Genomic DNA, 56,957 nt, shown 5'->3' with positions numbered 1-56,957 from the left:
CCGCGCAGCTGACGGCGGCCCCGGTGCAGCCGGGACATCACCGTACCGATGGGTGTCCCCATGATGTCCGCGATCTCCTTGTAGGCAAAGCCCTCGACATCCGCCAGGTAGACGGCGATGCGGAACTCCTCGGGGATCGCCTGGAGTGCTTCCTTCACGTCCGAGTCGGGCAGGTGGTCGAGCGCCTGCGACTCCGCGGAGCGCAGACCCGTCGACATGTGCGACTCGGCGCGGGCGAGCTGCCAGTCCTCGATCTCCTCGGCCGCCGAGCGCTGCGGTTCCCGCTGCTTCTTGCGGTACGAGTTGATGAAGGTGTTCGTGAGGATCCGGTACAGCCACGCCTTGAGATTGGTGCCCTCGCGGAACTGGTGGAAGGACGCGTACGCCTTCGCGTACGTCTCCTGCACCAGGTCCTCGGCGTCGGCCGGGTTGCGCGTCATGCGCAGCGCGGCCGAGTACATCTGGTCGAGGAACTCGAGCGCGTCCCGCTCGAAGCGCGCGTTGCGCTCCGCGGCCGTCTCCGCACCCGTGCCACCCTGGCCCTCGGGCTGCTCCGCCTGGCCGTGTTCGGTCCCTGCGTCGGTCCCTGTGACCGGACCCACCTCCTCCAGTGTTCTCGCGAGACCGAGACCGGTCTCACCAGAATCGGAGGATAGACGACGATCCGGTCCGCCCGCCGCCCGAATAGGGGCGGTCTTGGCCGCGTGCAGCACCGTCCAGTCCAGGTCGGCACGGTTGCTGCGGCTCGGGCAGTAGATCGAACCCATGCGGCGGACTCCCTCTCCTACGGCGTCGGTGCTGGTCTCCAGCACGTACGTCCCGCACAACAGTGCTCGCCGCCCCGGCATTCCCGGAGCCTTACCCGAGTGACCCGGTCCACTCCACGACCGCGTCCGTGATGACCGCCACTGCCGCCTCCTGCGTGATCTCCGCCCGCTTGGGGACGGCGAAGCCGTGATCGCCGTACGGCACCTCGACGAGCTCGTACGGCCCCTCGGCGAACTCCCCGGGCCTGCCGAAGGGGTCGTTCCCGCCCTGGACGACCAGGGTGGGCACCCCGGAACCCAGCAGCTCGGCGGCGCGGGACTTCTCGGGCTTGCCGGGCGGGTGGAGGGGGAAGCTGAGGGCGAGGACCGCGTGGGCGCCGAGCTCGTTGGCGGTACGGCAGGCGACCCGGGCTCCGGCGCTGCGGCCGCCGGACACGACCGGCAGGCCGGGTACGGCCAGCGCGGGCCAGATGCCCCGCCAGCCGAGGTCCAGGGTCTTGGGCGCGGGCGCGAGCTTCTTCCCGGCCACTCGCCAGGGCTGCTCCACGCGGGCCACGGTGACGCCGTGGGCGGGCAGGACGGCGGCCAGGGCCTTCAGGTCGCGGGCCTCGATGCCGCCGCCGGCGCCGTGGCCGACGGCGAGCACGAGCCGGGCCTTCTTCGCCGGGTGCCAGGTGATGCGGGCGGGGCCGGCTTCGGTCTCGACGGTCTCCGTGGTCGCGTCGGACCCGTTGGTCACATCGGTCACATTGGTCACGTCAGAGGAGTGTGCCCTCTTCGGGCCCTTCCAGCTCCTTCAGCAGCTCCGGCCCGTTGTTGCGGACGTTGCTGACGGCCGTGGTGACGGGGTAGGCGCGCATCAGCCCGGCGGGCGGCGGGGCGAGCAGCTCGCGCAGCTCGTCGGCGTCCGTTCGGGACGGGTCCAGCCAGGCGTCCCAGCGGTCGGGCGTCAGCATCAGCGGCATCCGGGGGTGGATCTCGGCCAGCGCCCGGGGCCCGTCCGCCGGGGAGACCGCCAGGGGGCTCGTCTCGGCCTCGGTGGTGATGACCGAGCACGTCACCCACCAGGCCTGCGGGTGATCGTCCGGCAGCGTCTTGTCCCGCCAGAACTCGTACAGCCCGGCCATCGCGAAGACCGACCCGTCCGCCGGGGTCACGAAATAGGGCTGCTTGCGGGGCCGCTTCTTCTTGCCCTCGACCTCCAGGTCGCGCTCCTGCTTGCCGGTGACCCACTCGTAGTAGCCGTCGGCGGGCAGGATGCAGCGCCGGGAGGTGAAGGCGCGGCGGTAGGACGGCTTCTCGTGGACGGTCTCCGCGCGGGCGTTGATCATCCGGGCGCCGCCCTCGGGGGTCTTCGACCAGGAGGGGACGAGCCCCCACTTCAGCGTGCGCAGCTGCCGGACCGGGCGCGGCTCGTCCGCGTCCTTCAGGGGGCGGTCGAGGACGGCGTAGACCTCTTTGGTGGGTGCCACGTTGTAGTCGGGCTCCAGAGTCTCCTCGGGCTCCCACTTCTCGATCTCGAAGATCCCTGCGAGATCCTCCGGCCTACGACTCGACGCATACCGTCCGCACATCTGTAACCGCCCCTCCTGCCTGCGGCACCGACGCTACCTTCAGTGGCGCAGCGACGAAACCGACTCCCGGTCTTCTCTCCGGAAGGACGGTCGTCACCGACGCCGTGCCCCGCGCGTGAAGCTCGATGGCCACGGTCAGCGCACCCGGCCCGGTGGGGTGGAGGAGCCGGATGTCCTGGTGCTACTCGGTGGCAGCCTTCAAATGAGTGAGGGACACCACCGTTCCCGCGGGCGCCCGGCGGGGCTCCGGAGACGGTTCTCGTCAGCTCTCCGGGAGCCACTCACAGCACCCGCAGGGCGGTAATCAACGCCCTGCGGGCGCCGGCCCGTTCGGTGGCGCGGGGCCAGGTCGCCTGCTCCAGGGAGTCCCCGGGGACCGCGGCGAGCATGGCCAGGCCGATCACCGCGATGCCGCCGTCGAGGAACACGTTGGTGGCCGCAGGGTCACGGAGAGCGGCTGGTCCGGGGGCGCGGAGGGCGGTCCCGGTAAGGAACGTGTCAGGGAAGCGCACCTAATTGAACGCCCCGCTTCCCGGGTGCCGCCTGGCGAAACTGTGGGGCATCGCCTGACACCGAGCCGGCCGGCGGCGCCGCGGCCGGCCCTGTCACCCAGCCTGCGAACGGCCGCTCCACCTCTGTGACCTGCGTCTTCTCCGAGAGGAACGATCGCTGCCACGTCCGCGTCTCAGATACCGTCCGCACGTACGTGCCACACTGCCGGATTCCAGCCGACCACAGGGAGCCACCGCCGCACATGGACAGCACCGCAACCGCCTCGCTCGCCTCCCTCTGGGACGAGGTCTCCGGCACCCAGCCCGACCCCGACCTGTGGGTCGTGATCGCGGCCCTGGGAGCCGCGCTCGCCGTGGTGATCCCGCACGGCCTGTGGCGCATCTCCCGCAACGCCATCACCATCGCCCACGAGGGCGGCCACGGGCTCGTGGCCCTGCTCAGCGGCCGCACCCTCACGGGCATACGGCTGCACTCGGACACCAGCGGCCTGACCGTCAGCCGCGGCAAGCCCTACGGCATCGGCATGATCCTCACCGCGGCCTCCGGCTACACCGCCCCTCCCCTGCTGGGCCTCGGCGGCGCGGCCCTGCTGGGCGCCGGCCGCATCACGCTGCTGCTGTGGCTGGCCACGGCCCTGCTGCTGGCCATGCTCGTGATGATCCGCAACGCGTACGGCGCCCTCACCATGATCGTCACCGGCGGTCTGTTCGTCCTGGTGTCCTGGCTGGCCGGCCCCCAGGTCCAGGCGGCGTTCGCGTACGTGGTGGTGTGGTTCCTGCTGGTCGGCGGGGTGCGTCCGGCGTTCGAGCTCCAGGCCAAGCGGTCGCGCGGTGGGGCGGGCGACTCGGACGCGGACCAGCTGTCGCGGCTGACGCATGTGCCGGCTGGGTTGTGGCTGTTTCTCTTCCACGCGGTGTCGCTGTGCTCGCTGATCGGCGGGGGCAGGTGGCTCTTGGAAATGTGACGCGCGCGTCCAGGAGCGCGAGGCCGCGCCGCACGGCGTGACCGGCCCCCACGGCGCCGCACCCGAGCCACCGCCGCCTTATAAAGTGAAGCCATGGCCCCGAACACCGCAGACACCGCCCTTTGGCCCGCCCCGCACGCGAGCGGAGCCGTCGACGCGACGGTCCACGTGCCCGGGTCCAAGTCGGTCACGAACCGCGCCCTGGTCCTCGCCTCCCTCGCCTCCGAACCGGGCTGGCTGCGCCGCCCCCTGCGCTCCCGCGACACCCTGCTGATGGCCGGCGCGCTGCGCGCCATGGGCATCGAGATCGAGGAGGGCGTGGGCCCGGACGGCACCGGAGAGGCCTGGCGTGTGCTCCCCACGGGCCTGCGCGGCCCGGCCACGGTCGACGTCGGCAACGCCGGCACGGTGATGCGGTTCCTGCCACCGGTCGCCGCGCTCGCCGACGGTCCCGTCCGCTTCGACGGCGATCCCCGCTCCTACGAGCGTCCCCTGAACGGAGTCATCGACGCGCTGCGTCTGCTCGGTGCCCGGATCGACGACGACGGCCGTGGCGCGCTGCCGTTGACCGTGCACGGCAGCGGCGCCCTGGACGGCGGCCCGGTGGAGATCGACGCGTCCTCCTCGTCGCAGTTCGTGAGCGCCCTGCTGCTGTCCGGCCCGCGCTTCAACCAGGGCGTCGAGGTCCGGCACACCGGCGCCACGCTGCCCTCCATGCCGCACATCCGCATGACCGTCGACATGCTGCGCGCGGTCGGCGCCCAGGTGGACACGCCCGAGTCGGGCGGCGAGCCGAACGTCTGGCGGGTCACGCCGGGCGCCCTGCTCGGCCGCGACCTGGTCATCGAGCCGGACCTGTCCAACGCCCAGCCGTTCCTGGCGGCGGCGCTCGTGACCGGCGGCAAGGTCGTCATCCCGGACTGGCCGGCCCGCACCACCCAGCCCGGTGACCGGCTGCGCGAGATCTTCACCGAGATGGGCGGTTCCTGCGAACTGACCGAGTTCGGGCTCGTGTTCACCGGCTCCGGCTCGGTGCACGGCATCGACGTGGACCTGAGCGAGGTCGGCGAGCTGACGCCGGGCGTCGCTGCGGTCGCGGCCCTCGCGGACTCCCCGTCGACCCTGCGCGGCGTGGCGCACCTGCGGCTGCACGAGACGGACCGCCTGGCCGCGCTGACCAAGGAGATCAACGAACTCGGCGGTGACGTCACGGAGACCGCCGACGGCCTGCACATCCGCCCCCGCCGGCTGCACGGCGGGATCTTCCACACCTACGACGACCACCGCATGGCCACGGCCGGCGCGATCATCGGCCTCGCCGTGGAGGGCGTGCAGATCGAGAACGTGGCGACGACGGCCAAGACCCTGCCCGACTTCCCCGACCTGTGGACCGGGATGCTCGAGGCGTAGGACGCGGGGATCAGGTCATGCGCCGCTACGGCAAGCACACCGACGAGGACGACATCCGCACCCGTCCCGGCCGCCGGAACACCCGGCCCCGGACGAACATCCGGCCCAAGCACGAGGACGCCGCCGAGGGCCTCGTCCTCACCGTCGACCGGGGCCGCCTGACCTGCCTGGTCGAGGACCGCGTGGTCATGGCGATGAAGGCCCGCGAGCTGGGCCGCAAGGCGGCGGTGGTCGGCGACCGCGTGGCGCTCGTCGGTGACCTGTCCGGAAGGAAGGACACGCTCGCGAGGATCGTCCGCATCGAGGAGCGCACGTCCGTGCTCCGCCGCACGGCGGACGACGACGACCCGTACGAGCGCGTGGTCGTCGCCAACGCCGACCAGCTGGCCGTCGTCACCGCCCTGGCCGACCCGGAGCCCCGCCCCCGGCTGATCGACCGCTGTCTGGTCGCGGCCTACGCCGGCGGCCTGGACCCGCTGCTGGTCCTGACCAAGTCGGACCTCGCCCCGCCCGACAAGCTGCTGGAGCTGTACGGCCACCTCGACATCCCCCACGTCGTCACCAGCCGCGAGGAACTCCAGAACGGCACGGCGGTCGCCCGCGTGCGGGAGCAGCTCGACGGCAAGATCACCGCGTTCGTCGGCCACTCCGGTGTCGGCAAGACGACGCTGGTCAACGCGCTGGTCCCCAAGGAGCAGCGACGCACGACGGGGCATGTGAACGCGGTGACGGGCCGCGGCCGGCACACCACCACCTCGGCGCTGGCACTGCCGCTGGGGGACAGCGACGGCTGGGTGATCGACACACCGGGCCTACGGTCCTTCGGGCTGCACCACGTGGACCCGGCCCAGGTCATCCACGCCTTTCCCGACCTGGAGCCGGGCACCGAGGGGTGCCCGCGCGCGTGCAGCCACGACGAGCCCGACTGCGCGCTGGACGCGTGGGTGGCCGAGGGGCACGCGGATCCGGCGCGGCTGTACTCGCTGCGGCGACTGCTGGCCACGCGGGAGCGCAAGGAAGGCGACTGACCTCCGCGTTGTTTGTCATGGCGTGCGGACGGTAAGTGCATAATCGCACCAAGCCGGATGCAAGACCGACCAGAAGCTGAAGAATCTGGCGAAATGCTCAAACTGACTAAGCGGTCGCTGAACGTGGGAAACGGGAGGAACGACTCATGGCGTGGCTGCTGGTCATTGTGGCGGGGTTGCTGGAGACCGGCTTCGCCGTGTGCCTGAAGCTGTCGCACGGTTTCACCCGGCTCTGGCCGACGGTCGCGTTCTGTATCTTCGCCCTCGGCAGCTTCGGTCTGCTGACCCTGTCGCTGAAGAAACTCGACGTGGGCCCCGCCTACGCCGTGTGGACCGGCATCGGCGCGGCGGGCACGGCGATCTACGGCATGGTGTTCCTGGGCGACCTGGTGTCGACGCTGAAGATCGTGTCGATCAGCCTCGTCATCATCGGCGTGATCGGGCTTCAGTTGTCGGGTTCGACGCACTGATGTCCCGTCATCCGGCCTGCCGCTGAAGGGCGCTGCGGACGAGTTCCGCGACGCCGCCCTCGTCCGGGGGCGCAGCCACGCAGGACAGGGCGAGCCGGACGGCGAGTTCGCAGGAGCGGACCAGTTCGGCGGTGTCGGACTTGGGTGTGCCGGGTCCCGCCAGCGCGGTGACGGCACGGTCGCGGACGAGGGCGACGAAGTCGCCGGGCGAGGGCAGCGGGCCGTCGGCGCGGCGCTGGGCCGGCACGGCGGAGGTGGAGCGCACGGCCGACAGGGCGGGGGACGGCAGGCGTTCACTCCAGCAGCCGGTGAGCATGGCGCGGACGAGGGCGTTCTCCCGGGCCGCCGACGTGGTCCACTCGGCGGTGGCGGCGAGCCGCTCGCGCGGGTCACTGTTCCCGGTGAGCGCGCGGTCGACTCCGGCGAGATACCCGTCGGCCTCGCGCCTCACGAGCGCCCGGGCGAGCCCGTCCTTGCTGCCGAACTCGTTGTACAGCGTCTGCCGGGACACTCCCGCCGCCGCGGCCACGTCCACCATCCGCACGGCGGACCACGGCCGGCGCGCCAGCGCCGTGTAGGCGGCGTCCAGTAGAGATTCCCGCGCTGCAGGCATCATCGCCTCCCCTTGGGGCGAGCGGCTCTGCGCCCAGATTTGACGCGCACGCAACCACTGTCAAGGGCCCGCGGGCGCACATGGGGGCGCCTTTGAGCCGACTTACGCGGGTGCGCTCCGCCTGGCTGCGGGCAGCCGCGCCACATGAGGCGGCACCCGCCCCACCGAGACGACACACCTCCACGCGCCGGGCTGCACAACGCCCCGCACCCAGCCACGCCGCGGACAGCCATGCCACCTGGGCCCGCACCCCCACCGAGACGACACCCCACCACGCCGGGCCGCCCCGCCCCCAGCCGCGCCACGGACAGCCATGCCACTTGAGGCCGCGCCCGCCCCACCACGACACCCCACCACGCCGGGCCGCACAGCGCCCGCACCCAGCCGCGCCACGGACAGCCATGCCACTTGAGGCCGCACCCGCCCCACCGAGACGACACCCACCACGCGCCGGGCTGCGCAATGCCCCGCCCCCCAGCACCCACGCCGCAGGCGGCCGCTGCGGGCAGTCGTGCCGCTTGGTGCAGCGGCGGCACCCCGTCCCGCCGACTTGCGGACCCACCCCGCCTCAGCAGCGACGCCGAGCCCCCACAACACCCCCACCCCCGCCCACAAACCCCCTGTAGCCCCATCCCCACCTCGGCAGATAGGTTCGTTATATGCCCGACTACCTCGACGACCTGCGTCTCGCCCACGTCCTCGCCGACGCCGCCGACGCCGCGACGACGGACCGGTTCAAGGCCCTCGACCTCAAGGTCGAGACCAAACCGGACATGACCCCGGTGAGCGAAGCGGACAAGGCCGCCGAAGAACTCATCCGCGGCCAACTCGCCCGCGCCCGCCCCCGGGACGCGATCCTCGGCGAGGAGTACGGCGTCGAGGGCACCGGCCCCCGGCGCTGGGTGATCGACCCCATCGACGGCACCAAGAACTACGTGCGCGGCGTCCCCGTCTGGGCCACGCTCATCTCCCTGATGGAAGCCGGAGAGGGCGGCTTCCAGCCCGTCGTCGGCGTCGTCTCCGCCCCCGCCCTCGGCCGCCGCTGGTGGGCCGCGAAGGGCTACGGCGCGTTCTCGGGCCGCAGTCTCACGAAGGCGTCCCGTCTCCAGGTCTCCCGCGTGGGAAAGCTCGCCGACGCCTCCTTCGCGTACTCCTCGCTCAGCGGCTGGGAGGAACAGGGCCGCCTGGACGGCTTCCTGGACCTCACCCGTGAGGTGTGGCGCACGCGGGCGTACGGCGACTTCTGGCCGTACATGATGGTCGCCGAGGGCGCCGTCGACATGTGCGCCGAGCCGGAGCTGTCGCTCTGGGACATGGCCGCCAACGCGATCATCGTCACCGAGGCCGGCGGCACCTTCACCGGACTCGACTCCCGCCCGGGCCCGCACAGCGGTAACGCGGCGGCGTCGAACGGCCTGCTGCACGACGAACTGCTGGGGTACCTCAACCAGCGCTACTGAGCGACCACCGCCACTGCGCGACCACCACCACCGAGCGTCCACCACCGCTGAGCGCGCCCCCTGTTACCGAGCGCCCCCTTGTTGACCCTCCCTTTACCTGCCACCCTGAGAGTCCACCCGCTTGTGAACTTGTGAAAACATGAACAAACGGCGGGGACACCTCCAGGAGGCCTATCCATGCTCGTCCGTGACGCCATGAGCACCGTCGTCCTCACCATCGGCCCGGCCCACACACTCCGTCAGGCAGCCGCACTGATGGCCGCCCGCAAGGTCGGCGCGGCCATCGTCCACGACCCCGACGCCGGCGGCATCGGCATCCTCACCGAACGCGACATCCTCATCTCCGTGGGCCAGGGGCAGGACCCGGACACGGAACTCGTCCACGCCCACACCACCACCGACGTCGTGTTCGCCGCTCCCGCCTGGACCCTGGAGGAGGCGGCCGGCGCCATGGCGCACGGCGGTTTCCGTCATCTCATCGTGCTGGACCGCGACGAGCCGGCTGGTGTCGTCTCGGTCCGCGACATCATCCGCTGCTGGGCCCCGGCACGTCAGCAGGTACCCGCCTGACAGCACGAACGGCCCGGGCCCCGAAGGGGTCCGGGCCGCCCCTCCACCGCCCTTCAGTCCAGAATTAGATACCATCTAAAGCGAGCAGATATCTAACTCCACACCTGTTCGCGACCTGGTCCCTCTTGCTGTTAGGCTGGTAGCCATGAGTGACCTTCTGGAACGGCTGCGCGGACGCGGATGGCGGATGACCGCGCAGCGGCGCGTCGTGGCCGAGGTCCTCGACGGCGAACACGTCCATCTGACGGCCGACGAGGTCCACGCCCGGGCCGTCGCCAAGCTGCCCGAGATCTCCCGGGCGACCGTGTACAACACGCTCGGCGAGCTCGTGTCCCTCGGCGAGGTGCTCGAGGTCTCCACGGACCAGCGCGCCAAGCGGTACGACCCGAACGCCCACCAGCCGCACCACCACCTGGTCTGCGCCCAGTGCGGCGCGATCCGCGACGTGCACCCGGTCGGCAACCCGCTGGCGGACCTCCCCGACTCGGAGCGCTTCGGCTTCACGGTCTCGGACGTCGAGGTGACGTACCGCGGCGTCTGCCCGAACTGCGCGGCCGCCTAGTCTCCCCCGTCCTCTCACGCGAAGTCCCGGCACCGATGAGTGCCGGGGCTTCGCGCTGTCCGCGGACTCCCATATCTGACGGTCCGTCATATGGTCAACGGCACCCACCAGTCCGTCCCGCACTCCGCGAGGAGACCGAAGTGGGAGAGCCGTATCCGAAAGTCACCGCCCTTCCGGCTGCGGCAAGCACACCCTGCTGCGCATCGCCGCCGGTCTGCTCCGGCCCAGCACCGGCACGCTGGAGATCCGCACGTCCGCGCCGTCAAGGACGCGGCGGAACTGGAGCTCATGACGGCCGCGGGAGCCGCGGCCGACGCGACCCGGAGCGCCTCCAGTCCGCCTACCGCGCCCAGGGCCTGGCGGAAGGCGAGCCCCTCCCCGAGTCGCGGACGGTGACCCGCTCCCTCTACGAGGAAGCGGTAGGCCACTGCCGGTAAAAACACCCGGCAAAAACACACCGAGGGCCGGAATCCTTTCGGATTCCGGCCCTCAGCCTTCAGTAGCGGGGACAGGATTTGAACCTGCGACCTCTGGGTTATGAGCCCAGCGAGCTACCGAGCTGCTCCACCCCGCGTCGGTGAATGCAACGTTACGTCACCACGGAGGACAGATGCAAATCGCTTAGCTGAAGCCGCGGTCCCGCTCAGCTGCGGGCAGTCGTGCCTCACCCAGCGCCTCAAGGGCCTGGGAGGTGCCCCAGGGCGGCGCGGTGGCGCAGCGACACCCCACGAAACCCGGCATCAGGCAGACAGCTCCTGCCGCAACGCGTCCCGCAGCCGAGCCGCCCGCTCCGCCACAGACTCCGGCCCCAAGGACACGGCCCGGTCAGCCCACCGCTGCCCCTCCGCCAGCTCCCCCCGACGCGCGTAGACCAGGGCCAACCGCAACGCCGCCCGACCGTGACCGGCGTCAGCCGCCCGCGTCCACCACACCGCCGCCTCGGGCTCACTCCCCTCCCGGGCCAGCAGCAACCCGAGATTGAAGGCCCCGTTGCGGGACCCGGCCTCGGCCGCCTCCCGGTACCACCGAGCCGCCTCGACAACGTCCCCCCGGGCGGCGGCGAGCATGCCCACCCGCACCTGCGCCCGCCGGTGCCCCTGCGAGGCCGCCCTCTCGTACCACTCCTCGCACTCGCTCCGCCGGTGCACCGGCTCCCCGAGCTCGTGCGCCGGCTCCGGCGGCCGGCGTGCGTCGAGTACGGTCGCCAGCCGGTACGCGGCCTCGGCGCTCCCGCCCCCGGCCGCGCACCGCAGGTGCCGCTCGGCCTCCTGCTCGTCGCCTTCCCGCAGCCGGGCCATGCCGACCTGGAGCGCCGCCTCGGTGTGCCCGGCGGCCGCGGCACGCTCGTACCAGCGCAGCGCGGCCTGCTCCTCGCCCCGGCCGGCGTGCAGGATGCCCAGGTTGAAGGCGGCGTCCACGCTCCCGGCCTCCGCGGCCTTGGAGAACCACGGCTCGGCGCCCGCCTCGTCCCCGGCCCGCAGCAGCAGGATGGCCAGCGCGTTCGCGGCCTCCCGGTGCCCGGCATAGGCCGCGCGCCGGTACCACTGCTCGGCCTGCGCGGTGCGCCCCTGCTCGGCGCAGAGCAGCCCCAGGTTGTAGGCGCCGTTCACGTCGCCCGCATCCATGGCGGCCCGGTACCAGCGCTCGGCGGTCTGGGTCTCGCCCCGCTCGGCGTGCAGCGCGCCCAGTGCGTTCGCCGCGTTGCCGTCGCCGTCCTGGGCGGCCCGCAGCCACCACACGGCGGCGTTCTCGGTGTCGCCCGCGTCGCGCAGCAGGAACCCGAGCGCGCAGGCGGCACGCGCCTCGCCGTCCTTGGCGGACGTCAGGTACCAGCGTCCGGCCTCCCTGAGCTCGCCGCGCTTCTCCAGGATCGTCCCGAGGTGCAGGGCGGCCCGCCGGTGGCCGCGCGCGGCGGCCTGCCGGTACCACTGCTCGACCTCGTCCGGCACCTGGACACCGTTGTCGCCTTCGGTGTCCCGCGTCGCCTTCCGGTCCAGGGCCCGGGCCAGACGGTACGCCGCCTCCCGGTGCCCGCGCTCGGCCGCGACCCGCAGCCACGTCTCGGCCCCGGCGTCACCGCGGTGCTCCAGCAGGTCGGCGAGGGCGTAGGCGCCCAGGGTGTGGCCCTGCTCCGCGGACTGGCGCAGCCAGTACTCGGCGGCGGGCTCGTCACCGCGCTCGCGGTGGTGCCGTCCGAGGGCGTGCGCGGCCGCCGCGGATCCGGCGACGGCGGCGATCCGCCACCAGCCGGCGGCCTCGTCGGCGTATCCGCGCTGGTGGAGAAGGACCCCGAGGTTGTTGGCGGCGGCCCGGTCGCCCGCGGCGGTGGCCGCACGCAGATGGGGTTCGGCACCGTCGAGATCACCACGGCGCAGCAGCATGGCCCCGAGGACACTCATCGCCTCGACGTCGCCGGCCTCCGCGGCGAGCCGCTGACGCAGCTCCTCGGCCGCCTCGTCGGCGATCTCCCCGGTCTCGTCCGGGGTGTCGGTGTCCTCCCGGCTGGAAGGCTGCACAAAACGCCCTGTCTCGAACAGAGTTGCCTTGTCCCCCATAACGTCCATCGTCGCACCACCTGCAACCTGGGTACACCTGGTATACCGCAGCCAGTGAGGTCACTACAGCGTTTTGTCGACATGCCCACAGAGAGACAAGTCAAACACAGATCCCCCAACTCCCCCCGGCGGCGCGGCCGCAGCCTGCGCCAGTACATGCGTTCACACATCACGAAGGCCCGGATTCCTTTGTGGAATCCGGGCCTTCGTGGTCGCTCCGTCACTCGGACTTCGCGATTTCAGTAGCGGGGACAGGATTTGAACCTGCGACCTCTGGGTTATGAGCCCAGCGAGCTACCGAGCTGCTCCACCCCGCGCCGTTGTGTTCACAACCGTATCACGGCGCGGAGTGGGCATCTGACCAGGCCAGGACCTAGCTGCTCGGCTTCGGGCTCGGGCTGCCGCTCGGCTTGGCGCTCGGACTGGCGCTGGGCTTGCTCTCGCCGCCCCCGGCGCCCCCACGGCCGGACTCGGCCTGGGCGTCCTCGGCCCGCTTCAGCGCGTCCTCGAGGTCCTTCTGCGCCCGGCCGTACGCCTCCCAGTCGTTGTCCTTCAGGGCCTCCTGGCCCGCGTCGAACGCCTTCTGGGCGTCCTCCAGGGCCTGTTGGACCGTCGGGTTCTCGGACGTCGGCGGTGGCGTCGTGGTGCCGTCGCCCTCGTCCGGAGGCTCGGGGGCCTGCCCCTCCGTTCCGAAGATCTTGTTGAGGGCGTCGTCGAGCGTGTTCTCGAAGGCGGTCTGGCCTCCGTAGGTGACCAGCACCTTGCGCAGCAGCGGGTACTTCAGTCCACCACCGCGTACGTAGACCGGCTCCACGTAGAGCAGTCCGCCGTCGAGCGGCACCGTCAGCAGATTGCCGTACTCGACTTCGGAGTCGCCGCCTCTCAGGAGCCTGATGGACTCGGCGATCTCCTCTTGGGAGTTGAACTGGCTCTGGACCTGCTTGGGTCCGTTGACCGTCGTGTTCGTCGGCAGTTTCAGGATTCTGATCTTGCCGTAGTCACTGGCCCCCGCCTCGGCGTCGACCGCCATGAACGCGCTGAGGTTGTCCCGGCCGTTGGGCGTGAAGGTCGTCGTCAGCGAGAACGACTGGGCCTTCTGGTCGGGCATCTTCATGCTCAGGTAGTACGGCGGCACCGCGTTGCCCGACCGGTTCGTCGGGTCGTCCGGCACCTGCCACACCTCGCTGCCGCTGAGGAACGTCGTCGCGTCCTTCACGTGGTAGCGCGTGAGCAACTCCCGCTGGACCTTGAACAGGTCCTGCGGGTAGCGCAGGTGGTCCATCAGATCCTTGGAGATCTCACCCTTGGGCTTCACCGTGTCCGGGAAGGCCTTCATCCAGGTCTTCAGGACCGGGTCCTTGGTGTCCCACTGGTAGAGCTTGACCTCGCCGGTGTACGCGTCGACGGTCGCCTTCACCGAATTGCGGATGTAGTTGACCTGGTTCTGCTGGGCCACCACCGCGCGGTTGTCGTTGGTCGCGGTCAGCGAGTCGGCCGTGGTGTCACCGAGGGTCGTACGCGAGGAGTACGGGTATCCGTTCGTCGTCGTGTACGCGTCGACGATCCACTCGATACGGCCGTTCACCACCGCCGGGTAGGCGTCGCCGTCGATGGTCAGCCAGGGGGCGACCGCCTCGACGCGCTCCTTGGGCGTGCGGTTGTACAGGATCCGCGAACCGTCGCCGATGGCGCCGGAGTACAGGATCTGCGGCTCGCCGAACGCCACCGCGTACGCGGCCCGGTTGACCGGGCTGGAGAGGTTGACCCCACTGTCGCCCTTGTAGCTGGTGGTCTTCTCGCCGTTGTCGTCGGAGTAGTCGATCTCCTTCTGGGGACCGCCGACGATCGAGTACGTCGTGGTCTTCTCGCCGTAGTAGACCCGCTGTTCGTACGTACCGAGGTCGCCCTTGGAGGGCAGGTCGGACTCCGTGAAGTTCGGCCGGCCCTGGGCGTCGGCGCTGGTGCCCTCGGCGGCGACCACTCCGTAGCCGTGGGTGTAACGGAAGTGGTTGTTGATCCAGTTCTTCTTCGGGATGCCCGCCAGGTTCAGCTCACGCAGGCCGATGACCGTGTCCTGGTCCTTGCCGTCCTTGGCGTAGCGGTCGACGTCCAGGTTGTTCGGGAACGCGTAGTAGTTCCTGATCTGCTGGAGCTGCTGGAACGTCGGCGAGACGATGTTCGGGTCCATGATCCGGATGCTCGCCGTGGAGCCGACGTCGTCGCGGAGCGTGGTCTTGTCCTCGGTCTTGCTCGTGCCCGAATAGTCGGTGACCTTGGTGCCGTCGATGCCGTAGGCCTTGCGCGTCGCCTCGAGGTTCTTCTCGACGTACGGCGCTTCCTTGGCCTGCTCGTTCGGCTGGACCTGGAACTTCTGCACGATCGCCGGGTAGAGGCCGCCGATGAGGATGGCGGAGAGCACCATCAGGCCGAAGCCGATCACGGGCAGCTGCCAGGTGCGCCGCCACAGGGTGGCGAAGAACAGCAGCGCGCAGATGACGGCGATGCAGAACAGGATCGTCTTGGCCGGCAGGTAGGCGTTGGCGTCGACGTACCTCAGGCCCGTCCAGTTGTCGGTCGCCCTGAAGTCGCTGGACTTCACGGCGAGTCCGTACCGGTCGAGCCAGTAGGCGACCGCCTTCAGGGCCACGAAGATGCCGATGAGCACCGACAGGTGGCCGGTGGCCGCCGCCGTGGCGCGGGCACCGGGGCTGGTGACGCGCAGCCCGCCGTACAGGTAGTGCGTGAGCGCGGCGGCGATCACGGACAGGATCGCGGCGGCGAAGCCGAAGCCGAGCAGGAAGCGGTACCAGGGCAGGTCGAAGGCGTAGAAGGAGACGTCCAGCTTGAACTGGGGGTCCTTCTGGCCGAAGGGCACGCCGTTGACCCACATCAGCCACGTCCGCCACTGGCCGGACGCGGAGGCTCCGGCGATCAGGCCCACCAGGGCCGTGATCCCGATCAGCAGCCACTTCTTGTAGGGCGCGATGCCCATCCGGTAGCGGTCGAGGTTCTGCTGCTCCATGGACATGGCGCTCAGCGGCGGCCGCAGCCGGTGCGCCAGCCAGATGTTGACCCCGACCGCCACGGCCATCAGCAGGCCGAAGACGAAGAAGAGCCCGATCTTGGTCCACAGCGTGGTGGTGAAGACCGACGAGTAGTTCACCGACCGGTACCAGAGCCAGTCCGTCCAAAAGCCCGCGAACATGGTGAACACCATGCCGAGGACGGCCAGGACGCCCAGTGTCATGAGCAGGGTCCGGACACGCCGGGACGGGCGGCCCACTCTGATCCGCGGCCCTGTCGGGCCTCCGCCGCGGTCCGGCATCTGGAAAGCCAAGGTGCGCACCTCGAAGTTCGCTGTTGATTCGTAAGGCCCGCGTCTTCACGGACCGTCCGTGGCCCCCGTGATCGCGGGCCCCCACCTATGCAACTTACTCACCGTTTACTCGGTTCCCGATTCCGGCCGGGAACGAGGCAGGATTGTGACCATGTCCAACACTCCCATGGCGGCGAGCCCGCTCACCCGGGCCGTACTCGAGATCGACGAGTACGTCTCCGGCCTCGGCTGGGACCAGTCCGCCCGCCTTTTCGCCCTCGTCGACACCGCCCGGCTCCGGGCCGAACAGCCCTCGCTCGCGGACCGGCTCGGTCTGGACGACGCGTCGGAGAACCCCGGCCTCACCCCGATCGAGCAGGACGAAGTTCCAACGGGCAAGCCGCTCGACGAGTTCCTCGCCACCATCGCCTGGCCCGACGCGGTGGCCGGCTGCGCCCTGGCCGTGGAGCGCCTGATGCTGCCGCCGTCCGCGGAGGCCCAGGTTCCGCAGGGTCTGGACGAGGCCGCGCTGACGAAGTGGGTGGCGGACCACCCGGACCGCCAGGAGGTCCGTATGACGGTCGCGGTGCTGCGGGACGGCACCCGTGAGTCGGCCCTGCGCCTGCGTGAGAAGGACTCCCCGACGGAGGTCCTCACCGGATCCGACCTGGTACCGGGTCTGGCGGAGGCACTGGCGGCGACGTTCGAGGAGTAGGCGGCGGCCGCGCCGCCCGGGCCGGTCCTCCGGCCCGGCGGACTACTTACCGCACTTCGGCAGACCGGCGGTGTCGCCGCCGCGGATGTCCTTGAGAGCGCCGAGGGCGTCCTCGATGGTCTTCACCTTGATGAGGGTGAGGCCCTCAGGGGTGTCCTTGGCCGCGGCCTCGCAGTTGTCCGCCGGCGTCAGGAAGTACTGCGCACCCTTGGCGCGCGCGCCCACGGTCTTCATCTCGATGCCGCCGATCGGACCGACCTTGCCCTCGTCGTCGATCGTCCCCGTACCCGCGACGAACTTGCCCCCTGTCAGACTGCCCGGCGTGAGCTTGTCGTAGATGCCGAGCGCGAACATCAGACCGGCGCTCGGCCCGCCGACGTCGGCCAGCTTGATGTCGATGGTGAACGGGAACGTGTGGTCGGTCCCCGCGGATATCCCCACGATGGCCCGCTTCTCGCCGGCGTCGTCCGACGTCGTCGTGGTCATGGTGATGTCCTGTGTCTTCGTCGGCGTCCGCTTCTCCTTCTCCGCGGCGGCCTGCTCCTTGGCGGGCACGATCGTGAAGCGGACGTCCTGGCCCGGCTTGTGTTTCGTGACGAACTTCGCGACGTCGGCCGGCTCCTTCACTACCGTGCCGTCGACGGCCTTGATCACGTCCCCGGCGTGCAGCTTGCCCTCGGCCGGGGATCCCTTGACGACCGTCGAGACGATGACCCACGACTTCACCGGAACGTCGAGTTCCTTCAGCGCGGCGACCTTGGCGCTCTCCTGGGACTGGCTGAACTCCTCGGCGTTCTCCTGCGTGGACTGCTCCTCGGTCTTGCCGTCCGGGTAGAGCGTCTCGTGCGGCACCACCTTGTTGTCGTGCGCGAGCCAGCCGTAGACGGCCTCTACCAGGTTCATCCGGTATTCGGCGCTGGTGACCCGGACCGTCGTCATGTTCAGATGGCCACTCGTCGCATACGTCTTCCGCCCGGAGACCTGGAGCACCGGCTCTCCGTCGTGATCGCCCAGTGTGTTCACCGTCGGCCCCGGGGACATCTCCGAATACGGCACGGGGATGAACACTCCCGCGCACAGGAGCGCGATCAGCATCAGGGTGGAGGCGAGCATCGTCGCGGTGCGGCGTGGCATGACTCGACAGTACGGGACGGTCCTGTCAGCGCACCGTCAGGGCCGCCCGTCCGGGGCGGCCCTGTGGTCTCACACGCTTGTGACCTGCTCTTTTCCCTGGCCTTCAGTGCCCGGCCGGGGCCTTTCCATGGCCTCGCGGAAGCGGGCGTAACCGATGAGTTCCGGGCCGTCGCCACGGGCCTTGCGGGTCCGGTTGGCCCAACTGCCCCAGAGGCCCGCGCCGATCGCAGCCACAAGCGGAATCAGCAACCAGGCGAGCGCCGCCATGCCGACCTCCAACCCCTTGAGCGTCCGCAACTGACTGATCAGCAGATTAACCATCCGCAGTGACAACGCTCACGCCAGGGGTCCGGTTACGCAACCGGAAGGCCGGGTCCCGGATTCACCGGAAAGCAGGGGCCCGGATTCAGCCGGCGCCCACCCACTCCTCGGTGCCGTCGGAGAACTTCTGGTGCTTCCAGATGGGCGCTTCGTGCTTGAGATCGTCGATCAGCTTCCGGCAGGCCTCGAAGGCCTCTCCTCTGTGCGGACACGAGACGGCGACGACCACGGCGAGGTCACCGACCCTGAGATCCCCCACGCGGTGCACGGCCGCCAGCGCCCGCACCGGGAACTCCGCGACGACCTTCTCGGCGATCCGCCTCATCTCGGCCTCCGCACTGGGGTGGCAGGAGTACCCCAGCTCCGCCACGTCGGCGCCCCCGTCGTGGTTCCGCACGGTGCCCACGAAGAGCGCCGTGCCGCCGGCCGCGTCGTCCCCAACGGCCCGGAACACCTCGTCCACGGAAAGTGCCGTGTCCCGGATCCCGATCAGCCTGATCGGATCCTGCGCGGCCTGCTCACCCGGGTGATCGCTCGTGGATGCCATGCCTCCATCGTGCCGTACGCGACCGGCAGCGCGGAACAGAGCTGTCGACCGGCACGCGCGCGTGCGCGTTGGACACTCCTACGAGTCCCGTACGGCGGGGCCGGAGAGGCGGCTCTCCCACAGCGGGACCGGGGAGCCGGGGCCGGCGGGCGGGTCAGATGCGCCGCCGGGCCTTCCGCGCCCGCCGCACCACCGCGGCCGCGCCCAGCAGCGCCACCGTCGCTCCCGCGGCACCCGCGGCCGTCGCGTCCTTGCGGCCCAGTCGCCGCCCGGCCACCGTGTGCCGACCGGAGACCTCCTCCAGGAGCTCCGCCAGCACCTCCTCGTTGGTGTACCGCGGCCGCCACCCCGCGTCGTGCAGCCGGCTGCCGCTGACCACCCAGGGGTACATCGTGTACGCCAGGTCCCCGGCCGGAGACGGCGTGAGCCCGATGCGATGCAGGCGCTGGGCCGCACCCAGCGCGACCGCCGACGGCAGCTCCATCCGCCGGATGCCGCTGAGCTCCTCGACCTCCTCCTGCTCCAGCCACCCGTCGCACCCGACGGTCAGTTCCCCGTCGACCTTCTCCAGGACGGCGTACTCCAGCGCGCTGCACAGGTCCTCGACGTGGCAGAACTGCCACGCGGGCCGCGACCCGGCGACGACGAGCAGCCGGGGAGACTCGAAGTACCTGGTCAGTGCGGTGTCCGTGCCTCCCACCAGGATCGCCGGCCGCACCACGGTGACATTCAGCCCCGGGTGCGCCCGCGGCGCCCTGCGCGCCAGCCGCTCGATCTCCAGCAGGTCGCCGACGCCCGTCGCCTCGGCCGTGGCCCGCAGCTCCGCGTCCTCGGAGAGCGGCAGCTCGTTGTCCGGCAGCGCCCCGTAGACCATCGCCGACGTGCACAGCACGACCCGGTGCACGCCGGCCGCCGCGGCCGCCGTCAGGACGGTCTGTGTCCCCCGCACGTTGTAGGCCGTTCGGGCGGCGGCGTCGGTCTCCAGGTCGAGGTCCAGGGCCAGGTGCACCACCACGTCGGCGCCCCGCAGCTTCTCCGCGATGGCCGGATCCCGTACGTCCAGGATGTGCCACTGCGCCGCGTCGCACTCGCCGCGCCGCTCGTCGATGGCGACGACCTGCTTGACCTCGTCGGACGCGGCGAGCCGCTCGGTGAGCAGGGCGCCGACGCCGTACGCGGCACCGGTGACCGCGACGACGGGTCCGCGCGCCGCAGGGCCCGCGGAACTGGTTGACTGGTTTCGCGCTGCGCGAACCTGCGGATCTGGGGAACTCACCGGGCGTCTCCAGCGGTTGTCTTCAGTACGAGCGCGAGCGACGCGTGCGTACCAGGTGGCATCCATCCTGCCGCAGGCTGTCAGTCGGCGAAGCACCGAGGCCCGATCCGCCCCAGGTGTCTACGCTGGGTGGTGTTGTCGGGCAGCCGTGCCGCCGGAAAGAACCGGCGGCCCTACCAGCCGAGGAATCCCGTGAGTGACACCCCATTCGGATTCGGCCTTCCGCCGGAGGAGCCGGACGACGGCGACGAGGGCAAGAAGAAGGACCAGGAGAGCGGTGGTGGTCAGGGACCGGCCAATCCGTTCGGTTTCGGCGGCCTGCCCGGAGCCGGAGGATTTGGCGGCGGCCCCGGCGGCCCCGGTGCGGACAATCCGTTCGCAGCCATGTTCGGCTCCCTGAACCCCAACGACCTGGGCGCCGCGTTCCAGCAGCTGGGCCAGATGCTCTCCTACGAGGGCGGCCCGGTGAACTGGGACATGGCCAAGCAGATCGCCCGCCAGACGGTCTCCCAGGGCAGTCCTGACGGCACCAAGGACGCCAGCGTCGGCCCCGCCGAGCGCAAGGCCGTCGAGGAGGCCGTCCGCCTCGCCGACCTGTGGCTCGACGACGCCACGTCGCTGCCGTCCGGTGCCGGCTCGGCGGTGGCCTGGAGCCGCGCCGAGTGGGTCGAGGCGACCCTGCCCGCCTGGAAGGAGCTCGTCGACCCGGTCGCCGAGCGTGTCGGCACCGCCATGGGCGACGTGCTGCCGGAGGAGATGCAGGCCATGGCCGGCCCGCTGATCGGCATGATGCGCTCGATGGGCGGCGCCATGTTCGGTACGCAGATCGGGCAGGCCGTCGGCGTGCTCGCCGGCGAGGTCGTCGGTTCGTCCGACATCGGCCTGCCGCTGGGCCCGGCCGGAAAGGCCGCGCTACTGCCGGTGAACATCGAGACGCTCGGCAAGGACCTGAGCGTCCCGCAGGAGGAGGTGCGGCTGTATCTCGCCCTGCGCGAGGCCGCCCACCAGCGTCTCTTCGCGCACGTGCCGTGGCTGCGCTCGCATCTGTTCGGCGCGGTCGACGGGTACGCCCGCGGGATCAAGGTCGACACGGCCAAGCTGGAGGACGTCGTCGGCCAGTTCGACCCGCAGAATCCCGAGCAGCTCCAGGAGGCCCTCCAGCAGGGCATGTTCCAGCCCGAGGACACGCCCGAGCAGAAGGCCGCCCTGGCGCGTCTGGAGACCGCTCTGGCGCTCGTGGAGGGCTGGGTCGACGCGGTGGTCCACGCCGCCGCGAAGCCCCGTCTGTCGTCGGCCGACGCCCTGCGTGAGACGCTGCGCCGCCGCCGCGCCTCGGGCGGCCCGGCCGAGCAGACGTTCGCCACGCTGATCGGCCTGGAGCTGCGCCCGCGCCGCCTGCGTGACGCCTCCCGTCTGTGGGCCTCGCTCACCGACGCGCGCGGTGTCGACGGCCGGGACGCCCTGTGGCACCACCCGGACATGCTGCCGACCGCCACCGACCTGGACGACCCGGACGGCTTCGTGCACCGCGAGCAGATCGACTTCTCCGAGCTGGACAAGATGCTCGGCGAGGCGGCGGACAAGCCCGACCTGAAGAAGCCCGACCTGAAGAAGAAGGACGAGGGCGAGGGCGAGAACAAGGGCGACGACGCCGAGTGAGCCTGTACGACGACGCGGTCCTCGTGCTCAAGGAGTACGAGGACCAGCCAGAGCTGCGCCAGGCCTACCTCGACCATCTGGCCGAACATCAGGACGGCCTGTGGAAAGCCTGCCCCGCGGGCCACATCACGGCGAGCGCCCTGGTGATCGACCCCGAGGCCGGCCGGGTCCTGCTGACCCTGCACAGAAAGCTGCGGATGTGGCTCCAGATGGGCGGCCACTGCGAGCCGGGCGACAGCGCCCTCGCGGCCGCGGCGCTGCGGGAGGCGACGGAGGAGTCCGGCGTCTCGGGCCTCTCGCTGGTGCCGGGTGGCCCGGTGCGCCTGGACCGGCACCCGATCCCGCCGCCGTGCCACTGCCACTTCGACGTCCAGTACGCGGTCCTGGCGCCGCCGGACGCGGCGCACGCGATCAGCGACGAGTCGCTCGACGTGCGCTGGTTCGGGTACGACGAGGTGGCTGAGGTGGCCGACGAGTCGGTCGTCCGCCTGCTGGAGGCGACCCGCGCGAGGCTCGCGGCCTGAGACACGCGTAAGGGGCGACCGCTCGGGCGGCCGCCCCTTACACCTTGTCCGGTCCGTGGTTGCTCAGTTCCAGACGTTGCCCTGGTTCTGCCCGCGCGCTCCCTGCTGGCCCATGCCGTACTGCGCGGCGAGGCCCGAGCCGATCTGGGCGTTCTGCGGCGGCAGCAGTTCGCTGGGCTGGACGAGCGCGAAGCCGGTGCCCATGAAGCTCAGCTCCCAGCCCTCGCCGGTGCTGCCGCGGCGCCGCCACACCCCGGAGGAGTGCGTCTGGGCCTGCATCTGCACCCGCAGGCTCGTCGACCAGGCGACGATCGCGTCGGCGTCGCAGTTGACGTACTTGTCGGGTGTCACCTGCATCAGCAGCGGCATGCCCGAGGTCATCAGGGCGATCTTGCCCCGGCCGGTGATGTTGAGCTGGTACTTCCCGGAGCCGGAGATGCCGTAGAGGCTGTCGACGGCGATGACCTCGTGGTGCAGGGAGGAGTCCATCGCCAGCACATAGCTGCTGTCGACGGTGAGGCCGTCCTGCTCCACCTCCATGACGTGGACGTGCTGCTTGAGGTTGGCGAGGTAGACCGTGCCCTGCCCGTGGCAGCGCATCAGGTCGAGTCCCTCACCTGTGTGCGCACGCGAGCGTGCCTGGTTGTTGCTCTGGTACTCGGCGTCGAACTCGACGAGGCCCTGGTAGGCGACCATGGTGCCCTTGCGGGCCAGGATGTCGTCGTGGCCCTCCAGGGCGACGCGCAGCATCTGCTTGTTCTGCAGACTCCAGCGGTCCTGGGTCTGCTGCTCGTTGTAGGCGAAAATCGGGCTCTGCATGGCGTGTTGCTCCCCCTCAGCCCCGGACCCGGAGGCGGTCGGTGCTGTCCTCGCTGGGCTGGACGACGACGATGCCCTGACCGGAGAAGGCCATCTGGTAGGCCTCGCCGCTGCCGCGGCCGATCAGCGACTGGGCCCGGAAGCTCCGCTTGCCCTTCACCTTGAGGTTCGGGGACCAGGCGACCAGGGCGTCGGGGTCGACGTACGTCTCGTCCTCGCCGCCTCCGCAGTCGACGACGATGGGCTTGCCCCGGGAGGTCAGCGCGACCCAGCCCTGCCCGGAGATCCTGGTGTTCCACAGGCCCTGGCCGGCGAACTTCGCCAGGCCCTTGACCCGCTCGACGCCCCACGAAAGGTGGGCGTCGAAGGCGAGCAGGTTGGTGGCGTTGACCGAGATGCCGTCGCCGTTGAGGTTGATGACGACGACGTTCGCCCCGTAGTCAGCGAGGTAGAGCAGTCCGTCGCCCGAGCACTTCATCAGGGGCGCGCCCTCGCCGGTCATCCAGTCCTTGGCGATCTGGCGCACGGCCGGCGGGTTGGGCTCGTACTGCACGAAGCCCTCGTAGGCGACCATCGACCCCACGCGCGCGAGGAGGTCGTTTCCGGTCTGCATGGCGACCTTCAGCATGTGGTTGCCGTGGTTCTCCATGCGGGCGGTGACGGGTGCGGGGGCGTGGCCCGCGAGCTGCTGTGTCATGACGGGCTCCCTCAGACCTCGTACGGCTGGACGACGATGAAGTTCCCGGGGGCTGCCCGGAACTGGAGGTTGACGCTCTCCCCGCTGTCACCCGGGTAGGCGTTGCGACGCATCCGCACCTGGCTGGAGACGACGACCTGGGCGGCGGCCGACCAGGCGACCACGGCGTTGCAGTCGGCGAACGTGGTGGGCGTGACCGGCAGGACCACGGGCGTGCCGTGGGTCTTCACGACGATCGTGCCGGTGCCCGTGAACTGCATCGTGAACAGCGCGCCCCCGGGGATGCCGTGCCCCTCGATGCGGCGCACCTCGTACTGGAGGCTCTCGTCGAAGGCGAGGACGTTCTCGGCGGAGACGCAGATGCCGTCGCCCTGGAGCTCGATGGGGTGCAGCATCGTGGAGTCCTCGGCGAGGAACACCTGTCCCTGGCCGGTGCAGCGCATCAGCTGCATCTCCTGGCCGGTCGCGTTGCCCACGATCCGGCCGGCGAAGCCGGCGCCCTTGTAACTGAAGTCGACCTTGCCCTGGTAGAGCACCATGCTGCCCTGGCGGGCCAGCACGGGCTGCCCGCCGATGCCGAGGTCGACGCGGACGAGCTTCTTGTTCTGCTGCGTCCAGCGTTGCCCGGTGGGGGTCTCCTTGAACTTCTGGAGCGCGGCGGCGACACCGGGGCCCTGCGGTGCTGCCTGGGGAGTTCCCTGAGGCGCTCCCTGCGGCACTCCGTAGGGGGCCTGCCCGGGCGGCTGCTGGCCGTAGCCCGGGGGCGGTGTGGGCTGGCCGTATCCCGGGGGCGGGGCCGGGGCATGGGGTGCGTGGGGTGCCTGTGCCTGGGGCTGGCCGTAGCCGGGCGGCGGCGGGGCCGTCTGGCCGGGGACCTGGCCGTACGGCGGCGGCTGCTGGCCCGGCTGGCCGTACGGCGCGGGCGCCGGCGCCGGGGGCGGCACCGGGGAGCCGCCGGGCGGGGTGTTCACGGGCGCGACGATGGTCGGGGCGGCGTGCACCTGGGGTGAGGGCGCCGGGGCCGGAGGCGGAGTGGCGCCGGGCGGGGGCGCGAAGCCCTGCACGGCGGGCTGGGCAGCGGGCGCCGGGGCCTGGGGTGCTGCCGGGGCGGGAGCCGGGGCGGGTTCCGGAGTGCCGGGGACGCCGAACGCGGGCGGTGCGAAGCCCGGGGCGGCGGTCTGCGGCTGCTGCGCGGCGGACGCGGGCGGGGCGGGCGTTTCCTCCTCGGCCACCTCGCCGCCGAAGTTCTTCAGCAGCGCGTCGAGACCACCGTCGAAGCCCTGCCCGACGGCGGCGAACCGCCAGACGTCCTTGAGGTAGAAGTCGCCGAGCATCACGGCCCGTTCGGTGGAGAACTCCGAGCCGGTGAAGGAGTAGCGCGCCACCTCCTCGCCGCCCGCGACGATGCGGATGTAGCCGGAGGCGATCTGCGACATCTGGCCGGCGCCGTCGATCGTCGCCGTGAAGGACAGCTTCTGGATCTGCGGCGGGATCCGGTCGAGCGTCACCCGGAAGGACTCCGTGTCGCCCGCCTGGGCGCCCAGGAGCTGAATGGACTCCTCGGGGGACTTCGGCTGGTTGAAGAAGACGAAGTACCGGTCGTCCGAGAGCCGTTCGTCGGCGTCGAGGCCGAAGCAGCTGATGTCGAAGCTCAGCCCGGGGCCGGCGATCTGTACACCTACGTACAGGTCCGTGCCCGCGGTGAGGTCACTGATCCTGGCCTTGTGGCCGCGTTGGAATTCCCTGGCCATGCGTAACGACCGTCCCCCATCCAGAACGTGATTGCGTCGCGCCAGGCTAACGGCAAACTCGGACACCGGACGCAGTCGGTACAGACCCGGTACAGAACCCGTGCCCGGCCGTATCGGCTGCTCTCTCGCGGAAAGCGGTCACTTACCCCGGAGCTCGTGGTGGGTGCTCATCGCGGGTGCACATACCGGCGCCCGGCTCACGGGCACTCAGCCGCAGGACCACGGGGGCGCTCGGCCCGCGGGACGCTCAGCCCGCGGGGCTCTCGCCTCGTGCACCGGGCACATGGGGCAGCCGCTCGGCCGCGACCACGCCTTCGAGGTAGCCCCGGGCCCGCTCCGTCCGCGGATAGGCCTCCAGCAGCGCCCAGAAGCGAGGGCCGTGTCCGGGGACGAGCAGATGGGCGAGTTCGTGGACGAGGACGTAGTCGACGACGTACTCGGGCATGCCCTGCAGACGGTGGGACAGGCGGATGCTGCCCTCGGACGGGGTGCAGGATCCCCATCGGGTGTTCTGGTTGGTCACCCAGCGCACCGAGGCGGGCCGCGCCCGCCCGTCGAAGTACTGGTCCGACAGGCGCCGGGCCCGCTCGGCCAGCTCGGCGTCGCCGAGGGCCCGCTTGCTCTCCTGGGCGGCCAGCTTGTCGAGCATGACGTTCACCCAGCGCTGCTCCTCCGCCTCGGACATCCGGGCGGGGATGAGCACCACGGTGCGATCGCCCTCGCGGTACGCGGAGACCGTTCTGCGTCGGCGGGCGCTCCTGCGGACCTCGATCGCGCTCGCCCCCGAGCCGCTCGGCGGCTGGCTCGTCGTGCTGCGCTGTGGCTTTCCGGCGCGGTGCAGTGGGTCGGCGGGCACGCCCCGACGTTACCCGCTGTACCCGGGGAAGTCCCGGCTCCGAGAGGGTTGGATGGCGATGCCCCCGTCGGCCGCCGGATTTGTACGACGAATACCGGCACCTGTGGACAACTTTCTGCGGTCGGCGACGGGTTTGGGCATGCTGGCTGTTGCCGGCGAAGCGCCGGACAGGCCCGGCCCGGGACCAGGCGGGCCTGTGACCGGGTCGGCGCGCGGCATACGGGGACGATCTATGGCATACGGGGGCCTGTCATGCATCCGATGGTGAAACCCGCGCTCAGGCGCGGCTGGCGCGACCTCAACACCGTGCAGTTCGGGATGACACCGGCGCATGCGATGACGCTCGGCCCGATGGACCTGGCGACGGGCAGCTTCCTTGATCTGCTGAACGGCACACGGGGGATGGAGCTGCTGCGCGAGGAGGGGCGCCGGATGGATCTTCCCGACGGCCATGTCGACGGGCTGGTGCGGCGGCTCGCCCGGGCCGGGCTCCTCGACGACGCGCGGGGCGGCGGGCCGGCCGCCGACGCCCTGCGGCAGAAGAAGGAGGTCCTCGACCGGCTGCGTCCCGACCTCGCTTCCCTGTCCCTGACCACCTCGGCACCGGGTGACGCGATGCGGCAACTGGTCGCCCGGCGCTCACAGCGTGTACAGGTGCGGGGCGCGGGCCGGGTCGGTGCCGTGCTGGCGTCGCTGCTGTCGGGGGCGGGCGTGGGCGAGGTCGACGTGCGCGACGGCGGTCGTGTGGAACCGTGGGATGTCGCGCCGGGCGGGCTTCCCGCGGAGGCCGTCGGCGACCGCAGGGACGAGTCGGCCCGCCGGGCCGTGCGCCGGGCGGCCCCGGACCGGCCGCCGCGCTGCGGGGCGGACCGGACCTCCCCGGAGGAAGGCGACCCGGGCTTCTCGCTGGTGATCGTCGCCCCGCGCGACGATGTCGCCGTGCACGCGCCCGACCCGTCGGCCGCCGAACCCCTGATGTCCTCCGGGACACCCCATCTGTACGCCGGGGTCGTGGAGGGGACCGGGGTGGTCGGCCCCCTGGTCCTGCCCGGGGAGACGGGCTGCGCGGGGTGTCTGCACGAAAACCGCACGGACCGGGACCCGACCTGGCCTCGTCTGGTCGCCCAGTGGCGCTCCGGCAGACAGCGACAGGTGCGGCCCTGCGACCTGACGCTGGCCACTACGGTGGCCGGACTGGCCGCCGCCCACGCGCTCGCCGTGCTGGACGGCCGGGTGCCGTCGAGCGCCGGGGCGCGCTGGGAGGTCTCCGTGCCCGGTCTCCACTGGCATGCGCGGCCGGTCCGGGCGCATCCGGCATGCCCGTGCGGGGCGGCGGAGAGAGGAAAGGGGGAGCACCCCTCGGAGGATGGGGAGTCACACGAGACAATGGCGGTGCAACGGCCGTCGGCGCAGTGCCCTAAGGCAGCGGCGAAGCGGCCGGCTGGGACTTGGAGGGCGCATGTCTGATCTTCCCCGGAAGGCGGTCACCCGGACCGCCAAGCTCGCCGCGCTCCCGCTCGGCATCGCCGGGCGGGCGACCTGGGGATTCGGCAAGCGAATCGTCGGCGAGTCCGCGGAGCTCGTCGGCCGCGAACTCCAACAGCGCACGGCCGACCAGCTGTTCAAGGTGCTCGGCGAGCTCAAGGGCGGCGCGATGAAGTTCGGCCAGGCCCTGTCCGTCTTCGAGTCCGCGCTGCCCGAGGAGGTGGCCGGCCCCTACCGGGCCGCGCTGACCAAGCTCCAGGAGGCGGCGCCGCCGATGCCGACGCGCACCGTGCACGCGGTGCTCGAGGAGCGGCTGGGCGAGGGCTGGCACGAGTTGTTCCTGGAGTTCGAGGACAAGCCCGCCGCGGCGGCCTCGATCGGCCAGGTGCACCGCGGGGTGTGGCATGACGGCCGCGAGGTGGCGGTCAAGGTGCAGTACCCGGGCGCCGGCGAGGCCCTGCTGTCCGATCTGAACCAGCTGAGCCGCTTCTCCCGCCTGCTCGGCCCGCTGATCCCCGGCATGGACATCAAGCCGCTGATCACGGAACTGAAGGACCGCGTCTCGGAGGAGCTGGACTACGGCCTGGAGGCCCAGGCCCAGCAGGCCCACGCGGAGGAGTTCGCGGACGACCCGGACGTGATCGTGCCGCAGGTGGTGCATCAGTCCGACCAGGTCCTGATCACGGAGTGGATCGACGGCATCCCGCTGTCGGAGATCATCTCTGACGGCACCCAGGAGCAGCGCGACCGGGCCGGGCAGCTCCTGGCCCGCTTCCTGTTCTCCGGCCCCGCCCGCACCGGTCTGCTGCACGCCGATCCGCACCCGGGCAACTTCCGGTTGCTGCCCGGCGGCCCGGACGGTGAGGACGACTGGCGCCTGGGCGTCCTGGACTTCGGCACGGTCGACCGTCTCCCGGGTGGTCTGCCGGCGACCATCGGCGAGTCCCTGCGGATGACACTCGACGGGGAGGCCGAGGCGGTCTACGAGCTCCTGTGTGCGGAGGGGTTCGTGAAGGAGACCATAGAGCTGGATCCCGACGCCGTCCTGGACTATCTGCTGCCGATCATCGAACCGGCCGAGGTCGAGGAGTTCACGTTCACGCGCGGCTGGATGCGCAGCCAGGCGGCCCGCATCGCGGACCCGCGCTCCCCCGCCTACCAGCTGGGCAAGCAGCTCAATCTGCCACCGTCGTATCTGCTGATCCACCGGGTGACCCTGAGCACGATCGGCGTGCTGTGCCAGTTGGGGGCGACGGTGCGGCTGCGCGAGGAGTTGGAGGAGTGGCTGCCGGGATTCATCCTGGACGACCCGGCGGACTGCGAGGAGTCGGTGGCGGAGGCATGAGCCTCAGCGGGCACCCCGGGTGACCGACTGCCCGCGCCTCACCACCAGTCCGAGTCCAGGCGCCCCTCGATGGACCTGAGGTTCTCCCGCGAGCAGGTCTCGCAGAAGTAGCGGCGGGCGCCGTTCTCTACGGAGCAGGTCCAGGTCAGTGGTGGACCATCGGCCGGAGTGCCGGCCGACGTGCCGCAGCGGTCGCACATGAGCGGCTGGGGCTGCGCTGCGGAGCTGTCGTCACCGCCTCCGGGAGGACTCGTCACCCGGCGACGATATCGCCGTGCCCGACGGTTCGCGGGGCACAACGCACCGCGGGGGCCGGTCCGTTCGGCACGGACCGGCCCCCGTGGGGAGAGCTCGGCCTCCCGGGCTCGGGAGGCCACCGCTTCAGGTGAGGTCGGTTACTGCATGACCGCCATGGCGAGCGCCCGGCGGGCACGCCGTGAGGCACGCTCCGCCCTGCGCTGCATCCGGCGGGCGGTCGCCAGGCGCACGGCCGGGCGTTCCCGCTCCGCCTCTTGCAGTCGCTCGTGCATATGCGCACGAGCCATGGCTTCTGGGATGAGTTGCATCTCTCGGGTCCTGTTCTGACGCGAGTCCTTCGCGCCGGTGGTGGTGAAGTCTTGGGTCGCGGAGCCTGCGGGCTCGTCAGTGGACGGCTTCATCGGGGCCTGCTTCTGGGGGTCGTTCGTGAGGGGGCGGTCGATCGTTCCTGCGGTGTTCATGCTGTGACCGGGTTCTTGCGCGGGCGGCCACGCGGCCGCTTCCGGGCGACGACGACACCCTGCACGAACAGCTCGCCACCCCAGACGCCCCAGGGCTCACGCCGCTCCTTCGCGCCGGCGAGGCAGGCCTCGACCAACGGGCAGGTGCGGCAGAGGGACTTGGCGTACTCGACGTCCGCGGGCGACTCGGCGAAGAAGACCTCCGGGTCGTAGGAACGGCACGGGACGGGCACGCCGAGGTTCTCGATGGCGTCGTCGAGCGCGGTGAGCGCGGTGAGCGGGGTCAAGGCGGAGTCCTCCGTGGAGCCGGGCTTGGGGATCGTTTCGGAAGGCGGTACGGACGGGGCGTGCGCTTCGAGTTGCACGGTTCGTCTTCCTCGTCTGGTCGTTCCGGCCTGTTGGCCGGGGGGCGGCTGGTACCGGGTTCTTTTCTTGTCCCGAGGCTCCTTCGGTCCGTCGTCCCTGTTCAGGGACAAACAGAAGGGCCGCGGATCCCGGATGGGGTTCCGCGGCCCTGAAGGCGCCGGCCTGATCGACGATCAGGCTGGATCACTCCAGGGTTCTGGCCCACGGAAGGCCCACATCTGGTGGTGCTGCGTCGTCTGCTTCCGGAATCCGGCACCGGTCGCCGTAAAGGCATAGGCCTGTGCCTGTGCCACTACTGCCGCTTCCAGTGCCTCGGTCGGTCGCTCATTGCGCTCACGGACGGGAAGGCCCGCGGGAGCAACGGAGGAGGACGCCGGACGCGCGGCACGAATGCCGGACAGACCGGTGCCCAGGTTCGAAACGCCGAGCATGCACGCGGAGACGGCCGAGCGATCGGTCATTTTCACGATGCTGACGGAGCTGGTGTTGATGCTGATCACTGGACTCGCCTCCTCTCGGCGTCTCGGGGGACTGGGTGAACCAGTCCTGCGGATATGCAAGTACAACACGAAATCAGGGCCTCCGAGAAGGCCGCTGCTCTCGTGCCTAAGAACCTATGGGGATTGCTGGGGCATGCGCAAACTATTTTTTCGACGAGTTCGCGTCAGCCCTGATCTGTATCCCCTCCGGCGTACTGGCCTGCGCAGATGGCCAGTACGTCGGCTCCGTAGCGCTTGAGCTTGCGCATCCCCACGCCCGGGATGCGCGCCAGCTCGTGCTCGTCGTCCGGCGCGGTCTCGGCAATGGCCATCAGGGTCCTGTCGGTGAAGACGCAAAAGGCGGGCTGACCACTGCGTCGCGCCTGGTCGGCTCGCCACTCTCGCAGCTGCTCGTAGAGGCCCTCGTTCATGTCGGAGGGGCAGTCGTCGCAGCGCATCAGTTTCATCTCGCCCGCGTCGGTCAGCGTGCGGCCGCAGACTCGGCAGCGGGCGGGCGTTCGCTGAACTCGCCTCGGGGCGGAACCCCTGGTTCCGGGAATTCCGCGCTCGATGCCGCCCGTACTGCCGGCGGCGGAACGGGCGGTGGTGGCCGTCGAACCAGGGCGCAGCCCGTCGAGGAAACGGCTGGGGCGGCGGTTGGGGCGGCCTCCGGGGGAACGGGACAGGGCCCAGGAGACATGGAGGCGTTCCCGCGCGCGCGTGACGCCGACGTACAGGAGGCGGCGCTCCTCCTCGATCTGTTCGTCGGTCTTGGCGTAGGTGATCGGCATCATGCCCTCGGCGACGCCGACCAGGAAGACGACGTCCCATTCCAGGCCCTTGGCCGAGTGCAGGGAGGCGAGGGTGACGCCCTGCACGGTGGGGGCGTGCTGGGCGTTCGCCCGTTCGTCCAGTTCGGCGACGAGGTCCGCGAGGGTGGCGCCGGGTTTGGCGGCGGCGAAGTCCTGGGCGAGGTTCACCAGGGCGGCCAGGGACTCCCAGCGTTCCCTCACGGCGCCGGAGCCGGCCGGTGGCCGTGGTGTCCAGCCCTCCCCCGACAGTACGGCGCGCACCTGGGAGGGCAGGTCGACGGCGTCGTCCAGAAGGGAGTCGTTGCCGCCGAAGCGGGCCGCGCCGCGCAGGGCGACGCCGGCCTTGCGCACCTCCGGGCGGTCGAAGAACCGCTCGGCGCCGCGCAACTGGTAGGGCGCTCCGGCGTCGGCGAGGGCCTGCTCGTAGGTCTCGGACTGCGCGTTCGTCCGGAACAGGACGGCGATCTCGGCGGCCGGGACCCCCGCGTCGATGAGTTCGCGGATGCGCCGGGCCGCGCCCTCGGCCTCGGCGGGCTCGTCCGTGTACTCACTGAAGACCGGCTCGGGCCCCGGGGCGCGCTGGGAGACGAGCTCCAGGCGGTGGTCGGCGGCGCGGCCCTTCGCCTGGGCGAGCAGTCCGTTGGCGAGGTGGACGACCTGGGGGGTGGAGCGGTAGTCGCGGACCAGCTTGACGACCGTGGCACCGGGGTGGCGGCTGCGGAAGTCGAGCAGATGATCCGGTGTCGCTCCCGTGAAGGAGTAGATCGTCTGGCTGGCGTCGCCGACGACGCACAGGCTGTCCCGGTCGCCCAGCCACAGTTCCAGCAGGCGCTGCTGGAGGGGGCTGACGTCCTGGTACTCGTCGACCACGAAGTGCTGGTACTGGGCGCGGACCTGCTCGGCGATGTCGTGCCGGTCCTGGAGGACGGCCACGGTCAGCAGCAGCACGTCCTCGAAGTCGATGAGGGAGCGCTCGCGTTTGACGTCCTCGTAGGCGGCGTAGAGCTGGGCGATCTCGGCGGGGTCGCGGGGGGTCTCGCGGCCGGCCTTGGCGGCGGCGGGCGCGTAGTCGGCGGGGACGGTCTGGGTGACCTTGGACCATTCGATCTCGGCGGTGACGTCCCGCAGCTCGCCCCGGTCGAGCCGGATGCGGCAGGCGGCGGCCGCGTCGGCGACGAGCTGGACCTTGCGGTCGACGAGCCGGGGCATGGAGCCGCCGATCGCTTTCGGCCAGAAGTACTGGAGCTGGCGCAGTGCCGCCGAGTGGAACGTGCGTGCCTGGACGCCGGCGGCGCCGAGCTGACGCAGCCGGCCCCGCATCTCCCCGGCGGCGCGGTTGGTGAACGTGACGGCGAGCACGCTGGAGGGCTGGAGGAGGCCGGCGCGCACTCCGTAGGCGATGCGGTGGGTGATCGCCCGGGTCTTGCCCGTGCCCGCGCCCGCCAGGACGCACACCGGACCGTGCAGGGCGGTGGCCACCTCGCGCTGCTCGGGGTCGAGCCCTTCGAGGACCGCGTCGGGGGTGTCCGGTACCTGCGGGAACAGGGTGGAGTGCGTTGCTGCTGTCACATGGCCATGCTGCCAGGTCGCGCGAAACGGCTGTGCCGGTTGCCCACAGGCGGGCACTGATAGTCGTACGAATGCGGCAGGCGTCACGTCCGACGGGGTGCGGGCCGCGGGAATGGTGGCCCCTGCGCGTACGTTCCACCTCTGCGAACCCCCCGCCCCCGAGCCACCGAAGGAGCACGAGAGACATGCCGGGCACTGTGACGATGTACAGCACCACGTGGTGCGGCTACTGCCGTCGGCTGAAGAGCCAGATGGACCGCGAGGGCATCGCGTACACCGAGATCAACATCGAGCAGGACCCGGAGTCCGCCGCGTTCGTGGAGAAGGCGAATGGCGGAAACCAGACGGTGCCCACCGTTCTGTTCCCGGACGGCTCCACCCTCACCAACCCGTCGCTGGCTCAGGTGAAGCAGAAGATCGGCGCCTAGTCGCCGTGCGGTTGTGCCGGGAAGGCGGTTCCTGAGGCGCCTCAGGGCCCGCCTTCCCGTGTTCCCCTGGTTTGTCCCACACCAGGACGTAACGCCACAGCAGCGTCCGGCGGAAGGCGCAGCCGGGCAGCAACCGGCGGGCCGCCTGCCGGATCTCCCCCCAGGACATGTGCACGTCTTCCATGTGCATCCCGGCCGGGCCCCGCTTGCCGCCGTTCCGCCGGGCGTGCCACTGGCTCGCCGGCACGCCGCAGGCGCTGATGATCCAGTCCAGGGCCGTCCGGTTGGCGGCCATGCCGACGATCACCAGACGGCCGCCGGGTGCGGTGAGCCGGGCGAGGCGGGTGACCGCCTCCTCGAACGGCGCGTGATGGACCACGGCGACCGCGCTGACGAAGTCGTACGCGCCCTCGGGCAGGGACCCGTCGGCGAGGAAGTCCGTCTCCAGGTACATGATGTCGCCGGGCGCATGCGCGTGCTCGCGGGCGAGTTCGATCATCTCCGGCGAGCGGTCCACGCCCGTGACGGATGCCGCGCGTGCCGCGAGCTCGCGGGCGAGCAGACCGTCGCCGCAGCCCGCGTCGAGTGCCTTGCGGCAGCGGTCCGGGACGGCGTCGAGCACGTAGGGGTGGTGGTGGACGTTGTGGTTCCAGTAGGGGGCGGACACTCGGGCGTCCCCGTCAGGCGACGCTTCTCGTCGGCAGCGGCTTGCCGTACCAGAGCTCTATCAGGCGGGCCGCGATCGAGATGCCGTACGGCGGGAGCACCTCGCCGGACTCGAAGGCGGCACGCAGCTCGTCGCGGGAGAACCAGCGGGCCTCGTGGATCTCGTCCCCGTCGACGTCGATCTCGGTCGAGGTGGCGCGGGCCAGGAAGCCCAGCATGAGGCTGGACGGGAAGGGCCAGGGCTGGCTGGCGACGTACTCGACCTGGCCGACAGTGATGCCGACCTCCTCGTGGACCTCGCGGCGCACCGACTGCTCGATGGACTCGCCAGGCTCGACGAATCCGGCGAGCGTCGAGAAGCGGCCTTCGGGCCAGTGCACCTGGCGGCCGAGCAGGATGCGGTCGTCCTCGTCGGTCACGGCCATGATCACGGCCGGGTCCGTACGCGGGTAGTGCTCCGCGCCGCAGGCCTGGCAGCGGCGGATGTGACCGGCCGCGGCGATGACGGTGCGCTCGCCGCAGCGGGAGCAGAACCGGTGGGTGCGCTGCCAGTTCTCCAGGCCGACCGCGTGCACCATCAGGCCCACGTCCCGGGCCGACAGGAGCAGGCCCGCCTCGCGCAGCCCCGCGGGCCGCGCGGACTGGTCCATGCGCCCGGGCAGCGAGTCCTTCTGGAGGGCGAAGTAGCTGACGCCGTCCTCGTCGATGCCGAGGAAGTAGCGGTGGGCCTCGGTGAGGGGGGCCTCGAAGGAGGGTGTCATGACGAGTTCGGTGCGCCCGTCCGCCGTCTCGTCGATGAGGACCTGGCCGCCGGAGACCACGAAACAGCGCGTGGAGGGGTGGCTCCACGCCGCCGCGAGCCAGGCCTCGTCGAGCCGGTGGTGCGCGGCCCGGTCGATGCCGCTCGGTGCGGTGAGCGAGATGGGTCGGTCGGCGTTCTGGTCGGTCCAGGTGGTCACGGGTGCTTCCAACTCCCCGGTGGGACTGTCGGGTTCGGCGGGCTGATCAGCGGGACGTACGGCGGGAGGCGACCGGGCCCGGCGGTGGTGTGCGGGGCGGGGCGGTACGGGGCAGCCCTCCCAGTGTGCCCCGCGCGCCCGGCCGGTCCGGAGGGCACGGGACGCTCAGGGCGCATGGCGCCAGTGCTCGGCGAGGTCGCCCCACAGGTAGGCGGTGGTCTCGACGCCCTTGAGGAGCAGGTCGAGTTCCACTTTCTCGTTCGGGGCGTGCCAGCCGTCGGACGGGACGGAGATGCCGAGGAAGAGCACCGGAGCGCCGAGCACGTCCTGGAGGTCCGCCGCGGGTCCGGAGCCGCCCTCGCGCGTGAAGCGGACCGGCTTGCCGAAGGCCCGGCCCATGGCGCGGGCTACCGACTTCAGGGCCGGGTGGTCCAGCGGCGTCAGGCACGGGCGCGTCGCCCCGCTGAAGGTGATCTCGCAGCGGATCCCGGCGGGCACCTGCTGCTCGGCCCAGGCGCGGACGGCCTTCTCCACCTGGGCGGGGTCCTGGCCCGCCACCAGCCGGAAGGACAGCTTCACCATGGCGGAGGACGGCACGACGGTCTTGCTGCCGGGGCCCTGGTAGCCGCCGCCGATGCCGTTGACCTCCGCGGTGGGGCGGGCCCAGACGCGCTCCAGGGTCGTGTACCCGGCCTCTCCCTGGGTGGCGTACGACTTGGCCGCGCGCAGCCACTGGCGCTCGTCGAAGGGCAGTTCGGCGAAGAGTTCCCGTTCGCGGTCGGTGAGTTCGACCACCCCGTCGTAGAAGCCGGGGATCGCCACGCGCGCGTGCTCGTCGTGCAGGGCGGCGACGAGGCGGGCGGCGACTGTCGCCGGGTTGGGCACCGCGCCGCCGAAGGAGCCGGAGTGGATGTCCTGGTCGGGGCCGTGCAGCCGTATCTCGCACTCGGCGAGGCCGCGCATGCCGGTGCACACCGTGGGGGTGTCCTCGGACCACATGCCGGTGTCGGAGACGATCACCGCGTCGGCGGCGAGCCGCTCGGCGTGCTGTTCGACAAGGTCCCGGAAGTGCGGCGAGCCGGACTCCTCCTCGCCCTCGATCAGCAGCTTCAGGTGCACCGCCGGGGTGGTGCGGCCCGTGGCGGCGAGGTGGGCGCGCACGCCGAGGGTGTGGAAGAACACCTGGCCCTTGTCGTCGGCCGCCCCGCGCGCGTAGAGGCGGTTGTCCCGGACGACCGGCTCGAAGGGCTCGCTGTCCCAGCCGTCCTCCCGGGCGGCGGGCTGCACGTCGTGATGGCCGTAGACCAGCACCGTGGGCGCCTGCGGGTCGGCACAGGGCCACTCGGCGAAGACGGCGGGCGCGCCCGGGGTCTGCCAGACCTCGGCCGTCGGGAACCCGGTCTCCTTCAGCTTGGCGGCGAGCCAGTCGGCGCTGCGTCGCACGTCGGGCGCGTGGTCCGGCTGAGCCGACACCGAGGGGATGCGCAGCCACTCGGCGAGGTCGTCGAGGAAGGCGGCGCGATGCTGCTCGATGTACGTACGGACGACACTGTCCGGGGTCTGGCTCATGGTCACGAGCCTATCGGCCCGCACGGACCTCCTCGGAGTGCGGTTCCTCACCGGACGGCTCCCCGAGCAGCAGCCGCTCCAGCGCGGCCCGTCCCGGCAGGTCACCCGGCCGTACGACCTCGCCGCTGCGCACGTACAGGAACGCGGCCGTGACCGACTCCAGGGGGACGCCCTGCTGCTCGGCCCAGGCGAGGCGGTAGACGGCCAGCTGGAGCGGGTCGGCGGTGCGGGTGCGGTTCGTCTTCCAGTCGACGATCTCGTAGGTCGTCTCCTGGCCGTCGCCCTCCTTGTAGACGGCGTCGATGCGGCCCCGGACGACGCGGCCTGCGATCTCGAGCTGGAAGGGGGCCTCCACCCGGTAGGGCGTGCGGTGCGCGTACCCGGTGCGCTCGAAGGCCTCCTTGAGGGCTTCCAGGTCCTGTTCGTCGGCGATCTCGGCGTCGCTGCCGGGCAGTTCCCCGGGCTCCAGGAACGGCAGCGTCAGCGCTTCGAAGCGGGCCTCGACCCACGCGTGGAAGCGCGTGCCGCGGCGGGCGGCGGGCTGGGGCGGGCGGGGCATGGGGCGGGCCAGTTCCTGCGCGAAGCCGTCCGGATCGGCGGCCAGGCGCAGCAGCTGGGACGCGGTGAGCGACGCGGGCAGGGGGACCTCGGTGACGCTGTCGCGGGCGCGCAGGAGTTCTCCGGTGAGGGCGTCGAGGTCACGGTCCCAGGAGGCGACGGTGCGGGCTTCCTCGGGGGTGAGGCGGGAGTGTTCCGGCGTCGTCGGGTGTGGGCGCGCAGCGGGGAGTTCCGGTGAGGTCGCCTGGTGCGGGACGGTGGGGCGGGTCCCCGGCCGCTCGACCCGGTCGGCGGGCCGCTCATCCCGGCCCGCCGGCCACTGCTTCCGGTCAGTCGGCCACTCCTCTCGGCCGACCGGCTTCTCACGGTCGGCCGGCCGCTCCTCCCTGCCGGCCGGGGCTTCCGCGACGGCGTCGTCCTCGAAGGGGTCGTCGTCGAACGGGTCCGGTTCGTCGTACGGAGGCTCGTCGTCCTCGGGTGGCGGCGGCCACTCCGGGTCGTCGATCCTGTCCGGGTCGTGCGCGGCCGCGGGGTGCCCGTCGTCGTGGGACGCCAGGTCATCCAGGTGTGCCAGGACGGTCGCGGCGGCCGCGCGGCGGCGGGCCAGGGCCGTCTCGTCCAGGGGCAGGGGCCACACCCGGTCGGCGGTGTCCTGGTGCAGGGCCGGGTTCTCCTCGTCCTCGGCGGGTTCGTCCGCCCAGGCCTCGATCTCGCCGTAGCCGGCCGCGCAGTGGTCGTGGAGGGCGTGGAGGAACGCGGACGGTCCGCGGCGCTTCTTCTGCGTGGGCCCCCACCAGTGGCCGGAGCCGAGGAGCAGCGAGCGGGGGCGGGTGAAGGTGACGTAGCCGAGGCGGAGTTCCTCGGTGTGCTGATGGTCCTTCATGGCCTCGTGGAAGGCTCTCAGGCCCCTTGCGTCCCAGGACTCCACGTCGGGAAGGGTGTCGGCGTCGCCGCGCAGCCGGTGCGGCAGGACCTTGCCCTGGGAGGTCCACTTCTCGCGGCCCTGGCTGCTGGGGAAGGTGCCGGTGACCAGCCCGGGGACGACCACGACGTCCCACTCCAGGCCCTTGGACTTGTGGGCGGTGAGCACCTTGACGGTGTTCTCGCCGCCGGGGAGGGCGTTGTCGAGGCCCTTCTCGTACTGGGCGGCGGTGCGCAGGAAGCCGAGGAAGGCGAGCAGGGTGGCCTCGTTGTCGCCGGCGGCGAAGGAGGCGGCGACGTCGAGGAAGTTGGACAGGGTCTCGCGGCGGCGCGCGGCCAGGGCGTGCGGCGACGCCGACAGCTCGACCTCCAGGCCGGTGACGGCGAGGACGCGGTGCAGGACGTCCATCAGCGGGTCGGCCAGGGAGCGGCGCAGCTCGCGCAGTTCGGTGGCCAGGCGGGCGAAGCGCACGCGCGCGTCGGGCGAGAAGGGCAATCTGTCGTCGTCCCCGTGGCCGTCCAGCGGCGTCTCCAGGAACGTGTCGAGCGCGTCGGCGAGCGAGATCACCTCGGCCGGGTCGACTCCCTCGACGGCCTCGGCGAGCCGGCGGTCCGGGTCGTCGTCGCCCTCCACGCGCGCGTGGGACACGAGGAGCCGGGCGCGCCGCCCCAGCAAAGCGAGGTCGCGCGGGCCGATGCGCCAGCGCGGGCCGGTCAGCAGCCGGACCAGGGAGGCGTTGGCGCCGGGGTCCTGGAGGACCTCGCAGACGGCGACGAGGTCGGCGATCTCGGGCAGGTGCAGCAGCCCGGACAGGCCGACGACTTCGACCGGGATGTCCCGGGCGACCAGGGCACCCTGGATCTCGGCGAAATCGGTCGCCGTACGGCACAGCACGGCGATCTCGCCGGGTGCCGTCCCGGTCCGTACGAGGTGGGCGACGGAATCGGCGGCCCAGTCGATCTCCTCGGCGTGGGTGCGCAGCAGGGCGCAGCGGACCATGCCGTCGCGTTCGGCGCCGGGGGCCGGGCGGAGGGCCTCCACGCCCGCGTGCAGGGCGCGCAGGGGCTCCGCGAGGCCGTTCGCCAGGTCGAGGAGACGGCCGCCGCTGCGGCGGTTCTCGCTGAGCGCCTGCCGGGTCGCGGGGCGGCCGTCGGCGTGGGCGAAGTGCTCGGGGAAGTCGTCGAGGTTGGCGACGGAGGCGCCGCGCCAGCCGTAGATGGCCTGGCACGGGTCACCGACGGCGGTGACGGGGTGGCCGGTGCCCTCGCCGAACAGGCCGGCCAGGAGGACGCGTTGGGCGACCGACGTGTCCTGGTACTCGTCGAGCAGGACCACCCGGAACTCGTCGCGCAGGGCGCGCCCCACGTCGGGGATCTTCGCGAGCCGGGCCGACAGGGCGATCTGGTCGCCGAAGTCGAGCAGGTCCCGCTCGCGCTTGGCGGCCCGGTAGCGGGTGACCAGTTCGGCCAGTTCCCGGCGGGCGGCGGCCGCTTCGGGCACCTTGCGCAGATCGGCGTTGGTGAGCTTGGCGCCGCGCAGGGTCAGCAGCAGTTCGGCGTCGTACGCGCGCAGCGCCTCCGGGCGGACGAGGTGCTCGGAGAGCTCTGCGTCGAGGGCCAGGAGGTCGCCGACCAGGTCCGGGAAGGAACGGGTCAGGGCCGGGTAGGTCCCCGGGGCCTCGCGCAGCACGCGCGCGGCGAGCTGGAAGCGGGTCGCGTCGGCGAGCAGCCGGGACGTCGGCTCCAGGCCGATGCGCAGGCCGTGGTCGGCGAGCAGCCGGCCCGCGAAGGCGTGGTACGTGGAGATCACCGGCTCGCCCGGCGGGTTGTCCGGGTCGATGGCGTCCGGGTCGGTGACACCGGCCCGGACGAGCGCCTTGCGAACACGCTCGGCGAGTTCGGCGGCGGCCTTGTTGGTGAAGGTGAGACCGAGCACCTGCTCGGGTGCGACCTGGCCGGTGCCGACCAGCCACACCACGCGGGCCGCCATCACCGTCGTCTTGCCCGAGCCGGCTCCGGCGACGATCACCTGCGGGGCGGGCGGCGCGGTGATGCAGGCCGTCTGCTCAGGGGTGAACGGGATGCCGAGGAGCTCCTTGAGCTGCTCGGGATCAGTGATACGGGCGGGCACGTCACAGAGGCTAGCGGCGGCCACTGACAGTGGCGGCCGGATCGGCTGCCGGGGCGGAAGATGCGCAGGTCAGCACAGGTGGTGCGATAGCTCACTCCACGACATGGCGGCCCTCCTGCCGCGCGCTGCACGAGGCCCGGAACGCGCAGTGCGTGCAGTGCTGGCCGGCGGTCGGCGTGAAGCGTTCGTCGAGGACCTTGCCCGCCGCGGTGGCCAGCAGATCACCGACCCACTCCCCCTCCAGCGGCTCCTGGGCCTGCACCTTGGGCAGGGTCTCGCCGCCGTCGCGCTGGGCGGCGCCCTGGCGCAGATGGACGAGTTCCGCGCCGCCCGGCTCGGGGCGCACCCCGTCGAAGACGTCGTCGACGGCGCCCTCGCGGACGGCCAGCTGGTAGACGGCGAGCTGCGGGTGGCGCTCCACCTCCTTGCCGGTGGGCGCCTGTTTGCCGGTCTTGAAGTCGACGACGTAGGCACGGCCCTCACCGTCCGCCTCCACGCGGTCCATCTGGCCGCGGATGCGCACCTGGTAGTCGCCGGCTTCCAGGGTGACGTCGAAGTCGTGCTCGCTGGCCACCGGGGTACGGCCGGTGCGGTCCATGACGTGCCACTTCAGGAACCGTTCGAGCGCCACGCGCGCGTTGTCCTTCTCCTGGTCCGACTTCCACGGCGCGTCGAAGGCCAGGGCGTTCCACACGGAGTCGAGCCGTTCCATGAGGACGGAGAGGTCGGCCGGGCTGTGCCCGGAGGCGACCTCGTCGGCGAGGACGTGCACCACGTTGCCGAAGCCCTGGGCGGCGGTCGCGGGCGCGTCGGCCTTCACCTCGCGGCCCAGGAACCATTGCAGGGCGCAGGTGTTGGCGAGCTGGTCGAGGGCGCTGCCGGAGAGCACGACGGGCTGGTCGCGGTCGCGCAGCGGCACCTTGGACTCGGTCGGCTCGACCATGCCCCACCAGCGATAGGGGTGCGCGGACGGCACCAAGGGGCGGCCGTCCTCGTCGGCGAGGGCGGCGAGCCGGGCGAGGCGGCGGGCGGCGGCTTCCCGGAGGGCGTCGGAGACACGCGGGTCGACCGTGGTGGCGCGCAGTTCGGCGACGAGTGCCGCGACGGACAGCGGGCGGCGCGGGCGCCCCGTGACGTCCTTGGGTTCGACGCCGAGTTCGGTCAGGAAGCGGGAGGGCTGGTCGCCGTCGTCCGCCGGGGCCTTGACGGCGGTCACGACGAGCCGTTCACGCGCGCGCGTGGCGGCCACGTAGAACAGGCGGCGCTCCTCGGCGAGCAGCGCGCCGGGGGTGAGGGGTTCGGCGAGACCGTCGCGACCGATGCGGTCGGCCTCCAGCAGGGAGCCTCGGCGGCGCAGATCGGGCCACAAGCCCTCCTGGACGCCCGCGACGACCACGAGGCGCCATTCCAGGCCCTTGGAGCGGTGCGCGGTCATCAGGCGGACCGCGTCGGGGCGTACGGCGCGGCGCGTGAGGGTGTCGGCGGCGATGTCCTCGGCCTCGATCTCCTCCAGGAAGTTGAGGGCGCCCCGGCCGCCGGTGCGCTCCTCGGCACGGGCCGCGGTCGCGAACAGCGCGCAGACGGCGTCCAGATCGCGGTCCGCGTTGCGCCCGGCCGCGCCGCCCCGGCGTGCGGCCCGCTCCAGCCGCGCGGGCCACGGCGTGCCCTCCCACAGGTCCCACAGCGCCTCCTCGGCCGTGCCGCCGCCCGCCAGCCGCTCACGGGCCTTGCGCAGCAGCGCGCCGAGGCGCTGGGCGCCCCGCGCGTACGTGGGGTCGTGCACGGCGAGGCGTTCCGGCTCGGCGAGCGCCTGCGCGAGCAGTACGTCGGAGGGCGGCGGCAGCGGGTTGCCGGCCGCCCGCTCCTCGTCGCGCAGGGCCCGGCCGAGGCGGCGCAGGTCGGCGGCGTCCATGCTCGCGAGCGGGGAGGTGAGGAGGGTGAGGGCGGTCTCGGTGTCGAGCCACGGACTCACCTCGGGTTGCCCGGAAGCCGCCTCTCCGTCGGCCGCCTCGGGTTGCCCGGGAGCCACTTCTCCGTCGGCCGCCTCGGACCCCCCCGAAGCCGCCTCCCCATCGGTGTCCGAGGCCTCCGCCGCGGCCACCGCCCGCAGCGCCGTCAGCAGCGGTGCCACCGCCGGTTCGTGACGCAGGGGCACGTCGTCACCGTCGACGTCCACGGGGACGCCGGCCGCCGTGAGGGCGCGGCGGACCGTCGGGATGGTGCGGGAGCCGGCGCGCACCAGGACGGCCATCTCGCTCCAGGGGACGCCGTCCTCCAGGTGGGCCCTGCGAAGGATGTCGGCGATGTTGTCCAGCTCCGTCCCGGGCGTCGGGTACGTGTACGCCTCGACGCGGCCGCCGTCCCGAACGGGCGCGAGTTCGCGGTGGGCGCGCACCTTCTCGGCGGGCAGGCGGGTCAGCGGCATGCGCTGGGTCAGCAGCCGGGTGGCGGCCAGCAGGGCGGCACCGGAGCGGCGGGAGGTGCGCAGCACGGCGACGGGGGCCGGGCGGCCGTCCGCGCGCGGGAAGGCGTGCGGGAAGTCGAGGATGCCGTTCACGTCCGCTCCACGGAACGCGTAGATCGACTGGTCGGGGTCACCGAACGCGACGAGCGTGCGACCGCCGCCGGCGAGCGCGTGCAGAAGCCGTACCTGAGCGGGATCCGTGTCCTGGTACTCGTCGACGTAGACGGCGTCGTACCGGGCGGCGAGCCGCGCCGCGACCTCGGGCCGGCCGGCGAGGAGCACCGCGCGGTGGACGAGTTCCGCGTAGTCGATCACGCCCTGGAGGTCGAGCACGTCGAGGTACTCGGCGAGGAAGGCGGCGGCGGCGCGCCAGTCGGGGCGTCCGGTTCGGCGGGCGAAGGCGTCCAGGGCGTCGGGGCCGAGACCCAGTTCACGGGTGCGGGCGAGGACCGCGCGGACCTCGTCGGCGAAACCGCGGGTGGTCAGGCAGGCGCGCAGTTCGTCCGGCCAGCGCACGTGCGCGAGCCCGAGCCGCTGCAGGTCCACCTGGCCGGCGAGCAGTTCCCGGACCGAGACGTCCTGCTCGGGGCCGGACAGCAGCCGCAGCGGCTCCACGAACAGGTCGCTGTCCTGGTGGGCGCGGACCAGGGCGTAGCAGAAGGAGTGGAAGGTGGTGGCCTGGGGCGCGTGGGCCGCACCGCTGCGCAGGGCCATGCGGTCGCGCAGTTCGACGGCCGCCCTGCGGCTGAAGGTGAGCACGAGGACGCGGTCGGGGTCCCCTCCCCGGGCGATGCGCTCGGCCACGGACTCGACGAGTGTGGTGGTCTTGCCGGTGCCCGGACCTGCGAGGACGAGCAGCGGGCCGGTGGCGTGGTCAACCACGGAACGCTGCGCGGCGTCCAAAAGAGGGGGGTCCTGCCGATCAGGAGGGGTACGCACCAGTCGGTAAGCGCCGCGGCTCCCCTGCCGCACCCGGGGGTGCGGCAGGCCGCTGATGGAGAGTGAGGAGCTCACGTGGTTCGCCGGTCCTGGTGGAAGTGCTGGTGGGCGGGCCACCGCGCGTGGCGGGCGGTGACCGCGGGGTGACGGGGACGCGTGCAACCGACGCTACGCCGACGAGTGAGGCGGAAGCAGAGCTTCCCCTTTCTCCCGCCAGTCACCCGAGGCCCTCATGGCACTCGATGCGCTTGCGGCACTCATGTCCCTCATCTCACGAACGTACGTCATCTCTGCGACGTGCCCCGATTCCCCCGTCCGGATCACGGGTCACACGGGAGGGCGTCCGATGCCGGAAGCTGTCAGGTGTGACCCTCCGCGCGTTCGCCGCCGTCCCAGCGCGCCCGCCTCATGTCGAGGCGCGGCAGATGGCCCTCGGCGGCCCGGCTCGCCTCCTTCAGGGGTGTGCCCTCCGCGCGGTAGTGGCCGAGCGCCCGCTGCTCGTGCCCCGGCAGCAGGACGCCGTCCGCGCGCACGACGCGCCACCATGGAACGGCTCCGCCGTAGAGGGCCATCACGCGGCCGACCTGCCGCGGACCACCCTCCTCCAGCCACTCCGCGACGTCCCCGTATGTCATGACACGGCCCGGTGGGATCAGTTCGGCGACGTCCAGGACCCGCTCGGCGTACGCGGGCAGCGCTTCCCCGGGCTCCTCACGGGTGTCGCCGTACCCCGTGCGGGCGCCCAGCGCGCCGGCGTCCTGCGGAAGGCTCTCCTCGCTCATCCGCCCCATCCTGCCGCACCCCACCGACAACGGGACGGGCGTGCTCCGGAGCGTTCTCCTCGCCCGGCGGGAGCGCGTCGGGCAGACTGTCCGCCCCCGCATGTGCACCCTGATGCCCCCGTGTGTCGGTGCGGCATGCCACCATCGTGCGGGCGGTGACCGGTGATACGAGACCAAGAAGAGACGATGAAGCAGCAGGGTGCGCACCCCGAGGACCCGGAGGGCACCTCTGACGCTTCGTCGCGCCCGGGTACTCCGGACGACGGCCCGGAACCGGCCGGTGAGCAGGCCGGGACGGCCGCGGAGCAGTCCGGCGACAAGGCGCCGACGACCGCGGAGCAGTCCGGCGACAAGGCGCCGGCGACCGCCACGAAGTCCGGCAAGAAGGCCCCGGTATCCGGCGGGAAGGCCCCCGCGTCCGCCGAGAAGTCCGGCAAGAGGACCCCGGCGTCCACGGATGACGAGGAGACCGTGCACATCGACGAGGTGGAGGGCGACGAACCGCTGCTCCCCGCGCGCGTGCACCGCCCGTCCGACCTGATGCGGCTCCTGGTGGGCGTGCTCGCCGTCGCGCTGCTGATCGGCATCGCCGCGTTCGCGCACGGCACCACCTCGGGCCTCGAACAGGACATCAACAAGGGCACGGGCCAGGCGCCCGACCTGCTCATCAAGATCGCGGGACTGGCCTCCAGCATCGCGATCCTCCTGGTGCCGGTCGCCTTCGCCATCGAGCGGCTGATCAAGCGCGACGGGCTCAGAATCGCCGACGGCGTGCTCGCGGCCGTCCTCGCCCACGGTGTGACCCTCGCCACCGACCTCTGGGTGGCCCGCGCCGCCCCCGACTCGATCCAGGAGGCGCTCACCCAGCCCTCCCCCGGTGACATCCACGCGCTGACCGACCCGGTGCACGGCTATCTGGCGCCGGTCATCGCGTACATGACGGCCGTCGGCATGTCACGCCGACCCAGATGGCGCACGGTGCTGTGGGCCGTGCTGCTCCTGGACGCCTTCTCGATGCTCGTCACCGGGTACACGACACCGTTCTCGATCATCCTGACGGTGCTGATCGGCTGGACCGTGGCCTACGGCACGCTCTACGCGGTCGGCTCGCCCAACGTCCGGCCCACCGGGCAGACCCTGATGGCGGGCCTGCGGACCGTCGGCTTCCGCCCGGTCAGCGCGTCCCGCGAGGACACCTCGGACAACCCGGACACCGGCGACCGGGGCCGCCGCTACTTCGTCACACTCGAGGACGGCCCGCCGCTGGACGTGACGGTGGTCGACCGGGAGCAGCAGGCCCAGGGCTTCTTCTACCGTGCGTGGCGCAACCTGACCCTGCGCGGCTTCGCCACCCGCAGCAGCCTCCAGTCGCTACGCCAGGCCCTGGAGCAGGAGGCGCTGCTGGCGTACGCGGCGATCGCGGCCGGTGCCAACGCGCCCAAGCTGATCGCCACCTCCGAGTTGGGTCCCGACGCGGTGATGCTCGTCTACGAGCACAGCGGCGGCCGCACCCTGGACTCGCTGCCGGACGAGGAGATCACCGACGACCTGCTGAGCGACACCTGGCACCAGGTGAAGGCGCTCCAGTCCCGGCGCATCGCACACCGCAGGCTGGTCGGCGACGCGATTCTGGTGGATCGTTCCGGCACGGTGATCCTCACCGATCTGCGCGTCGGCGAGATCGCGGCCGGTGACCTGCTGCTGCGGATGGACACGTCCCAGCTGCTGGTGACCCTCGGCCTCCGGGTGGGCGCCGAGCGGGCGGTCGCCTCCGCGGTGGAGGTGCTCGGCCCCGACGCGGTGGCGGACTGTCTGCCGATGCTCCAGCCCATCGCGCTCAGCCGCTCCACGCGCGCGACGCTGCGCAGGCTGGCCCGGGAGCGGGCACAGCGCGAGCGCGACGCGGTCCTGGAGGCGTCCCGGCAGTCCAAGCAGGCGCGCCTGGAGGACGCCTCGGACGAGGCCGTGCCGGTCCTGGAGAAACCCGACAAGAAAGCCGTACGGGCCGAACAGCGGGCCGAGAAGCGGGCCATCGACGATGCCCTGGAGGAGGCGCGCGAAGAGGACCTGCTCACGCAGATCCGGCACCAGGTGCTGCGGATCAGGCCGCAGGCACCCGTCGAGCCGGCCCGGCTGGAGCGGGTGCGGCCGCGCACGCTGATCAGTTTCATGGCCGGCGCGATCGGCGCGTACTTCCTGCTGACGCAGCTCACGCACATCGAGTTCGGGCCGCTCATCGCGAACGCCGAATGGGGCTGGGTCGCCGCGGCCGTGCTGTTCTCGATGGGCAGCTACATCGCGGCGGCGATGGCCCTGCTGGGGTTCGTGCCCGAGCGGGTGCCGTTCCTGCGGACCGTGGCGGCGCAGGTCGCCGGGTCGTTCGTGAAGATCGTCGCCCCGGCGGCGGTGGGCGGTGTCGCCCTCAACACCCGCTTCCTCCAGCGCGCGGGAGTGCGGCCGGGGCTCGCGGTGGCGAGCGTCGGAGCGTCGCAGCTGTTCGGGCTCGGCTGTCACATCCTGATGCTGCTGTCCTTCGGCTATCTGACCGGAACCGAGAAGACGCCGTCCCTGTCACCGTCCCGGACGGTCATCGCCGGTCTGCTGACGGTGGCGGTGCTCGTGCTCGTGGTGACCTCGGTGCCGTTCCTGCGGAAATTCGTCGTCACGCGCGTGAGGTCGCTGTTCGCGGGGGTCGTGCCGCGCATGCTGGACGTGCTCCAGCGGCCGCAGAAGCTGGTCACCGGCATCGGCGGCATGCTGCTGCTGACCGCCTGCTTCGTGATGTGCCTGGACGCGTCGATCCGCGCGTTCGGCGACGAGTCCACGTCGATCAGCCTCGCCAGCGTCGCCGTCGTCTTCCTCGCGGGCAACGCCCTGGGGTCCGCGGCGCCGACCCCGGGCGGCGTGGGCGCGGTCGAGGCGACCCTGACCGTCGGTCTGATCGCCGTCGGGCTGCCGAAGGAGGTCGCGGCACCGGCGGTCCTGCTGTTCCGCCTGCTGACGCTGTGGCTGCCCGTGCTGCCGGGCTGGCTGGCCTTCAACCACCTCACGCGCAAGCAGGCCCTCTGACCCGGCCCGCCCAGGCCCTTCAGCACCACCGAGGCACCATCCGCCCCGCATACCTCGTACGGCACGCGTCCCGCGCGGGCGGCCCTCCGCCGCCGCAGGATGGAACCATGCCAACCCTCCTCCGGCTGCGCGCCGCCGCCCTGACCGCCACCGCCGTGCTGCTGTCCGCCGCGCTGGCGAGCTGCGGTGACGACGCCGCCAAGGACGAGGACCTGACGCGCCAGGAGCTGAGCTGGAAGGACTGCCCGGCCCCGTCCGATGCCCAGGGAGGCGGCGCCGCGCCGTCACCGCTGCCGGACGGCGGCGAGTGGCAGTGCGCCACCATGAAGGCCCCGCTCGACTGGGACGACCCCAAGGGCGACACGATCGGCCTCGAACTCATCCGGGCCAGGAGCAGCGGCGACGAGAGCGCCCGCATCGGTTCGCTCATCTTCAACTTCGGCGGCCCCGGCGGCTCGGGCGTCACCTCGCTGCCGGCCTTCGCCGAGGACTACGGCACCCTGCGCACCCGCTACGACCTGGTCAGCTTCGACCCCCGCGGAGTCGGCCGCAGCGCCCCCGTGATCTGTGAGAACGACCAGCAGCTCGACGCGTACTTCCAGCAGGACGCCACGCCCGACGACCCCGCCGAACGCAGCGAACTCCTGGACAACACCAAGGAATTCAACGACGCCTGCGAGCACAACTCCGAGAAGATCCTGCCGCACGTGCGCACCACCGACGCGGCCCGCGACCTGGACCTGATGCGCCAGGTCCTCGGCGACGAGAAACTGCACTACTTCGGCATCTCCTACGGCACCGAACTCGGCGGCGTCTACGCCCACCTGTTCCCCGAGCGGGTCGGCCGCGCCGTGTTCGACGCCGTCGTCGATCCCACGCAGGACGCGGAACAGGGCTCGCTCGGGCAGGCCAGGGGCTTCCAGCTCGCACTGGACAACTTCGCCGAGGACTGCGTGTCGAAGACCGAGCCGTGCCCCCTCGGCGACAGCGCGCAGGACGTGAAGGACCGCATCGCGAGGCTGCTGAAGGACCTCGACCGCACACCGATCCCGGGGGTCTTCCCTCGCCAGCTGACCCAGAGCGCGGCGACCAGCGGCATCCTCCAGGCGCTGTACTCGAAGGACTTCTGGGAGTACCTCACCGAGGGCCTGCAACAGGCGTACGACGGCGACGGCAGCGTCCTGATGCTGCTGTCCGACTCGATGAACGGGCGCGAGGACAACGGCGAGTACAGCAACATCACCGCCGCCAACGTCGCCATCAACTGCGCGGACGACAAACCCCGCTACGACACCGCCTTCGTGGAGCGCAAACTGCCCGAGTTCCGGGCGGCCTCGGACCTGTTCGGCGACTTCCTGGCCTGGGGCATGATCAGCTGCACCGACTGGCCCGTGCCGGGCGCCGCCGACCATCCGGACGTGAGCGCGCCGGGCTCGGCGCCGATCCTGGTCGTCGGCAACACCGGCGACCCCGCCACCCCGTACGAGGGAGCGCGGAAGATGGTGGAGGCGCTGGGCAAGGGGGTCGGGGTCGAGCTGACGTACCGGGGGCAGGGGCACGGCGCGTACGACAGCAAGAACAAGTGCGTGCGGGGCGCGGTGGACGGCTATCTGCTGGACGGAAAGGTGCCGCGGACGGGGACCGTCTGCACCTGATCTCAGGACCGGCCCGGAAAACACGCAGGTCAGAGGGTTATCCACAGGCCGCAACGGCCGGTGCGGGATCTGCCTACCATGGCCTGACCGCCATCCGCGGCACGGTGCGGACGGCCTGCGAGGGGGATGGAATCATGACGCGCTTCGTACGGTGGACCGCTGTGGCGGTCACCTCGGCGCTGTTCGCCGCGGGCTGCAGCGGCGGCTCGTCGGACGACGACAAGAGCGGACTCTCCTGGGGCCGGTGCAAGGCCACCGCCGATGCTCCCGCGCCGAGCAGTGACTGGCAGTGCGCGACGCTGAAGGTGCCGCTTGACTGGTCGAAGCCGGACGGCGAGACGATAGGGCTGGCGCTGATCCGTGCCAAGGCCCGCGGTGACGACCGCGTGGGCTCGCTCCTGTTCAACTTCGGCGGTCCCGGCGCCTCGGGCGTGTCCATGATGCCGTCGTACGCCCCGACCGTGTCCTCTCTGCGCGAGCGGTACGACCTGGTGAGCTGGGACCCGCGCGGGGTCGGGGCCAGCGAGGGCGTGCGCTGCCGCGGCGACAAGGAGATCCAGGCGGCCGAGTCGGTGGACGTCACACCGGACACACCCGCGGAGGAGAAGGCGTACTTCCAGGACGCCGCCGACTTCGCCAAGGGCTGCCAGAAGGACGCCGGGAAACTGATGGCGCACGTGTCGACCGCCGACTCGGCCCGCGACATGGACCGCATCCGGGAGGTCCTGGGCGACGAGAAGATGCGCTACTTCGGCATCTCCTACGGCACCGAACTGGGCGGCACGTATGCGCACCTGTTCCCGAAGAACGTGGGGCGGATGACCCTGGACGCGGTCGTGGACCCCGGCGCCGACGCGGTGGGGCATGCCCGCAACCAGGCCAGGGGCTTCCAGCGCGCACTGAACGGCTACTTGAAGTCCACGGGCCAGGACCCGGCGGAGGGCTCGCGGAAGATCGCGGACCTGCTGCGACGGATCGACACCCGGCCCCTGCCGACGGCCACGCCCGGGCGGAAGCTGACGCAGACGCTCGCGGTCACCGGCATCATCCTGCCGCTCTACAGCAAGGACAGCTGGCCGACGCTGACCAGCGCCCTCGCCGCGGCCGAGCGGGGGGACGGCTCGGAGCTACTGACCCTCGCCGACCGCTACAACGAGCGCGACCCGTCGGGACACTACGGCACGACGACTCACGCGCAACGGGTCATATCGTGCCTGGACGACAGGCAGCGGCCGACCGCGGCGACCACCAGGAAGCTGCTGCCTCAGTTCGAGAAGGTCTCCCCGGTCTTCGGGACGTTCCTCGGCTGGGACACGGCCGGGTGGTGCCACGACTGGCCGGTGCCCGGGCAACACGACACCCCGGAGGTGAGCGCCCCCGGCGCGGCGCCGGTCCTGGTGGTCGGCAACACCGGCGACCCGGCCACCCCGTACGAGGGTGCCCGGAGGATGGCCGACGAACTGGGCAAGGGCGTCGGAGTGATGCTCACCTGGCGGGGCGAGGGACATGGCGCGTACGGCAGCGGCAGCGACTGCGTCGACTCGACGGTGGACGCGTATCTGCTGGACGGCTCGGTGCCGAAGGACGGCAAGGTCTGCTCATGACGACGGCGGGGGCCCCGGGCACCCGTGGTGCGCGAAGCCCCCGCCGCTCGCGAAGGAAGGCCGGATACGGCTCGGTGTGCCGGCGCGTCCGGTCAGTACACCGGCTTGTCCGGCTCGATCTGGTTGACCCAGCCGATCACGCCGCCGCCGACGTGGACCGCGTCCGAGAAGCCCGCGGACTTCAGGACCGCAAGGACTTCCGCACTACGGACACCCGTCTTGCAGTGCAGGACGATCTTCTTGTCCTGCGGGAGGCTCTCCAGGGCGGTGCCCATGAGGAACTCGTTCTTCGGGATCAGCCGGGCGCCCGGGATGGAGACGATCTCGTACTCGTTCGGCTCGCGGACGTCGATGATGTCGATGCTCTCGCCGTCGTCGATCCACTCCTTGAGCTGCTTGGGAGTGATCGTGGAGTCGGCGGCCGCCGCCTGGGCCTCCTCGGACACGACGCCGCAGAAGGCCTCGTAGTCGATGAGCTCGGTGACGGTCGGGTTCTCGCCGCAGACCGCGCAGTCCGGGTCCTTGCGGACCTTGACCTGGCGGTACTGCATCTCCAGGGCGTCGTAGATCATCAGCCGGCCGACCAGCGGCTCACCGATGCCGGCGAGCAGCTTGATGGCCTCGTTGACCTGGATGGAGCCGATGGACGCGCACAGCACGCCCAGGACGCCGCCCTCGGCGCAGGAAGGGACCATGCCGGGGGGCGGGGGCTCCGGGTACAGGCAGCGGTAGCAGGGGCCGTGCTCGGACCAGAAGACGGAGGCCTGGCCGTCGAAGCGGTAGATCGAGCCCCACACGTACGGCTTGTTCAGCAGCACGCAGGCGTCGTTGACCAGGTAGCGGGTCGCGAAGTTGTCCGTGCCGTCGACGATCAGGTCGTACTGGCTGAAGATCTCCATCACGTTGTCGGCCTCGAGCCGCTCCTCGTGAAGGATCACGTTCACGTACGGGTTGATGCCCTTGACGCTGTCACGGGCGGACTCCGCCTTCGGGCGGCCGATGTCGGCCTGGCTGTGGATGATCTGGCGCTGCAGGTTCGACTCGTCGACCTCGTCGAACTCCACGATGCCGAGGGTGCCGACGCCCGCGGCGGCCAGGTACATCAGCGCCGGCGAGCCCAGGCCGCCGGCGCCCACACACAGCACCTTGGCGTTCTTCAGCCGCTTCTGCCCGTCCATCCCGACGTCGGGGATGATCAGGTGGCGGGAGTACCTGCGGACCTCGTCTACGGTGAGCTCGGAAGCCGGCTCGACCAGGGGTGGCAGCGACACGGGGACTCCGTTGGTCGGTCAATCACTACGGTTGTTCTCCCCGTAACAGTGCCATGCGCTTTTTCATTCCGAGACACCTGTTCCGACCAGCGAGACGACTTCGTCCCAGTAGCCGGGCATGGCCTCCCAGGGGTCGGTGCGGCCGCCCTCGTCCGTGTGGTCGGTGAACCAGACCGTCGCGGCGCCCTGCCGGCGGGCGATGCGCAGTGCCTCCCCCAGGTGCGGGCGGGGCACTCCGTGGACGAAGTGGCAGAAGCGCTCGGGCGGATGGTCGGCGGTCCACTCGGCCACCTGGGACCAGCGGTAGTCGCTCCACGGGCCGGAGAAGGTGACCAGCTGGTCGGCGAGCTGCGCGTAGCCCGGGTGCGGGTGGATGCCGTGGCCGAGGACGATGTGGGCCTCGTCACGGATCACGCGGAGCGCGGCGACCGTGCGGCGCACCTCGGGCAGCCCGGCGTGGTCCGCCGGGCAGCGGTCCAGGAGGAAGCCGTCGGCCTGGTACCAGTCGGTGAACCGGTGGGCGTCGGAGATCAGCTCCCCGAAGTTCCGGGTGCCGTACCGGGTGTCGAGGTGGCCGAGGACGCGGATGCCCGCGTCGTGCAGGCGGCCGGCCGCTTCCAGGCAGTGCGGGTCGGGGCGGGTGCCGGGACCGTCGGCCACGTTGAGGACCACCCAGTGCAGCGGGGTGCCGGGGCGGGTGAGTTCGCCCCACTCGGTGGGGGCGAGGAGGGGGTGCGCGTAGCCGGGGACGCCGACGCCCGGGCGGAGTTCCGTGCCGGAGGTGCGTGGGCGGGTGCTGGTCAGATGCGGCATGCCGCCTCCATCCAGATGTCGGCGAGGGACTCCTCCAGGCCGATCCGGGGTCGCCAGCCGAGCCGGTCGCGGGCGGTGCGCACATCGGCCTGCTGCCAGCTTCCGCAGCCGTCCGGGTACGGGTACGCGGCCGGGGGCGCGTGGTCCGGGTCGGGGCGGGGGTGGCCGATGGCCGGGCGCAGGGCGCCGGGAGGGCCGTCGAGTTCGTGGAGGGCGCCGCCGTATCCGGCCACGCGGGCGAGGACCGCGGCGGCGTCGCGCAGGCGGACGGCGCGGCCGGAGCCGATGTTGATGACGCCCTGGGCTGCGGAAAGCGAGGCGGCGTGCACGGCCCGGGCCACGTCCCGGACGTCGACGAAGTCGCGTTGTGCGCCGAGGCCGCCGAGTTTCAGCTCGCCGTCGCCGGACTGCATGGCGCGGCGCATGGCCTCGGCGAGCCGGCCCAGCGGGGAACCGGCGGGGGTGCCGGGCCCGGCCGGTGAGAAGACGCGCAGGACGACGGCGTCCAGGCCGGAGCCGAGGACGAGTTCGGTGGCGGCGAGTTTGCTGACGCCGTACGGTCCGCCGGGCCGGGGCACGGCGTCCTCCGCCGTGGAGGAGCCGGGCTGGCTGGGGCCGTACTCGGCGCTGCACCCGATCTGCACCAGCCGGGCACCGCAGCCACTGCGGCGCAGGGCCTCGCAGACGGTGGCCACGGCGACGGTGTTGTGGCGGGTGAGCTCGCGGGCACCGCCGCGGGTGGCGCCGGCGCAGTTGACGACGACGCCCGGGTGGACCGCGTCGAGGAAGCGGGTGAGGGCACCGGGACTGCCGGACGCGAGGTCGAAGCGGACATCGGCGTCGTCACCCCGGCCGAGGGCGGTCAGCTGTACCGCCGGGTCGGCGAGCAGGCGGTCGGCGACGAAGCGGCCGATATGGCCGTTGGCTCCGATCAGCAGGACTCTCATCGCGCGGCTCCCGGGGCGGCCGGGGCTGCTGGGCGGGTGGTCATGCGGGTTCTCCTTGAAGCGGGAAGTGAGGGATGTGTGGGTGCTGCCGGTGCCGACAGGGGCCGATGGCAGCGGGGGTCACCGGGAGGGTTCCGGCGGTGCGTGGGCCGAGGCCCTGGTCAGCTTGCGGGTCGCGTGGACCAGGAGGGCCAGGGCAGCCACGCCGCTGGCCAGCGTGGGGACGGTGCCGGCGCCCCAGGTGGTGACGAGGGTTTCGACGGGGGTGGCCAGGAAGCCGCAACCGGGGAGGCGGGAGGTGAAGACCGAGGCGAGGGCCGCCGCTTGGAGCGCGGCCGTGGCGGTGAGGACCACGGCCGGGGCGTAGGCGAAACCGTGAGTGGTGAGGAGGCGGGTCAGGAAGAGGAGGGCGCCCAGGGTGAGGGTCTCGGCGTAAGGAGCGGGCTCGTCGAGGACCGCGGCGCAGAGGGTGAGCAGGACCGCCAGGGCGCCCAGGAAGAGGGCGGAGATGCCGAGCAGGAGCGGTCGCACGGCGGCGGCGAAGTCCTCCAGGCCGTGGCTGGACGCGAGTTTGCGGCGGGCACGCGCGGTGAAGAGGTGGGCGGTCCAGGCGGCGGGCGCGCAGGCCAGGGCGAGGGCCAGGACGGGTGCGGCGGTGAGGGGCCAGGGGCCGTCGGCCGTGCCCGTGGGCAGGGTGTCGGGGCCTCCGGCGACGGCACTGTCGAGCAGGCCGTCACCCAGGAGGGCGTAGACGACGAGCCAGATGGTCCAGGTCGTGGCTCTTCCGGGGGCTGTGCGGTCGGGTCTGCTCAGCGGGCCTCGGCGCAGGGCCGCGCGGAGGGCCAGGGTCACGGCGAGGGCGCCGGCCGCGGCAGCGAACAGGCGCGACCGGCCGTGGGTGAGGTGCACGGCGGCCACGGCTGCGGCGCACAGCGTGCCCGGCAGGAGCGTCAGCAGGGCCCAGTCGGCGCGTGCCCGTGGAGCGGCGGGCGTGGCGGGCGGGGGTGCGTCCCCGTCCCGGGAGGCTCGCGCGTACATCTCCTCCGCGAGGGAGAAGACGTCCCGGTGGCGGAAGCGGGCGGCGGTCCGGTCGGTGATGCCGTGCGCCTCCAGGCCCGCCGCGATCTCCAGGGGGTCCACCGCGCGTTGGCAGAGCTCCCGGTGACGGTGCATCAGCGCCTTCACGGGATCGGCGGCACCGCGGCGCGAGGCGGCGGGCTTGCGATCGGCGGCCGTCCCCGGGGCGGGGGCGGACGTGGCCGCGGGGCTCGGCGCCTGTTCCGAGCGGGCGGGGCACGGCGCCCCAGGGGCCTCCGGGCCGGTGGGGCTCTCCGGCCGGTCCAGTTCGCCCAGGCCGCTCATCGGGCCCCCTCCGGGGCGGGGGCGGGTGTGGTGGCGCGTACGGGCCTGTCCGCCGCCCGGCCGGGGCCTCGGACGACGAGGCTGGGTGACGGGGCGGCCCAGCGGATCGGGACATGGGCCTCGGCGGGTACCGCGAAGGGCAGCGGTGCCCCCGCTTCGTCGAGGACCACACGGCGGATCGGCGCGCGCGAGACGATCTCCAGGTAAATGCCGTGAAATGCCTCGACGTTCTGCTCGACCGTGAACAGTTCGAGGGCACGGGCGCGAGCGGCGGCACCCAGGCGCGCACGGCGAGCGGGATCACGCAGCAGCGCCACGCACGCCTCAGCGAGCGCCCGCGGGTTGCGCGGCGGTACGACGAGCCCGGTGCCGCCGATGACCTCCACGACCGCGCCGACGTCCGTCGACACCGTCACGCGTCCGCAGAGCATGGCCTCGACGAGGCTGATCGGGAAGCCCTCGACGACGCTGGAGAGCACGGTCACGGCGCCCGAGGCGTAGGCGTCCGCGAGGGCCGGGAGGTCGGGCCCGCCGACCTCCTCGAAGGACACCGGGTTGTCGCCGGCGGCGTGCGGGCCGTCGGCTTCGTCGGGGAAGAGCTGGGCGGCCAGGGTCCGGCAGTGGCCGAGGTAGTCCGTGTCCTCGGCACCGGCCGGCGCTCCGACGATGCGCAGGCGGGCCTTCGGCTGCCGCTTGCGGATCTCCGCGAAGGCGTGCAGCAGGGAGACCAGGTCCTTGGCGGGCTCGACGCGTCCGACCCAGACGAGCGTGTCCGGGTCGGCGCCCTCGGGGGACTCGCCGACCTCGGCGAAGGGCCGGGCGTCCATGCCGGGGTAGACCGTGCGCAGCTTCTCGCGGCCGGCGCCGCAGCGCTCCTGCCAGCGGCGGGCGTGCGCGTTGCCGGCGGTGACGATCTCGGCCCGTGCGTAGGCCTCGGCCGCGAGCCTGCCGTGGAAGGCCGCCAGCAGGGACCGTACGGCGGGCGGGGCGTCCGGGGCGCTGAGGTGATGCGCGCGCAGGCGCACGCCGTACTCGGTGACCAGCAGGGGGACGCCGGTGAAGTGGCGGGCGAGCAGGCCCGGCAGGGCGGCCGGGCCGCCGGACGCGGCGTGGCAGAGGTCGACCGCGCCAAGTCCCTCCTCCTCGTACCAGTCGAGGGAGAGGGGTCGCAGGGCGTGTTCCAGGTGTGCGGCCACGGCGAGCAGATCCGGTACGCGAGCCTCGCGCGCCGCGCGGTGGGTGCCGGGCGCACGACAGGCGCGTTCCAGCGTGCGTACGGCGCTCTCGGAACGGAGGGCTCCCCCCAGGCCGCCCGCGTCGCGGGCGAGGTCGGCGAGCCCGTACAGAGCGTTGGCGAAACGGTCCGCCTCCGGGCTCGGCACCCCCGTGGAAATCCCCTGGGCGGTGGCCGACGCGCCCTCGGCGACGCCCGACGCACCCCCGGCAGCCCCCTGGGCGGTGCCCGGCACCCCCCCGCACGCCCCGCTCAGCACGGCCGCCAGTTCGCCGAAGCACTCGGTGAACCGCCGGCGTGCGCGGCGGCCCAGGACCACCTCGTCGTCCTCGGTCGTCCACATCGGCGCGGTGCGCACCCTGCGGACGTTCGGCGAAAGCGGGAGCCAGCCCTCGTCCTCCTGGTGCCGGCTGCGGCTGAGCGCGTAGACGTCGAACTCGTGCTGTCCGAGCCCGCGCACCAGCCGGTCGCACCAGAGCCTGGCGTCACCGCTCACGTACGGATAGCCACCCTCCGTAAGCAGTCCGATGCGCACGAGTGCACCCCCGATCTCCCGTATCAGGAGCCGCCGTTGCCCGGCGGCTCGCAGCGGGACGAACGTATGCGGACAAGGCGGTGGGGGGGGGGGGGGGGGGGGGGGGGGGGGGGGGGGGGGGGGGGGGGGGGGGGGGGGGGGGGGGGGGGGGGGGGGGGGGGGGGGGGGGGGGGG

At 72.0% G+C, this 56,957-nt stretch carries 47 protein-coding genes, 2 tRNA genes and 1 pseudogene (1 of these 50 running past the window's edge); 17 read left to right on the top strand and 33 right to left on the bottom strand.

Going from position 1 to position 56,957, the window contains the following annotated elements; all coding sequences use genetic code 11:
* The 4 genes from sigR to AC07F0_RS24690 form a co-directional block, all read right to left on the bottom strand.
* Positions 1 to 602: the 5' portion of an RNA polymerase sigma factor SigR gene (sigR, locus tag AC07F0_RS24705; protein ID WP_010047600.1), read on the bottom strand. The gene continues 85 nt to the left of window position 1, outside the view; 602 of the gene's 687 nt are visible here — the first part of the coding sequence; the start codon lies at positions 600 to 602; its stop codon lies beyond the left edge, outside the window.
* A 256-nt stretch (positions 603 to 858) separates the two neighbouring features.
* Positions 859 to 1,515: an alpha/beta hydrolase family protein gene (locus tag AC07F0_RS24700; protein WP_478982240.1), complete on the bottom strand. Its 657-nt coding sequence runs from the start codon at positions 1,513 to 1,515 to the stop codon at positions 859 to 861.
* A 10-nt stretch (positions 1,516 to 1,525) separates the two neighbouring features.
* Entirely contained in the window at positions 1,526 to 2,341 is an 816-nt protein-coding gene (locus AC07F0_RS24695; RefSeq protein ID WP_478981930.1) for an SOS response-associated peptidase, read from the bottom strand.
* A 281-nt stretch (positions 2,342 to 2,622) separates the two neighbouring features.
* On the bottom strand, positions 2,623 to 2,769 hold the full coding sequence (locus AC07F0_RS24690) for a hypothetical protein (protein WP_478981928.1): 147 nt from the start codon (positions 2,767 to 2,769) through the stop codon (positions 2,623 to 2,625).
* A 326-nt stretch (positions 2,770 to 3,095) separates the two neighbouring features.
* Between AC07F0_RS24690 and AC07F0_RS24685 the strand changes: the two genes are divergently transcribed.
* From AC07F0_RS24685 to AC07F0_RS24670, 4 genes are all read left to right on the top strand, one after another.
* Positions 3,096 to 3,818, top strand: coding sequence for a M50 family metallopeptidase (locus AC07F0_RS24685; protein ID WP_436727515.1), 723 nt, complete (start codon positions 3,096 to 3,098; stop codon positions 3,816 to 3,818).
* A 93-nt stretch (positions 3,819 to 3,911) separates the two neighbouring features.
* Positions 3,912 to 5,228, top strand: coding sequence for a 3-phosphoshikimate 1-carboxyvinyltransferase (gene aroA / locus AC07F0_RS24680; RefSeq protein WP_478981926.1), 1,317 nt, complete (start codon positions 3,912 to 3,914; stop codon positions 5,226 to 5,228).
* A gap of 17 nt (positions 5,229 to 5,245) precedes the next feature.
* Complete coding sequence (gene rsgA, locus AC07F0_RS24675; protein ID WP_478981924.1) at positions 5,246 to 6,256, top strand: ribosome small subunit-dependent GTPase A; 1,011 nt, start codon at positions 5,246 to 5,248, stop codon at positions 6,254 to 6,256.
* 146 nt (positions 6,257 to 6,402) lie between these two features.
* Entirely contained in the window at positions 6,403 to 6,726 is a 324-nt protein-coding gene (locus AC07F0_RS24670) for a DMT family transporter (RefSeq protein ID WP_389612350.1), read from the top strand.
* A 7-nt stretch (positions 6,727 to 6,733) separates the two neighbouring features.
* On the opposite strand, the gene AC07F0_RS24665 is transcribed toward AC07F0_RS24670, so the two are convergent.
* Positions 6,734 to 7,342, bottom strand: a complete 609-nt coding sequence (locus tag AC07F0_RS24665) for a TetR/AcrR family transcriptional regulator (RefSeq protein ID WP_478981923.1) — start codon at positions 7,340 to 7,342, stop codon at positions 6,734 to 6,736.
* A gap of 656 nt (positions 7,343 to 7,998) precedes the next feature.
* Here AC07F0_RS24665 and hisN point away from each other — a divergent pair.
* From hisN to AC07F0_RS24645, 4 genes and pseudogenes are all read left to right on the top strand, one after another.
* Positions 7,999 to 8,799 carry a histidinol-phosphatase gene (hisN, locus tag AC07F0_RS24660; protein ID WP_399406809.1) on the top strand — a complete coding sequence of 267 codons (801 nt, stop codon included), beginning with the start codon at positions 7,999 to 8,001 and terminating at the stop codon, positions 8,797 to 8,799.
* 177 nt (positions 8,800 to 8,976) lie between these two features.
* Positions 8,977 to 9,369, top strand: a complete 393-nt coding sequence (locus AC07F0_RS24655; RefSeq protein ID WP_478981921.1) for a CBS domain-containing protein — start codon at positions 8,977 to 8,979, stop codon at positions 9,367 to 9,369.
* A 145-nt stretch (positions 9,370 to 9,514) separates the two neighbouring features.
* Positions 9,515 to 9,931 (top strand): Fur family transcriptional regulator, encoded by a 417-nt coding sequence (locus tag AC07F0_RS24650; RefSeq protein WP_010047623.1) that lies wholly within the window; start codon positions 9,515 to 9,517, stop codon positions 9,929 to 9,931.
* A gap of 169 nt (positions 9,932 to 10,100) precedes the next feature.
* A pseudogene (locus tag AC07F0_RS24645) lies at positions 10,101 to 10,193 on the top strand (ABC transporter ATP-binding protein); the annotation flags it as partial.
* A 238-nt stretch (positions 10,194 to 10,431) separates the two neighbouring features.
* On the opposite strand, the gene AC07F0_RS24640 reads toward AC07F0_RS24645, so the two are convergent.
* From AC07F0_RS24640 to AC07F0_RS24625, 4 genes are all read right to left on the bottom strand, one after another.
* A tRNA-Met gene (locus AC07F0_RS24640) sits at positions 10,432 to 10,505 on the bottom strand.
* A 166-nt stretch (positions 10,506 to 10,671) separates the two neighbouring features.
* Positions 10,672 to 12,495, bottom strand: coding sequence for a tetratricopeptide repeat protein (locus tag AC07F0_RS24635; RefSeq protein ID WP_478981919.1), 1,824 nt, complete (start codon positions 12,493 to 12,495; stop codon positions 10,672 to 10,674).
* A gap of 234 nt (positions 12,496 to 12,729) precedes the next feature.
* Positions 12,730 to 12,803 (bottom strand) — tRNA-Met (locus tag AC07F0_RS24630).
* A gap of 56 nt (positions 12,804 to 12,859) precedes the next feature.
* On the bottom strand, positions 12,860 to 15,811 hold the full coding sequence (locus AC07F0_RS24625; protein ID WP_478982238.1) for a UPF0182 family membrane protein: 2,952 nt from the start codon (positions 15,809 to 15,811) through the stop codon (positions 12,860 to 12,862).
* A 163-nt stretch (positions 15,812 to 15,974) separates the two neighbouring features.
* Between AC07F0_RS24625 and AC07F0_RS24620 the strand changes: the two genes are divergently transcribed.
* Entirely contained in the window at positions 15,975 to 16,517 is a 543-nt protein-coding gene (locus AC07F0_RS24620; protein ID WP_436730847.1) for a PPA1309 family protein, read from the top strand.
* 42 nt (positions 16,518 to 16,559) lie between these two features.
* On the opposite strand, the gene AC07F0_RS24615 is transcribed toward AC07F0_RS24620, so the two are convergent.
* The 4 genes from AC07F0_RS24615 to AC07F0_RS24600 form a co-directional block, all read right to left on the bottom strand.
* Entirely contained in the window at positions 16,560 to 17,651 is a 1,092-nt protein-coding gene (locus AC07F0_RS24615) for a YlbL family protein (RefSeq protein WP_436730846.1), read from the bottom strand.
* Positions 17,652 to 17,720: 69 nt separating this feature from the next.
* Positions 17,721 to 17,918: a hypothetical protein gene (locus AC07F0_RS24610; RefSeq protein ID WP_436730851.1), complete on the bottom strand. Its 198-nt coding sequence runs from the start codon at positions 17,916 to 17,918 to the stop codon at positions 17,721 to 17,723.
* 139 nt (positions 17,919 to 18,057) lie between these two features.
* Positions 18,058 to 18,519, bottom strand: coding sequence for a molybdenum cofactor biosynthesis protein MoaE (locus tag AC07F0_RS24605; RefSeq protein WP_478981917.1), 462 nt, complete (start codon positions 18,517 to 18,519; stop codon positions 18,058 to 18,060).
* Between the two features lie 154 nt (positions 18,520 to 18,673).
* Positions 18,674 to 19,795: an SDR family oxidoreductase gene (locus AC07F0_RS24600; RefSeq protein ID WP_436730844.1), complete on the bottom strand. Its 1,122-nt coding sequence runs from the start codon at positions 19,793 to 19,795 to the stop codon at positions 18,674 to 18,676.
* Positions 19,796 to 19,987: 192 nt separating this feature from the next.
* Between AC07F0_RS24600 and AC07F0_RS24595 the strand changes: the two genes are divergently transcribed.
* A complete protein-coding gene (locus AC07F0_RS24595; protein WP_478981915.1) occupies positions 19,988 to 21,454 on the top strand; it encodes a zinc-dependent metalloprotease in 1,467 nt (488 codons plus the stop codon).
* Entirely contained in the window at positions 21,451 to 21,978 is a 528-nt protein-coding gene (locus tag AC07F0_RS24590; protein ID WP_478981913.1) for an NUDIX hydrolase, read from the top strand. Before AC07F0_RS24595 ends, AC07F0_RS24590 begins: the two co-directional genes overlap by 4 nt.
* A 63-nt stretch (positions 21,979 to 22,041) precedes the next feature.
* Here the strand turns inward: AC07F0_RS24590 and AC07F0_RS24585 are convergent, their stop codons facing one another.
* The 4 genes from AC07F0_RS24585 to AC07F0_RS24570 all read right to left on the bottom strand — a co-directional run bounded on the left by AC07F0_RS24585 (position 22,042) and on the right by AC07F0_RS24570 (position 26,101).
* Positions 22,042 to 22,797 (bottom strand): AIM24 family protein, encoded by a 756-nt coding sequence (locus AC07F0_RS24585; protein ID WP_010047645.1) that lies wholly within the window; start codon positions 22,795 to 22,797, stop codon positions 22,042 to 22,044.
* Between the two features lie 16 nt (positions 22,798 to 22,813).
* A complete protein-coding gene (locus AC07F0_RS24580; RefSeq protein WP_436730841.1) occupies positions 22,814 to 23,494 on the bottom strand; it encodes an AIM24 family protein in 681 nt (226 codons plus the stop codon).
* Between the two features lie 11 nt (positions 23,495 to 23,505).
* Positions 23,506 to 25,245 (bottom strand): TerD family protein, encoded by a 1,740-nt coding sequence (locus tag AC07F0_RS24575; protein WP_478981911.1) that lies wholly within the window; start codon positions 25,243 to 25,245, stop codon positions 23,506 to 23,508.
* A gap of 247 nt (positions 25,246 to 25,492) precedes the next feature.
* Positions 25,493 to 26,101 carry a M48 metallopeptidase family protein gene (locus AC07F0_RS24570; RefSeq protein ID WP_478981909.1) on the bottom strand — a complete coding sequence of 203 codons (609 nt, stop codon included), beginning with the start codon at positions 26,099 to 26,101 and terminating at the stop codon, positions 25,493 to 25,495.
* 252 nt (positions 26,102 to 26,353) lie between these two features.
* Between AC07F0_RS24570 and AC07F0_RS24565 the strand changes: the two genes are divergently transcribed.
* Together AC07F0_RS24565 and AC07F0_RS24560 are read left to right on the top strand one after the other, a co-directional pair.
* Positions 26,354 to 27,568, top strand: coding sequence for a TOMM precursor leader peptide-binding protein (locus AC07F0_RS24565; protein WP_478981907.1), 1,215 nt, complete (start codon positions 26,354 to 26,356; stop codon positions 27,566 to 27,568).
* Positions 27,561 to 28,931, top strand: coding sequence for an ABC1 kinase family protein (locus AC07F0_RS24560; RefSeq protein WP_478981905.1), 1,371 nt, complete (start codon positions 27,561 to 27,563; stop codon positions 28,929 to 28,931). Before AC07F0_RS24565 ends, AC07F0_RS24560 begins: the two co-directional genes overlap by 8 nt.
* 38 nt (positions 28,932 to 28,969) lie before the next feature.
* On the opposite strand, the gene AC07F0_RS24555 is transcribed toward AC07F0_RS24560, so the two are convergent.
* The 5 genes from AC07F0_RS24555 to AC07F0_RS24535 form a co-directional block, all read right to left on the bottom strand.
* On the bottom strand, positions 28,970 to 29,188 hold the full coding sequence (locus AC07F0_RS24555; RefSeq protein WP_478981904.1) for a hypothetical protein: 219 nt from the start codon (positions 29,186 to 29,188) through the stop codon (positions 28,970 to 28,972).
* A 138-nt stretch (positions 29,189 to 29,326) separates the two neighbouring features.
* On the bottom strand, positions 29,327 to 29,650 hold the full coding sequence (locus tag AC07F0_RS24550) for a hypothetical protein (protein ID WP_466093871.1): 324 nt from the start codon (positions 29,648 to 29,650) through the stop codon (positions 29,327 to 29,329).
* A complete protein-coding gene (locus AC07F0_RS24545; protein ID WP_010047663.1) occupies positions 29,647 to 30,015 on the bottom strand; it encodes a WhiB family transcriptional regulator in 369 nt (122 codons plus the stop codon). Before AC07F0_RS24545 ends, AC07F0_RS24550 begins: the two co-directional genes overlap by 4 nt.
* A 174-nt stretch (positions 30,016 to 30,189) precedes the next feature.
* Positions 30,190 to 30,516, bottom strand: coding sequence for a hypothetical protein (locus tag AC07F0_RS24540; RefSeq protein ID WP_436731146.1), 327 nt, complete (start codon positions 30,514 to 30,516; stop codon positions 30,190 to 30,192).
* A gap of 164 nt (positions 30,517 to 30,680) precedes the next feature.
* Positions 30,681 to 32,876 carry an ATP-dependent DNA helicase UvrD2 gene (locus AC07F0_RS24535; RefSeq protein WP_478981902.1) on the bottom strand — a complete coding sequence of 732 codons (2,196 nt, stop codon included), beginning with the start codon at positions 32,874 to 32,876 and terminating at the stop codon, positions 30,681 to 30,683.
* A 185-nt stretch (positions 32,877 to 33,061) separates the two neighbouring features.
* Between AC07F0_RS24535 and AC07F0_RS24530 the strand changes: the two genes are divergently transcribed.
* A complete protein-coding gene (locus AC07F0_RS24530; RefSeq protein ID WP_004983675.1) occupies positions 33,062 to 33,304 on the top strand; it encodes a mycoredoxin in 243 nt (80 codons plus the stop codon).
* On the opposite strand, the gene AC07F0_RS24525 is transcribed toward AC07F0_RS24530, so the two are convergent.
* From AC07F0_RS24525 to AC07F0_RS24500, 6 genes are all read right to left on the bottom strand, one after another.
* Positions 33,258 to 33,971 carry a class I SAM-dependent methyltransferase gene (locus tag AC07F0_RS24525; RefSeq protein ID WP_478981900.1) on the bottom strand — a complete coding sequence of 238 codons (714 nt, stop codon included), beginning with the start codon at positions 33,969 to 33,971 and terminating at the stop codon, positions 33,258 to 33,260. The two genes, AC07F0_RS24530 and AC07F0_RS24525, sit on opposite strands and share 47 nt — an antisense overlap.
* A 13-nt stretch (positions 33,972 to 33,984) precedes the next feature.
* Positions 33,985 to 34,929: an NAD(+) diphosphatase gene (gene nudC, locus AC07F0_RS24520; protein WP_436731142.1), complete on the bottom strand. Its 945-nt coding sequence runs from the start codon at positions 34,927 to 34,929 to the stop codon at positions 33,985 to 33,987.
* A 165-nt stretch (positions 34,930 to 35,094) separates the two neighbouring features.
* Entirely contained in the window at positions 35,095 to 36,498 is a 1,404-nt protein-coding gene (locus AC07F0_RS24515; RefSeq protein WP_478981898.1) for a dipeptidase, read from the bottom strand.
* Positions 36,499 to 36,508: 10 nt separating this feature from the next.
* On the bottom strand, positions 36,509 to 40,108 hold the full coding sequence (locus tag AC07F0_RS24510) for a UvrD-helicase domain-containing protein (RefSeq protein ID WP_478981896.1): 3,600 nt from the start codon (positions 40,106 to 40,108) through the stop codon (positions 36,509 to 36,511).
* A gap of 91 nt (positions 40,109 to 40,199) precedes the next feature.
* Positions 40,200 to 43,586, bottom strand: a complete 3,387-nt coding sequence (locus AC07F0_RS24505) for an ATP-dependent helicase (RefSeq protein ID WP_478981894.1) — start codon at positions 43,584 to 43,586, stop codon at positions 40,200 to 40,202.
* Between the two features lie 284 nt (positions 43,587 to 43,870).
* A complete protein-coding gene (locus AC07F0_RS24500) occupies positions 43,871 to 44,293 on the bottom strand; it encodes an MGMT family protein (RefSeq protein WP_478981892.1) in 423 nt (140 codons plus the stop codon).
* A gap of 186 nt (positions 44,294 to 44,479) precedes the next feature.
* Here AC07F0_RS24500 and AC07F0_RS24495 point away from each other — a divergent pair, with 186 nt between their 5' ends.
* The 3 genes from AC07F0_RS24495 (at position 44,480) to AC07F0_RS24485 (ending at position 50,621) form a co-directional block, all read left to right on the top strand.
* Complete coding sequence (locus AC07F0_RS24495; RefSeq protein WP_478981890.1) at positions 44,480 to 47,362, top strand: lysylphosphatidylglycerol synthase domain-containing protein; 2,883 nt, start codon at positions 44,480 to 44,482, stop codon at positions 47,360 to 47,362.
* A gap of 107 nt (positions 47,363 to 47,469) precedes the next feature.
* Complete coding sequence (locus AC07F0_RS24490; protein ID WP_478981889.1) at positions 47,470 to 49,017, top strand: alpha/beta fold hydrolase; 1,548 nt, start codon at positions 47,470 to 47,472, stop codon at positions 49,015 to 49,017.
* Positions 49,018 to 49,151: 134 nt separating this feature from the next.
* Positions 49,152 to 50,621: an alpha/beta hydrolase gene (locus AC07F0_RS24485; RefSeq protein WP_478981887.1), complete on the top strand. Its 1,470-nt coding sequence runs from the start codon at positions 49,152 to 49,154 to the stop codon at positions 50,619 to 50,621.
* A 92-nt stretch (positions 50,622 to 50,713) separates the two neighbouring features.
* On the opposite strand, the gene moeZ is transcribed toward AC07F0_RS24485, so the two are convergent.
* From moeZ to AC07F0_RS24460, 5 genes are all read right to left on the bottom strand, one after another.
* The gene (moeZ, locus tag AC07F0_RS24480; RefSeq protein WP_020269791.1) at positions 50,714 to 51,892 is read right to left on the bottom strand and encodes an adenylyltransferase/sulfurtransferase MoeZ; all 1,179 of its coding nucleotides are present in this window, start codon (positions 51,890 to 51,892) and stop codon (positions 50,714 to 50,716) included.
* 63 nt (positions 51,893 to 51,955) lie between these two features.
* Positions 51,956 to 52,705, bottom strand: a complete 750-nt coding sequence (locus tag AC07F0_RS24475) for a spherulation-specific family 4 protein (protein WP_478981885.1) — start codon at positions 52,703 to 52,705, stop codon at positions 51,956 to 51,958.
* On the bottom strand, positions 52,693 to 53,652 hold the full coding sequence (locus AC07F0_RS24470; protein ID WP_478981883.1) for an NAD-dependent epimerase/dehydratase family protein: 960 nt from the start codon (positions 53,650 to 53,652) through the stop codon (positions 52,693 to 52,695). The genes AC07F0_RS24475 and AC07F0_RS24470 overlap by 13 nt, the downstream gene beginning before the upstream one ends.
* A gap of 120 nt (positions 53,653 to 53,772) precedes the next feature.
* Positions 53,773 to 55,014, bottom strand: coding sequence for a hypothetical protein (locus tag AC07F0_RS24465; RefSeq protein WP_478981881.1), 1,242 nt, complete (start codon positions 55,012 to 55,014; stop codon positions 53,773 to 53,775).
* Positions 55,011 to 56,783 (bottom strand): DUF3492 domain-containing protein, encoded by a 1,773-nt coding sequence (locus AC07F0_RS24460; RefSeq protein WP_478981879.1) that lies wholly within the window; start codon positions 56,781 to 56,783, stop codon positions 55,011 to 55,013. The genes AC07F0_RS24465 and AC07F0_RS24460 overlap by 4 nt, the downstream gene beginning before the upstream one ends.
* Between the last annotated feature and the right edge of the window lie 174 nt (positions 56,784 to 56,957).

It is taken from the genome of Streptomyces sp. NPDC045955 (assembly GCF_056430805.1).
The sequence above is the reverse complement of the archived record's forward strand: the minus strand, read 5'-3'. Positions and strand labels throughout refer to the sequence as shown.

What these genes read in the sequence shown, in the direction of transcription:
- AC07F0_RS24625 (WP_478982238.1), bottom strand. Translation starts at nt 15,811, where the DNA reads ATGCCGGACCGCGGCGGAGGCCCGACAGGGCCGCGGATCAGAGTGGGC.
- aroA (WP_478981926.1), top strand. Translation starts at nt 3,912, where the DNA reads ATGGCCCCGAACACCGCAGACACCGCCCTTTGGCCCGCCCCGCACGCG.
- hisN (WP_399406809.1), top strand. Translation starts at nt 7,999, where the DNA reads ATGCCCGACTACCTCGACGACCTGCGTCTCGCCCACGTCCTCGCCGAC.
- AC07F0_RS24665 (WP_478981923.1), bottom strand. Translation starts at nt 7,342, where the DNA reads ATGATGCCTGCAGCGCGGGAATCTCTACTGGACGCCGCCTACACGGCG.
- AC07F0_RS24610 (WP_436730851.1), bottom strand. Translation starts at nt 17,918, where the DNA reads ATGGCGGCGCTCGCCTGGTTGCTGATTCCGCTTGTGGCTGCGATCGGC.
- AC07F0_RS24485 (WP_478981887.1), top strand. Translation starts at nt 49,152, where the DNA reads ATGACGCGCTTCGTACGGTGGACCGCTGTGGCGGTCACCTCGGCGCTG.
- AC07F0_RS24550 (WP_466093871.1), bottom strand. Translation starts at nt 29,650, where the DNA reads ATGAACACCGCAGGAACGATCGACCGCCCCCTCACGAACGACCCCCAG.
- AC07F0_RS24585 (WP_010047645.1), bottom strand. Translation starts at nt 22,797, where the DNA reads ATGCAGAGCCCGATTTTCGCCTACAACGAGCAGCAGACCCAGGACCGC.
- AC07F0_RS24565 (WP_478981907.1), top strand. Translation starts at nt 26,354, where the DNA reads ATGCATCCGATGGTGAAACCCGCGCTCAGGCGCGGCTGGCGCGACCTC.
- AC07F0_RS24620 (WP_436730847.1), top strand. Translation starts at nt 15,975, where the DNA reads ATGTCCAACACTCCCATGGCGGCGAGCCCGCTCACCCGGGCCGTACTC.
- AC07F0_RS24685 (WP_436727515.1), top strand. Translation starts at nt 3,096, where the DNA reads ATGGACAGCACCGCAACCGCCTCGCTCGCCTCCCTCTGGGACGAGGTC.
- AC07F0_RS24495 (WP_478981890.1), top strand. Translation starts at nt 44,480, where the DNA reads ATGAAGCAGCAGGGTGCGCACCCCGAGGACCCGGAGGGCACCTCTGAC.
- AC07F0_RS24490 (WP_478981889.1), top strand. Translation starts at nt 47,470, where the DNA reads ATGCCAACCCTCCTCCGGCTGCGCGCCGCCGCCCTGACCGCCACCGCC.
- AC07F0_RS24615 (WP_436730846.1), bottom strand. Translation starts at nt 17,651, where the DNA reads ATGCCACGCCGCACCGCGACGATGCTCGCCTCCACCCTGATGCTGATC.
- AC07F0_RS24500 (WP_478981892.1), bottom strand. Translation starts at nt 44,293, where the DNA reads ATGAGCGAGGAGAGCCTTCCGCAGGACGCCGGCGCGCTGGGCGCCCGC.
- AC07F0_RS24560 (WP_478981905.1), top strand. Translation starts at nt 27,561, where the DNA reads ATGTCTGATCTTCCCCGGAAGGCGGTCACCCGGACCGCCAAGCTCGCC.
- AC07F0_RS24655 (WP_478981921.1), top strand. Translation starts at nt 8,977, where the DNA reads ATGCTCGTCCGTGACGCCATGAGCACCGTCGTCCTCACCATCGGCCCG.
- AC07F0_RS24515 (WP_478981898.1), bottom strand. Translation starts at nt 36,498, where the DNA reads ATGAGCCAGACCCCGGACAGTGTCGTCCGTACGTACATCGAGCAGCAT.
- AC07F0_RS24670 (WP_389612350.1), top strand. Translation starts at nt 6,403, where the DNA reads ATGGCGTGGCTGCTGGTCATTGTGGCGGGGTTGCTGGAGACCGGCTTC.
- AC07F0_RS24470 (WP_478981883.1), bottom strand. Translation starts at nt 53,652, where the DNA reads ATGAGAGTCCTGCTGATCGGAGCCAACGGCCATATCGGCCGCTTCGTC.
- AC07F0_RS24605 (WP_478981917.1), bottom strand. Translation starts at nt 18,519, where the DNA reads ATGGCATCCACGAGCGATCACCCGGGTGAGCAGGCCGCGCAGGATCCG.
- AC07F0_RS24580 (WP_436730841.1), bottom strand. Translation starts at nt 23,494, where the DNA reads ATGACACAGCAGCTCGCGGGCCACGCCCCCGCACCCGTCACCGCCCGC.
- AC07F0_RS24575 (WP_478981911.1), bottom strand. Translation starts at nt 25,245, where the DNA reads ATGGCCAGGGAATTCCAACGCGGCCACAAGGCCAGGATCAGTGACCTC.
- AC07F0_RS24695 (WP_478981930.1), bottom strand. Translation starts at nt 2,341, where the DNA reads ATGTGCGGACGGTATGCGTCGAGTCGTAGGCCGGAGGATCTCGCAGGG.
- AC07F0_RS24530 (WP_004983675.1), top strand. Translation starts at nt 33,062, where the DNA reads ATGCCGGGCACTGTGACGATGTACAGCACCACGTGGTGCGGCTACTGC.
- rsgA (WP_478981924.1), top strand. Translation starts at nt 5,246, where the DNA reads ATGCGCCGCTACGGCAAGCACACCGACGAGGACGACATCCGCACCCGT.
- AC07F0_RS24650 (WP_010047623.1), top strand. Translation starts at nt 9,515, where the DNA reads ATGAGTGACCTTCTGGAACGGCTGCGCGGACGCGGATGGCGGATGACC.
- AC07F0_RS24475 (WP_478981885.1), bottom strand. Translation starts at nt 52,705, where the DNA reads ATGCCGCATCTGACCAGCACCCGCCCACGCACCTCCGGCACGGAACTC.
- AC07F0_RS24635 (WP_478981919.1), bottom strand. Translation starts at nt 12,495, where the DNA reads ATGGACGTTATGGGGGACAAGGCAACTCTGTTCGAGACAGGGCGTTTT.
- AC07F0_RS24465 (WP_478981881.1), bottom strand. Translation starts at nt 55,014, where the DNA reads ATGAGCGGCCTGGGCGAACTGGACCGGCCGGAGAGCCCCACCGGCCCG.